This is a genomic window from Lentilitoribacter sp. JB5-8 (assembly GCF_055693385.1).
On sequence record NZ_CM146332.1, the window covers coordinates 756,381 to 814,051 of the forward strand.

General features: G+C 45.1%; 57 protein-coding genes, 1 tRNA gene and 2 pseudogenes (2 of these 60 cut by a window edge). 27 read left to right on the forward strand and 33 right to left on the reverse strand.

All coding sequences use genetic code 11. From position 1 onward, the window contains the following. The 5 genes from hpf to lptC all read right to left on the reverse strand — a co-directional run. A protein-coding gene (hpf, locus tag ACZ1GZ_RS03620; protein ID WP_472667087.1) for a ribosome hibernation-promoting factor, HPF/YfiA family crosses the window boundary here: on the reverse strand, positions 1-205 show its 5' end (the start). Its footprint begins 371 nt before the window's first position; 205 of the gene's 576 nt are visible here — the first part of the coding sequence; it begins with the start codon at positions 203-205; its stop codon lies off the left edge, out of view. Between the two features lie 234 nt (positions 206-439). Beyond that, positions 440-1,996, reverse strand: a complete 1,557-nt coding sequence (gene rpoN / locus ACZ1GZ_RS03625; RefSeq protein ID WP_472667089.1) for an RNA polymerase factor sigma-54 — start codon at positions 1,994-1,996, stop codon at positions 440-442. A gap of 173 nt (positions 1,997-2,169) precedes the next feature. Further along, positions 2,170-2,943, reverse strand: coding sequence for an LPS export ABC transporter ATP-binding protein (gene lptB, locus ACZ1GZ_RS03630; RefSeq protein WP_472667090.1), 774 nt, complete (start codon positions 2,941-2,943; stop codon positions 2,170-2,172). Between the two features lie 44 nt (positions 2,944-2,987). Further along, positions 2,988-3,527 carry an LptA/OstA family protein gene (locus tag ACZ1GZ_RS03635; RefSeq protein ID WP_472667091.1) on the reverse strand — a complete coding sequence of 180 codons (540 nt, stop codon included), beginning with the start codon at positions 3,525-3,527 and terminating at the stop codon, positions 2,988-2,990. Positions 3,528-3,529: 2 nt separating this feature from the next. After that, a complete protein-coding gene (gene lptC / locus ACZ1GZ_RS03640) occupies positions 3,530-4,207 on the reverse strand; it encodes an LPS export ABC transporter periplasmic protein LptC (protein ID WP_472667093.1) in 678 nt (225 codons plus the stop codon). A gap of 161 nt (positions 4,208-4,368) precedes the next feature. Here lptC and sppA point away from each other — a divergent pair, with 161 nt between their 5' ends. From sppA to ACZ1GZ_RS03685, 9 genes are all read left to right on the forward strand, one after another. Further along, entirely contained in the window at positions 4,369-5,328 is a 960-nt protein-coding gene (gene sppA / locus ACZ1GZ_RS03645) for a signal peptide peptidase SppA (RefSeq protein WP_472667094.1), read from the forward strand. A 29-nt stretch (positions 5,329-5,357) separates the two neighbouring features. Beyond that, positions 5,358-5,642, forward strand: coding sequence for an integration host factor subunit beta (locus ACZ1GZ_RS03650; protein WP_472667096.1), 285 nt, complete (start codon positions 5,358-5,360; stop codon positions 5,640-5,642). Between the two features lie 106 nt (positions 5,643-5,748). Continuing rightward, positions 5,749-6,087 carry a DUF1049 domain-containing protein gene (locus ACZ1GZ_RS03655; RefSeq protein ID WP_472667098.1) on the forward strand — a complete coding sequence of 113 codons (339 nt, stop codon included), beginning with the start codon at positions 5,749-5,751 and terminating at the stop codon, positions 6,085-6,087. Positions 6,088-6,122: 35 nt separating this feature from the next. Beyond that, the gene (locus ACZ1GZ_RS03660; RefSeq protein WP_472667100.1) at positions 6,123-7,271 is read left to right on the forward strand and encodes an RsmD family RNA methyltransferase; all 1,149 of its coding nucleotides are present in this window, start codon (positions 6,123-6,125) and stop codon (positions 7,269-7,271) included. Next, positions 7,268-8,107: a TrmH family RNA methyltransferase gene (locus ACZ1GZ_RS03665; protein WP_472667101.1), complete on the forward strand. Its 840-nt coding sequence runs from the start codon at positions 7,268-7,270 to the stop codon at positions 8,105-8,107. Before ACZ1GZ_RS03660 ends, ACZ1GZ_RS03665 begins: the two co-directional genes overlap by 4 nt. Next, a complete protein-coding gene (gene lspA / locus ACZ1GZ_RS03670) occupies positions 8,107-8,640 on the forward strand; it encodes a signal peptidase II (RefSeq protein WP_472667103.1) in 534 nt (177 codons plus the stop codon). Before ACZ1GZ_RS03665 ends, lspA begins: the two co-directional genes overlap by 1 nt. A gap of 72 nt (positions 8,641-8,712) precedes the next feature. Next, entirely contained in the window at positions 8,713-9,000 is a 288-nt protein-coding gene (locus ACZ1GZ_RS03675; RefSeq protein WP_472667105.1) for a hypothetical protein, read from the forward strand. Positions 9,001-9,096: 96 nt separating this feature from the next. Next, entirely contained in the window at positions 9,097-9,969 is an 873-nt protein-coding gene (olsB, locus tag ACZ1GZ_RS03680; protein ID WP_472667107.1) for a l-ornithine N(alpha)-acyltransferase, read from the forward strand. A gap of 208 nt (positions 9,970-10,177) precedes the next feature. After that, positions 10,178-11,170: a BMP family lipoprotein gene (locus ACZ1GZ_RS03685; protein ID WP_472667109.1), complete on the forward strand. Its 993-nt coding sequence runs from the start codon at positions 10,178-10,180 to the stop codon at positions 11,168-11,170. Between the two features lie 84 nt (positions 11,171-11,254). Here ACZ1GZ_RS03685 and ACZ1GZ_RS03690 read toward each other — a convergent pair whose 3' ends face one another. Then, entirely contained in the window at positions 11,255-11,455 is a 201-nt protein-coding gene (locus ACZ1GZ_RS03690) for a SlyX family protein (RefSeq protein WP_472667111.1), read from the reverse strand. A gap of 103 nt (positions 11,456-11,558) precedes the next feature. Between ACZ1GZ_RS03690 and ACZ1GZ_RS03695 the strand changes: the two genes are divergently transcribed. The 6 genes from ACZ1GZ_RS03695 to deoA are packed head-to-tail and all read left to right on the forward strand — an operon-like array spanning position 11,559 to position 17,762. Next, positions 11,559-13,109, forward strand: a complete 1,551-nt coding sequence (locus tag ACZ1GZ_RS03695; protein ID WP_472667113.1) for an ABC transporter ATP-binding protein — start codon at positions 11,559-11,561, stop codon at positions 13,107-13,109. Beyond that, entirely contained in the window at positions 13,109-14,242 is a 1,134-nt protein-coding gene (locus ACZ1GZ_RS03700; RefSeq protein WP_472667115.1) for an ABC transporter permease, read from the forward strand. Before ACZ1GZ_RS03695 ends, ACZ1GZ_RS03700 begins: the two co-directional genes overlap by 1 nt. A gap of 1 nt (position 14,243) precedes the next feature. Then, a complete protein-coding gene (locus tag ACZ1GZ_RS03705) occupies positions 14,244-15,215 on the forward strand; it encodes an ABC transporter permease (RefSeq protein ID WP_472667117.1) in 972 nt (323 codons plus the stop codon). Further along, on the forward strand, positions 15,199-15,609 hold the full coding sequence (cdd, locus tag ACZ1GZ_RS03710) for a cytidine deaminase (protein ID WP_472667119.1): 411 nt from the start codon (positions 15,199-15,201) through the stop codon (positions 15,607-15,609). The genes ACZ1GZ_RS03705 and cdd overlap by 17 nt, the downstream gene beginning before the upstream one ends. Then, positions 15,606-16,412, forward strand: a complete 807-nt coding sequence (locus ACZ1GZ_RS03715) for a purine-nucleoside phosphorylase (RefSeq protein ID WP_472667121.1) — start codon at positions 15,606-15,608, stop codon at positions 16,410-16,412. The genes cdd and ACZ1GZ_RS03715 overlap by 4 nt, the downstream gene beginning before the upstream one ends. Before the next feature lie 24 nt (positions 16,413-16,436). Further along, complete coding sequence (gene deoA, locus ACZ1GZ_RS03720) at positions 16,437-17,762, forward strand: thymidine phosphorylase (protein WP_472668226.1); 1,326 nt, start codon at positions 16,437-16,439, stop codon at positions 17,760-17,762. Here the strand turns inward: deoA and ACZ1GZ_RS03725 are convergent. Together ACZ1GZ_RS03725 and ACZ1GZ_RS03730 are read right to left on the reverse strand one after the other, a co-directional pair. Then, entirely contained in the window at positions 17,746-18,291 is a 546-nt protein-coding gene (locus tag ACZ1GZ_RS03725; RefSeq protein WP_472667123.1) for a retropepsin-like aspartic protease family protein, read from the reverse strand. The genes deoA and ACZ1GZ_RS03725 overlap by 17 nt on opposite strands. Before the next feature lie 123 nt (positions 18,292-18,414). Further along, entirely contained in the window at positions 18,415-19,098 is a 684-nt protein-coding gene (locus ACZ1GZ_RS03730) for a pyrimidine 5'-nucleotidase (protein WP_472667125.1), read from the reverse strand. Positions 19,099-19,215: 117 nt separating this feature from the next. On the opposite strand from ACZ1GZ_RS03730, the gene ACZ1GZ_RS03735 reads away from it, so the two are divergent. Beyond that, positions 19,216-20,121, forward strand: a complete 906-nt coding sequence (locus ACZ1GZ_RS03735; protein WP_472667127.1) for a DMT family transporter — start codon at positions 19,216-19,218, stop codon at positions 20,119-20,121. Positions 20,122-20,138: 17 nt separating this feature from the next. On the opposite strand, the gene argB is transcribed toward ACZ1GZ_RS03735, so the two are convergent. The 5 genes and pseudogenes from argB to rpmH form a co-directional block, all read right to left on the reverse strand. Beyond that, positions 20,139-21,029, reverse strand: a complete 891-nt coding sequence (gene argB / locus ACZ1GZ_RS03740) for an acetylglutamate kinase (protein WP_472667129.1) — start codon at positions 21,027-21,029, stop codon at positions 20,139-20,141. Between the two features lie 108 nt (positions 21,030-21,137). Beyond that, on the reverse strand, positions 21,138-21,773 hold the full coding sequence (gene yihA / locus ACZ1GZ_RS03745) for a ribosome biogenesis GTP-binding protein YihA/YsxC (protein WP_472667131.1): 636 nt from the start codon (positions 21,771-21,773) through the stop codon (positions 21,138-21,140). A 45-nt stretch (positions 21,774-21,818) separates the two neighbouring features. Continuing rightward, a pseudogene (gene yidC / locus ACZ1GZ_RS03750) lies at positions 21,819-23,656 on the reverse strand (membrane protein insertase YidC). A 2-nt stretch (positions 23,657-23,658) separates the two neighbouring features. Then, the gene (gene rnpA, locus ACZ1GZ_RS03755) at positions 23,659-24,087 is read right to left on the reverse strand and encodes a ribonuclease P protein component (protein ID WP_472667132.1); all 429 of its coding nucleotides are present in this window, start codon (positions 24,085-24,087) and stop codon (positions 23,659-23,661) included. A 38-nt stretch (positions 24,088-24,125) separates the two neighbouring features. Further along, positions 24,126-24,263 carry a 50S ribosomal protein L34 gene (gene rpmH / locus ACZ1GZ_RS03760; RefSeq protein WP_472667134.1) on the reverse strand — a complete coding sequence of 46 codons (138 nt, stop codon included), beginning with the start codon at positions 24,261-24,263 and terminating at the stop codon, positions 24,126-24,128. A 386-nt stretch (positions 24,264-24,649) separates the two neighbouring features. Here rpmH and ACZ1GZ_RS03765 point away from each other — a divergent pair, with 386 nt between their 5' ends. The 5 genes from ACZ1GZ_RS03765 to ACZ1GZ_RS03785 all read left to right on the forward strand — a co-directional run bounded on the left by ACZ1GZ_RS03765 (position 24,650) and on the right by ACZ1GZ_RS03785 (position 29,511). Continuing rightward, a complete protein-coding gene (locus ACZ1GZ_RS03765) occupies positions 24,650-25,423 on the forward strand; it encodes a TVP38/TMEM64 family protein (protein WP_472667135.1) in 774 nt (257 codons plus the stop codon). Positions 25,424-25,468: 45 nt separating this feature from the next. Next, positions 25,469-26,896 (forward strand): dihydrolipoyl dehydrogenase family protein, encoded by a 1,428-nt coding sequence (locus tag ACZ1GZ_RS03770; RefSeq protein WP_472667136.1) that lies wholly within the window; start codon positions 25,469-25,471, stop codon positions 26,894-26,896. Positions 26,897-26,938: 42 nt separating this feature from the next. Next, a complete protein-coding gene (locus tag ACZ1GZ_RS03775) occupies positions 26,939-28,399 on the forward strand; it encodes a sensor histidine kinase (RefSeq protein WP_472667137.1) in 1,461 nt (486 codons plus the stop codon). A 125-nt stretch (positions 28,400-28,524) separates the two neighbouring features. Further along, positions 28,525-28,601: transfer RNA gene (locus ACZ1GZ_RS03780), tRNA-Arg, on the forward strand. 148 nt (positions 28,602-28,749) lie between these two features. Further along, complete coding sequence (locus ACZ1GZ_RS03785; protein ID WP_472667138.1) at positions 28,750-29,511, forward strand: DUF3750 domain-containing protein; 762 nt, start codon at positions 28,750-28,752, stop codon at positions 29,509-29,511. A gap of 15 nt (positions 29,512-29,526) precedes the next feature. Here the strand turns inward: ACZ1GZ_RS03785 and ACZ1GZ_RS03790 are convergent, their stop codons facing one another. The 5 genes from ACZ1GZ_RS03790 to ACZ1GZ_RS03810 form a co-directional block, all read right to left on the reverse strand. Then, positions 29,527-30,606 (reverse strand): DUF1513 domain-containing protein, encoded by a 1,080-nt coding sequence (locus tag ACZ1GZ_RS03790; RefSeq protein ID WP_472667140.1) that lies wholly within the window; start codon positions 30,604-30,606, stop codon positions 29,527-29,529. Then, the gene (locus ACZ1GZ_RS03795) at positions 30,603-31,676 is read right to left on the reverse strand and encodes an imelysin family protein (RefSeq protein WP_472667141.1); all 1,074 of its coding nucleotides are present in this window, start codon (positions 31,674-31,676) and stop codon (positions 30,603-30,605) included. The genes ACZ1GZ_RS03790 and ACZ1GZ_RS03795 overlap by 4 nt, the downstream gene beginning before the upstream one ends. Beyond that, a complete protein-coding gene (locus tag ACZ1GZ_RS03800) occupies positions 31,676-33,202 on the reverse strand; it encodes a di-heme oxidoreductase family protein (RefSeq protein ID WP_472667143.1) in 1,527 nt (508 codons plus the stop codon). The genes ACZ1GZ_RS03795 and ACZ1GZ_RS03800 overlap by 1 nt, the downstream gene beginning before the upstream one ends. Positions 33,203-33,304: 102 nt before the next feature. Beyond that, positions 33,305-34,591 (reverse strand): imelysin family protein, encoded by a 1,287-nt coding sequence (locus ACZ1GZ_RS03805; RefSeq protein ID WP_472667145.1) that lies wholly within the window; start codon positions 34,589-34,591, stop codon positions 33,305-33,307. Positions 34,592-34,604: 13 nt separating this feature from the next. Then, the gene (locus ACZ1GZ_RS03810) at positions 34,605-35,144 is read right to left on the reverse strand and encodes a hypothetical protein (protein ID WP_472667147.1); all 540 of its coding nucleotides are present in this window, start codon (positions 35,142-35,144) and stop codon (positions 34,605-34,607) included. Positions 35,145-35,529: 385 nt separating this feature from the next. Between ACZ1GZ_RS03810 and ACZ1GZ_RS03815 the strand changes: the two genes are divergently transcribed. The 6 genes from ACZ1GZ_RS03815 (at position 35,530) to ACZ1GZ_RS03840 (ending at position 42,885) form a co-directional block, all read left to right on the forward strand. Beyond that, positions 35,530-36,597, forward strand: coding sequence for a LacI family DNA-binding transcriptional regulator (locus tag ACZ1GZ_RS03815; RefSeq protein WP_472667149.1), 1,068 nt, complete (start codon positions 35,530-35,532; stop codon positions 36,595-36,597). Beyond that, the gene (locus ACZ1GZ_RS03820) at positions 36,594-37,934 is read left to right on the forward strand and encodes an ABC transporter substrate-binding protein (protein WP_472667151.1); all 1,341 of its coding nucleotides are present in this window, start codon (positions 36,594-36,596) and stop codon (positions 37,932-37,934) included. The genes ACZ1GZ_RS03815 and ACZ1GZ_RS03820 overlap by 4 nt, the downstream gene beginning before the upstream one ends. A gap of 65 nt (positions 37,935-37,999) precedes the next feature. After that, the gene (locus tag ACZ1GZ_RS03825; RefSeq protein WP_472667153.1) at positions 38,000-39,301 is read left to right on the forward strand and encodes a carbohydrate ABC transporter permease; all 1,302 of its coding nucleotides are present in this window, start codon (positions 38,000-38,002) and stop codon (positions 39,299-39,301) included. Then, positions 39,298-40,527 carry a carbohydrate ABC transporter permease gene (locus ACZ1GZ_RS03830; RefSeq protein WP_472667154.1) on the forward strand — a complete coding sequence of 410 codons (1,230 nt, stop codon included), beginning with the start codon at positions 39,298-39,300 and terminating at the stop codon, positions 40,525-40,527. Before ACZ1GZ_RS03825 ends, ACZ1GZ_RS03830 begins: the two co-directional genes overlap by 4 nt. A gap of 4 nt (positions 40,528-40,531) precedes the next feature. After that, entirely contained in the window at positions 40,532-41,818 is a 1,287-nt protein-coding gene (locus tag ACZ1GZ_RS03835) for an MGH1-like glycoside hydrolase domain-containing protein (RefSeq protein ID WP_472667156.1), read from the forward strand. Positions 41,819-41,826: 8 nt separating this feature from the next. Beyond that, positions 41,827-42,885, forward strand: a complete 1,059-nt coding sequence (locus ACZ1GZ_RS03840; protein ID WP_472667158.1) for an ABC transporter ATP-binding protein — start codon at positions 41,827-41,829, stop codon at positions 42,883-42,885. A 60-nt stretch (positions 42,886-42,945) separates the two neighbouring features. Here ACZ1GZ_RS03840 and ACZ1GZ_RS03845 read toward each other — a convergent pair. The 15 genes and pseudogenes from ACZ1GZ_RS03845 to ACZ1GZ_RS03915 all read right to left on the reverse strand — a co-directional run. Beyond that, positions 42,946-43,185, reverse strand: a pseudogene (locus ACZ1GZ_RS03845) (CobW family GTP-binding protein); the annotation flags it as partial. Positions 43,186-43,276: 91 nt separating this feature from the next. Continuing rightward, positions 43,277-44,197: a YHYH protein gene (locus ACZ1GZ_RS03850; protein ID WP_472667159.1), complete on the reverse strand. Its 921-nt coding sequence runs from the start codon at positions 44,195-44,197 to the stop codon at positions 43,277-43,279. Between the two features lie 164 nt (positions 44,198-44,361). Beyond that, positions 44,362-45,906: a hydantoinase B/oxoprolinase family protein gene (locus ACZ1GZ_RS03855; protein ID WP_472667160.1), complete on the reverse strand. Its 1,545-nt coding sequence runs from the start codon at positions 45,904-45,906 to the stop codon at positions 44,362-44,364. Next, positions 45,899-46,984, reverse strand: a complete 1,086-nt coding sequence (locus ACZ1GZ_RS03860; RefSeq protein WP_472667161.1) for a M24 family metallopeptidase — start codon at positions 46,982-46,984, stop codon at positions 45,899-45,901. The genes ACZ1GZ_RS03855 and ACZ1GZ_RS03860 overlap by 8 nt, the downstream gene beginning before the upstream one ends. A gap of 64 nt (positions 46,985-47,048) precedes the next feature. After that, on the reverse strand, positions 47,049-48,683 hold the full coding sequence (locus ACZ1GZ_RS03865; protein ID WP_472667162.1) for a hydantoinase B/oxoprolinase family protein: 1,635 nt from the start codon (positions 48,681-48,683) through the stop codon (positions 47,049-47,051). Next, positions 48,680-50,755: a hydantoinase/oxoprolinase family protein gene (locus ACZ1GZ_RS03870; RefSeq protein ID WP_472667163.1), complete on the reverse strand. Its 2,076-nt coding sequence runs from the start codon at positions 50,753-50,755 to the stop codon at positions 48,680-48,682. The genes ACZ1GZ_RS03865 and ACZ1GZ_RS03870 overlap by 4 nt, the downstream gene beginning before the upstream one ends. Before the next feature lies 1 nt (position 50,756). Continuing rightward, the gene (locus tag ACZ1GZ_RS03875) at positions 50,757-51,239 is read right to left on the reverse strand and encodes a GAF domain-containing protein (protein ID WP_472667164.1); all 483 of its coding nucleotides are present in this window, start codon (positions 51,237-51,239) and stop codon (positions 50,757-50,759) included. Continuing rightward, entirely contained in the window at positions 51,236-52,033 is a 798-nt protein-coding gene (locus ACZ1GZ_RS03880) for an ABC transporter ATP-binding protein (protein ID WP_472667165.1), read from the reverse strand. Before ACZ1GZ_RS03880 ends, ACZ1GZ_RS03875 begins: the two co-directional genes overlap by 4 nt. Next, entirely contained in the window at positions 52,033-52,896 is an 864-nt protein-coding gene (locus tag ACZ1GZ_RS03885) for an ABC transporter ATP-binding protein (protein ID WP_472667166.1), read from the reverse strand. Before ACZ1GZ_RS03885 ends, ACZ1GZ_RS03880 begins: the two co-directional genes overlap by 1 nt. Continuing rightward, positions 52,896-53,729: an ABC transporter permease gene (locus tag ACZ1GZ_RS03890; protein ID WP_472667167.1), complete on the reverse strand. Its 834-nt coding sequence runs from the start codon at positions 53,727-53,729 to the stop codon at positions 52,896-52,898. Before ACZ1GZ_RS03890 ends, ACZ1GZ_RS03885 begins: the two co-directional genes overlap by 1 nt. Then, positions 53,726-54,754 carry an ABC transporter permease gene (locus ACZ1GZ_RS03895; RefSeq protein WP_472667168.1) on the reverse strand — a complete coding sequence of 343 codons (1,029 nt, stop codon included), beginning with the start codon at positions 54,752-54,754 and terminating at the stop codon, positions 53,726-53,728. Before ACZ1GZ_RS03895 ends, ACZ1GZ_RS03890 begins: the two co-directional genes overlap by 4 nt. A gap of 68 nt (positions 54,755-54,822) precedes the next feature. Then, positions 54,823-56,406 (reverse strand): ABC transporter substrate-binding protein, encoded by a 1,584-nt coding sequence (locus ACZ1GZ_RS03900; protein ID WP_472667169.1) that lies wholly within the window; start codon positions 56,404-56,406, stop codon positions 54,823-54,825. Positions 56,407-56,443: 37 nt separating this feature from the next. After that, on the reverse strand, positions 56,444-57,049 hold the full coding sequence (locus ACZ1GZ_RS03905; RefSeq protein ID WP_472667170.1) for a helix-turn-helix domain-containing protein: 606 nt from the start codon (positions 57,047-57,049) through the stop codon (positions 56,444-56,446). Between the two features lie 139 nt (positions 57,050-57,188). After that, positions 57,189-57,578 (reverse strand): RidA family protein, encoded by a 390-nt coding sequence (locus ACZ1GZ_RS03910; protein ID WP_472667171.1) that lies wholly within the window; start codon positions 57,576-57,578, stop codon positions 57,189-57,191. 13 nt (positions 57,579-57,591) lie between these two features. Beyond that, a protein-coding gene (locus ACZ1GZ_RS03915) for a YeiH family protein (protein WP_472667172.1) crosses the window boundary here: on the reverse strand, positions 57,592-57,671 show its end. The gene runs 961 nt beyond the window's last position; only the last 80 of its 1,041 coding nucleotides appear in the window; the start codon falls outside the window, past its right edge; its stop codon occupies positions 57,592-57,594.

Sequence of the window (57,671 nt, forward strand, 5' to 3'; positions counted from 1 at the left end):
ATTCACCTGTGGCCTGTAAAACGACACCTGTATCGAGATGAACTTTGCAATCAGATGTAAATCTGGAGCCAGATTTTTCGACAGTGACTTGGCTGGAATACCCGCCTGCAAAATATTTGGTCACCGCATCTGATACATGGTCTTCTATGCGCGTGCGAAACGCATCACCAATGTCCATATGTTTTCCCGAAACACGTATTGTCATAGAACATCCTTTCCAACTTTGATACTGGCTTATTGTACGCCAATAATCGAAACCTTCCAAGCAAATAGGTCATTTTTGCTTCGGTTGTGGAAACTGGCCAAAATTAATTTGGATAAAAAATATAAAATCAAGCGTGCTACTAGTTCTATATGAGAACTTTGTCAATTCGTAAAAATCTGTATTTAATGTATACCTAAAAATAGTGTTATATTTCAGATATTTATCGGATTTTGTCTATGCAGATAATTTTGTTTTCATGCCTTGCGCACGCAATTTTTTCTCTCTTCGGCGCTGAACAGAGGACGGAATATTTAATGCCTCTCGATACTTGGCAACGGTGCGTCTAGCGATATCTACGCCATCCTTTTTCAAAACTTTTACGATTTCATCATCGGATAAAACACGCTCTGCTGGCTCAGAATCAATCATCGATTTAATTTTAAAGCGAACAGATTCGGCAGAATGCGCATCTGCACCCGCTTCACTACCACCGATAGAAACGGTGAAAAAGTATTTCAACTCAAAGAGGCCGCGTGGTGTCATCATATACTTATTAGATGTAACGCGTGAAACTGTTGATTCGTGCATTTCGATGGCTTCAGCCACAGACTTTAAATTCAAAGGCTTTAAATGCGACACACCTTCGGCAAAAAACTCGGTCTGCTGCTTGACGATCTCACTGGCGACTTTGACGATTGTTTTGGCGCGCTGATCTAAACTGCGCACCAACCAATTGGCTGATTGTAGACATTCATTCATGAACTCGTAATCAGCGTGAGATTTATCCAAACCGCTTACCACTGTTGAATGATAGGTCTGATCCACCAGAACACGCGGCAATGTTTGAGGGTTCATCTCAATATGCCATTCACCCATATCGGTATTCTTTACCAAGACATCGGGAATAATTGTTTGAACACCTTGGGTCTCAAAACAAGCTCCGGGCTTTGGATCGAGGCTTTGGATTTCTGCCATCATTTCCAAAAGGTCAGCTTCATCAACCAGGCAAATTTTCTTCAACGATTTAAAATCACGCTTTGCAAGCAGTTCCAAATTATCCAAAAGTGCATCCATTGCTGGATCTAAGCGGTTTTTACGAACGAGCTGCAGCTTTAAACATTCGCCCAAATTTCGCGCAAAAATGCCGGGTGGATCGAAAGTTTGCGCTTGCGTGAGAACAATATGTACCTGCTCTTCACTTGAACCTAAACGGCCTGCAATATCCGTTAAGTCCACATGCAAATAACCTGCATCATCTAAATGATCGACAAGACTTGCGGCAATTGCACGATCTGTCACTGACTTGAACGTCATTGCTATTTGCTCGCTCATCATCTCGCGTAATCCTGGCGCGCGAGCTGCAAAGCTATCAAGATCAATATCAGTTCCACTGGCTGAGATTTCGCCAGAAGCGCCAACCTGCAGATCATGATTTAAATTGACGGGTTCAGCTTTTTGACGTTCATCATCTGGATAAACATTATCCATGTTCACATCCATAGACGTTTCCATCTTGCCAAATTCATTTAAGTCGCTGTCATTGGATGCAACTGGATCTGAGGGTGTGGATGTCTCATCACTTAAGTGACCAGCTGTGAATTCTTCTTCTGTTGGTGCACCACCATCTGATGGGTTTTTAAGCTCGAGTAATGGGTTACTTTCAACCTGATCTTCGATAAATTTGGATAATTCAAATGATGTGAATTGCAGCAAACGGATCGATTGCATCAATTGTGGAGTCATTGTCAAAGACTGACTTTGACGGAACTGTAAATTGGCTGAAAGAGACATAAAACTTAAGACCCCATACTTACTTTCGCTTTATGAAAGACCATGAGGGATGAAAAAATCAGCACGAAGACCCATCCTCACCCCAGCACTTCTAAACTGGCATGTATTTTGCTTATTATGGCGAAAAGGTCAAGTTTGAACTTGAAAATCCACTTTCATCCTTAAATTTTTGTTTAAAGCGAGAAATCATTACCCAAATACAGGCGTCTTACGTCTGGGTTGTTGATAATGTCTTCCGGCCGGCCGTGCGTTAAAACCTGACCGGCATGGATTATATAGGCGCGATCAATCAAACTTAGTGTTTCGCGCACGTTATGATCTGTAATCAAAACGCCAATGCCGCGCTGCGTTAAATGGCGTACAAGGTTTTGAATGTCAGCCACGGCAATCGGATCAACGCCGGCAAATGGCTCATCAAGCAGCATGAAAGTTGGATCGGACGCCAACGCGCGGGCAATTTCCAGTCGGCGTCGTTCACCACCAGACAACGCAATAGATGGTGATTTACGCAAATGCGTGATTGAAAACTCATCCAGTAAAGCGTCTAGTTTTTCTAATCTGGCTTTTTTGTTGGGTTCAATAATTTCCAACACAGCCATTATATTTGCTTCAACAGATAAACCACGAAAAATCGATGCCTCTTGGGGCAGATATCCTACACCCAGACGCGATCTGCGATACATCGGCATTTCAGATACGTCATGACCATCAATCTCAATGGAACCGTCATCCACAGGCACAAGACCCGTGATCATGTAAAAACAAGTTGTCTTACCCGCACCATTGGGGCCCAAAAGTCCAACAGCCTCTCCGCGCCGCACACCAAGCGACACACCATCAACAACGCGCCGTGATTTATACGCTTTGACCAAACCGCGGGCGATCAACGTCCCTTCATACCGGTTTGTGTTGGAGGGCTGTTCTGCAACTTTATGGTTTAATGTCACGTTTAAAGACTCAATTCGATAAGATGCTCAGTATCAGACTATAATTACTGTTTTGCGGATTTTGGGTCAATTTGAAAAATAACGCGTTCGTTCTTACAGCTGTCAATCCGCGCATCACCCGTCTGCATTTTCACTGTCAACTTACAGCCTACCAAAATGTTATCACCTTGCGATAATACAACCTTGTCACCCGTTAAGACTAAGGTTTGTGCGACCATATTGAACAAACCCTGATCTGCCGTTGCTGTCTGATCACCAGATTGCAGGACAACACTGCCTGAAACTTCTATCTTCTCGATATCTGTTGCACCAGCAGTCACAGATCCACCACCAGCATAATAAACAACCATCTTGCCGGATTTTAAGAGTGTGTCCCCCTGAACAACATTCACATTGCCGTTGAAGACTGCAGAGGAAGAACTGTCATCAATGTCCAAACGATCGCTCTCGATCTGAATTGGCTCATCACCAGACAGACCCAGGCCATTAATTCGGCTATTGGCTTGTTGCGCATTTGCACCCAAAGTGCTCACTAGCAAAACAATACCCGTCATAAGGATTGGAAACACGGATAATCTCATCATGATTACTCTTTCTCTTTAAGTACTTTTGGCTCTGTAAGCTCTTCAGGCTCTTTTGGTTTAATCGCACTTGGGTTAACTGTCATCTTAACATTCTGCTCTAATGAAACCAATTGCCCATTGTTAGACATGACCATTTTATCTGCATTTATTTGCGCGCCATCTAACTTGATATCAACAGATCCACCACTGACAAAATTGCCAAGACCAACATCATATTCTGCGGACGGGAATTTTGCGACCATTCCGGAAGATGTTGTCACTTGTAAAGGCTTGTTAAACACCAAAGTTTCCGCTGTTTGATCAAATATACCTTGTTCTGCAACTAAAATGGCTTCCGCACCATCTCCCATTGGTAATTGTGCTTCAATATTTTCCAACGTCACGACGCTCGAATTTCCAATATCTTGAATGGCTCTATCAGCCTTCATTCGATAGGGCTGATCTTTGCCGTTTTGCCCGGCCAATATCGGCTGGTTCATGACAATTTTGCCATCTTCAATTGTCGAACTTGAGATCACTAACCCATCCGGCAAAACTGTATTAAGATAGGAAACTGCGATGAAGCCAAATATGATGCACGCACCCAAAATTGGTAATCCAAACTTCAAGAACTTTACGATACGCGTATTGGCTTGCGCCTTCAGATATTGCACTTCTACACGTGTAACGGATGGATTCATATTATCGCCAAAAAGCTGGTGTTCGCTTATCTTTTAAGCCACTCTTTAATAAACCATTTTATCGAAGAGATATTGTATTTCAAAAACCATAGTCATAAATTAAGACTTATATTTGAATTTCAATAAAATTCCAGCTCAAAACACCTGAACGGATGCAAGATATGGATCAAAATAGTATTTTTGACCGGCACAATTTAAGACGAAAGCTCCGTTTTTGGCGCATAGCTACGATGGTGGTGGTTCTGTTAATTGTCGGCAGCATATTCATAAGCCAAAACGAAGAAATCATTTCCGGCGACCATATCGCTCGCGTTGAGATTAGAGGCGTCATCCAGGATGACGACGAACTTATTGCACGTTTAGATGGAATTGCCGATGATGACTATGCAAAAGCACTTATCTTAACGATCTCATCTCCAGGAGGAACTACCTTTGGGGGAGAGCGCATTTATAAAGCCATTAAGCGCGTATCTGAGAAGAAGCCTGTTGTGGCCGATATCAGAACATTAGCCGCATCCGCAGGCTATATGGTCGCCGCAGCTTCCGATCACATTGTTGCTGGCGAGACATCTATCGTTGGTTCTATTGGGGTCATCTTTCAATACCCGCAAGTATCAGAGCTTTTGGACAAAATAGGTGTGTCTTACGAGGAAATTAAATCCTCACCGTTAAAAGCAGAACCATCGCCTTTTCATCCAGCAAGCGATGAAGCCGTTGCTATGATCAATTCGATGGTTGTCGATAGTTATGATTGGTTTGTTGATCTTGTTGCTGAAAATCGCGGCTTAACGCGCCTCGAGACGCTGAAAATTGCTGATGGTAGTATTTTTACAGGACGGCAAAGCCTTGAGAATAAACTGATTGATTCGCTTGGTGGTGAACAAGAGATTCGTGCATTTTTGGAAACAAAAGACGTCTCAGACCAACTTGAAATCATCGAGCGTCGCAAACCTCGCGTCCCACAACCCCCATTTCTAATGGGTTCAATTGAGGGTATTGTGCAAAAATTGTTAGGTTTCGACCACGAAATCACCCATAATTGGCTAAAAGACCAAAAACTGTTCCTTGACGGCTTGCTTTCAGTTTGGCAATTTGGCAACTCAACACAACAGCAAAACTAGTAACGATGGTATATTTCGAGGGGAAATAGATGATTAAGTCTGAATTGGTGCAAATACTGGCAACTCGGAACTCGCATCTTTACCACCGCGACGTTGAGAATATCGTCAATGCAGTTTTAGATGAGATCAGTAAAGCACTTGCTGAAGGTAATCGTGTGGAACTTCGCGGATTTGGCGCTTTTTCTGTCAAACATCGTCCTGCTCGCTCAGGCCGTAATCCACGTACAGGCGAATCTGTATCTGTTGAAGAAAAATGGGTACCATTTTTTAAAACAGGTAAAGAACTGCGTGAACGCCTAAACCCAGAAGGTTAAATCGTTCTCCTGAAAGCAATTATTCTTGTTTGATGATTGCAATTTATCGGGGACGATCTTAAGTCTTCCCGAGACGTAGAATTTTTGCTCAATCAGGTCTTGCAATATGTTTAAGAAAATTATCCGAGTCGTCATTTTTATCCCAATTGCATTGGTTTTGATTTTATTATCAATTGCTAATCGCCAATCCGTGACACTTGCGCTCAATCCATTTGAGCCCGCTGATCAACTTTTGTCGCTTAGTGCGCCGTTTTTCGTATTTTTATTCATTGCCCTGATGATCGGCATGGTATTGGGATCAATGATTACCTGGTTCAAACAAGGCAAACATCGTCAGCGCGCGCGCGAAGAAGCTGCAGAGTCTACAAAGTGGCATTTGGAAGCTGATAGGCAAAAAGAAAAAGCTGATAGCCTCGCCAATCAAGTGGTGACGACTAATTCCTAGCGGCACGCGATAATCGTATGCATTGAGGTTATAAATTGGCCCAAAAATCACGGCATCCAGGAAAATCTGTAGCTTCAAGATCTTCAGGTATGAAATCTACCAGCACGCAGGGTCGCCATAAACCTACAAACAAAAAACCAGCAAAACACCACGACGGCAAATCTTCGGTGAGCCCAAAACCGAAGCAAGTTGCGGCACAAACCTTGCAAAAACGACCCGCCCGCTTAGGCCAGCGGCCCGATGAAAATATACCGCTTATTTTGGAAGCTGGTTATTCAGAGCAATATCGATTGATCGATAGCGGGCTGAATGAAAATGGCCAGGGTGAAAAGCTTGAGCAATATGGCCCTTACCTAATCATTCGCCCGGAAGCACAAGCTCTGTGGCCAAAATCACAAAGTCCATCGCTTTGGCAAAAAGCCGATGCATTGTTTACGGGGGATGTCGAAGAAGATGGATTAGGTCGATGGCAATTTCCTAAAGGTGCCCTAGGGGAAACCTGGCCAATGGCATTGCTTGATACCGATTTTTATGGACGCTTTACTTCCTTTCGACATGTGGGCGTGTTCCCTGAACAATTAGCGCATTGGCAATGGATGGCACAGAAAATTCAAAGTTCTGATCGACCATTAAAAGTGCTCAATCTTTTTGGATATACAGGTGTTGCAAGCTTGATCGCGGCACAACATGGCGCAGAAGTTACTCATGTGGACGCATCAAAGAAAGCAATTGGTTGGGCACGTGAAAACCAAGAACTTGCTCAATTGGGCAATAAACCCATTCGCTGGATTTGTGATGATGCGATGAAGTTTATTTTGCGCGAAGAACGACGCGAAAAAACCTATGACATTATCCTTACCGATCCACCTAAATTTGGTAGGGGCCCCAATGGCGAGGTGTGGCACTTGTTCGACCACCTTCCCAATATGCTTGATATTTGCCGAAGCATTTTAAGTCCAAATGCTGTTGGGTTGGTCCTAACAGCCTATTCTATACGCGCATCATTTTATTCCATTCACGAATTAATGCGCGAAACCATGCGCGGTGCAGGTGGAGTTGTAGAATCGGGCGAATTGACCATTCGAGAGCGCGCGGAAGAAGGCCCGTTAAGCGATGACCAAACAGGCGACATGCGAGGTCGTGCACTTTCAACCTCACTATTTAGCCGCTGGGTGCCAAAATGAACGATCTCTCAAAACGTAAAGTCGGCACTGTTAAGGAAATAACCAGCCTATCCAACCCGATCATCAAGGATATAAAAAGCCTTACTCAGAAGAAGAACCGGGATGCGAGCAACAAGTTTATCGCCGAAGGGCTTAAGCTGGTGATCGATGCGATTGACCGCGGTTGGGAAATTGAGATCTTAATCTATGCAAAAGCGGCTGCGCAAAAAGATATCGTTCAAAAGACTGCTGCAAAAGTTGTGGCTAATTCCGGACTTGTATTAGAAGTCACTGAGAAAGTTCTGACATCCATAACAAGGCGCGATAACCCACAAATGGTCGTTGGCGTCTTTAAACAAAAGTTCACTCAACTAAGTCAGTTAGAACCCCAAAGTGGCGATACATTTATTGCGCTCGACCGTGTTCGCGATCCGGGTAATTTAGGCACAATTATCCGCACCGCAGATGCTGCCGGCATTAAAGGTGTTATTCTAGTTGGCGCAACAACGGATGCGTTTTCCATTGAAACTGTACGGGCTACAATGGGGTCTGTTTTTGCAATGCCAATTTCTAAATGCGATGTGGAAGCGTTTTTAAACTGGCAAAATGCGCATGATGTCTCTGTTATCGGCAGCCACTTAAAAGGCAGCGTAGATTACCGAACCATTGATTACAAAACTAAGCCAACAGTCTTACTTATGGGTAATGAGCAAGCTGGACTACCCGATGAATTGGCGTCAAAATGCGATCAACTTGCGCGTATCCCGCAGGTTGGGGATGCAGATTCGCTGAATTTGGCAATTGCGACAGCATTGATGAGTTATGAAGCACGCCGGCACCTTTTGGAGCTGGACTAATGTCGTTGCAATCTGAAAGTACTAACCAACAACCAAGATCCAATCGCTTTTTCATAGGCGCGTTGATTATATCGCTCAGCATCATCCTTGATCAGGTGTCGAAATTACTGGTTGAATTACGATTGCCATTTGGCGAGGTCATTCACGTTTTTCCATCTTTTGCCATGTACCGCACTTGGAATGAGGGAGTGGCATTTTCATTTCTATCTAATCACGGAAGCACAGCGCTGGTTGTGTTAGCCGTTGTGGTCGTTGGTATTGTTATCTGGCTGTGGAAATCATCGCCAAAAGAACGTTTATGGTTAAGTGCTGGTTATGCGATGATCATTGGTGGTGCAATTGGAAACATTATTGATCGTGGACTTTATGGCCATGTTGTTGATTTTATTATGGTATATTATCAAAATTGGTCATTTGCGATCTTCAATATCGCTGATTGTTTTATAACAATTGGGGTTATTGTAATTATCCTAGATGAGCTTTGGGTGGCTTACAAAGCCAAAAACTCAACCCAAAATGACACCAATTCATAAAATTTGAACGATCAAAACAAGCATTTAGATAATTGATAGTGCTATCAATGCTACATGACTGATCCAATTACTATGCAAAGACAACTTGCAGAAAAACTAAATGCCAAACTAGAAGCCACAAATGCACCTAACCTTGCCCAGAAAGCGAGTTTGGAAAACATTGAGCTGGTTGAGAAACCCACGGCGCTTGGTATTTCTGAAAAGGACGTGATTGCAATTGATGAATTACAATCGCGACTGCAAGCAGAAACAAAACCCAAAAATGAACCTGCGCCTGAGAAAACAAATCAGCCAATATTGATCGCAGTATTCATGTTCGCGTTAGCAGCAATTGTTATTGGTGGTGAATACCTGCTTTAAATTTCAGCCAATATTGAGATATTTGTTTGTAAGTGCTGACTTTTGTCATGCATTTGTCGCACGAATTCGTTTATAAGGGGTGCAAATCAATCGGAGTTGCATCTCATGAATGTTGTGAACCAGCCTATAGATTTTCAAATCAGCCAATCGCAAACAGAAGCGGTTCAGTCCGCGCAAATACTGGGGCGCATTGGATCGCTTGAAGTTCGTCTAACATCTGATGCACAAGACATAAGAGCTGCCCAGGCTCTGCGTTACAAAATTTTCGTTGATGAAATGGGGGCAACACTTTCCCCTTCCGCTATGGCGCTCGAACTCGATTTTGATGAATATGATCAATATTGCGAGCATTTTATATTGCTAGATACCAGCATTGTAGGTGGTACAAGCGAGCAGATCATTGGCACTTATCGAATTTTAAGCCAGCAAGTTGCCGACCAACATAACGGGTTTTATTCGCAAAATGAGTTTGACATTAATGCGCTCACTAAACGACATAGCGATAAGCGCTTTGTCGAATTGGGTCGCTCCTGCGTTTTGAAAGAATACCGAACTCGCAGATCTGTTGAACTCCTGTGGCAAGGTATTTGGGCTTATTCCGGACAACATAAAATAGATGTAATGTTTGGATGCGCATCATTTTTTGGTGGCGTGCCTGCGGCACATGCACATGCGCTTTCATTTTTATATCATTATGCCAAAACATCGGACGAATGGAGTGTTGCGGCTAATCCAGCTATTGCGCATGAGATTGATCTCATGCCCAAAGAAGCGATCGTTACGAAACAGGTGTTTGCTGCACTGCCCCCGCTTATAAAAGGCTATTTACGACTAGGTGCCTCTTTTGCACCACAAGCTGTCATTGATAGAGACTTCAACACAACGGACGTATTGGTCATGTTGCCAGTCTCCCAGATAAGTGAAAGATATATCAAACACTACCGTCCGAATGCGGATCGCTTTAGCTGATATATTTACCAGTCTAATTTCCAAAACAAATAAATTTTTTGACTATTTGGACAAAAAACAAAGATTTCGCGTGAAATTTAAAATTAGTCATGCAAGTATATCGTCAACCTTACGTTTCGACGTTCGGGAGAGGTCGTAGTAACGCGCTAATTTTGCATTGGTCACTGTTGTTACGATCAACGTAAATTATAACAATAGGGTACAGTCAATGAAACGTACGCTTCTTAGCCTTATGGCTTCAGCTCTTATGTCTGCGACAGCGCTTGCTGCAGACGTTAAACCAGCCATCCTTTTCGATTTGGGTGGTAAGTTCGATAAATCCTTCAACGAAGCTGCATTTAACGGTGCAACTAAGTTTAAAGAAGAAACTGGCGTCGATTTCCGTGAGTTTGAAATCTCAAATGATGCTCAGCGCGAGCAAGCTCTTCGCCGCTTTGCCCGCGATGGTAACAATCCAATCGTAATGGCAGGTTTCTCATGGGCCGGCGCATTGGATAAAGTTGCAGCTGACTATCCTGAAACAGATTTTGCGATCATCGACATGGTTGTTGATCAGCCAAATGTTCGCTCAACTGTGTTCAAGCAGCATGAAGGTTCCTACCTTGTTGGCATGATGGCAGCACTTGCATCTAAAACAGGTACAGTAAGCTTCGTTGGTGGCATGGATATTCCGCTTATCCGTAGCTTTGCTTGTGGTTATGTTGGTGGTGCGAAAGCTGCAAATCCAGACATCAAGATCATCGAAACTATGACAGGTACAACACCAGAAGCATGGAACAACCAAACAAAAGGTGCTGAGATCACTAAGTCTCAAGTCGACCAAGGTTCTGATGTTGTTTTCCAAGCAGCTGGTGGTACAGGCATTGCGGTTCTTCAAACTGCAGCTGACTCAGGCATCTTGGGTATCGGTGTGGATTCAAACCAAAACGGCATGCATCCCGGTTCAGTTCTAACATCTATGCTTAAGCGTGTTGATGTTGCTGTTTACAATGCATTCATGGACGCCAATAAAGGCGAATTCTCATACGGCTTCAGCGTTCTAGGACTTGAAAGCGGTGGTGTTGGATATGCCATGGATGACAACAATGCATCACTTGTATCAGCAGACATGGAAGCAACTATCGAAGCTGCTAAAGCAGACATTATTTCAGGCAAAGTGACAGTTCACGACTATATGTCTGACAACAACTGCCCATACTAATATCTGAACGTTTTAAGAGGCCGCCGCAGATTCATTTCGTGGCGGCCTTTTATAATAACAAGGTCATAATAAGACCGGGGACGTTTAATAATGGGGAGGCTTTGTCGCCGCAGGTGCACCTACTTGCTCTTCAAGGTCAGCATAATGTTCAGACAAATCTTCGAGCGTTCGCGATAGCTTGTCGATGGTTTTCCATTGTTTTGCAAGCTGATCAGACAGATCTTCGATTTGCTGCGATTGATGTGCGATCAACTCTTCTAATTTCACAATCCGATTTTCATCCATGGCTTTACGTAACCTCTTTGATGTTGAATACGCGGGTGCTTTTAAATTCCGTCTGGACAAAAGCCTCTAAACTGTCGAGAGTAAAGAAAAATATAGGCGTGATATGAATAATTTTGCTATTGAGCTTCAGAAAATTAATAAGAGCTTCGGTCCTGTTCATGCAAACAAAGATATTGACCTGAAGGTTTCAAAAGGAACCATCCACGGCATTATTGGCGAGAATGGTGCAGGTAAGTCGACGCTGATGTCGATCCTTTATGGGTTCTATCACGCGGACAGTGGCAATATTCTTATCGATGGCAATAAGACAACCATCAAAGATTCAAATGCTGCGATTGCCGCAGGTATCGGCATGGTTCACCAGCATTTCATGCTGGTTGAAAATTTCTCAATTTTGGAAAACATCATTTTGGGCGCTGAAGGTGGGCAATTACTCAATTCCGGCATCGCCAATGCGCGCAGCGAGTTAAAACGCTTAAGCGATGAATATGGCCTGGATGTTGATCCAGATGCTATTATTGAAGATGTTCCAATTGGCGTGCAGCAGCGCGTTGAAATTCTGAAAACACTGTATCGGGGCGCGGATATTTTGATTCTTGACGAACCGACAGGTGTTTTAACACCGGCGGAAGCTGATCAGCTGTTTGAAATCCTCGAGCTTTTAAAACAGCAGGGCAAAACTATCATTTTAATTACGCACAAGCTGCGTGAGATTATGGCCATTACCGATGATGTGTCTGTTATGCGCCGTGGCGAGATGGTGGCGACACGCACGACAAAAGACACGAATGTCGAAGAACTTGCTGAGCTGATGGTGGGTCGACGTGTGCTTTTGCAGGTTGAAAAAGGACCAGCAGATCCAAAAGATGTTGTGCTTAAAGTTGAAAACTTAAATGTCCGCGATGGCCGCGGTGTACCGATGGTCAAGGACGTATCTTTTGAAGTACGTGCTGGCGAAATTGTTGGTATTGCTGGCGTTGCAGGCAATGGTCAATCCGAGCTGATGGAATGCATCACGGGTATTGAACACGCAGAATCTGGGCGCATCATCCTAAATGGTGAACCTATTGGCGTTACTGGCGGAAGCAATCCCTCTGACATGCGTGATCGCGGGATGGCGCATGTTCCAGAAGATCGTCATCACATGGGTCTCGTGCTTCCATTTGAGGAGGCTGAAAATTCGATCCTGGGCATTCACCAGCGCCCTGAATATAACAAAGGGATGTTCCTCGATATTGAAAACATTCGCAAAGATGCAAATGAGAAAATCGAGAAATACGATATTCGCCCGCCGAACAATCGGCTTAAAACCGCCAATTTCTCTGGCGGCAATCAGCAAAAGATTGTGATTGCTCGTGAAATTGAAACTGATCCCGAAGTCTTAATCGTTGGCCAGCCAACCCGCGGGGTGGATGTGGGTGCGATTGAATTTATCCATCGACGGATCATTGAAATGCGCGATGCTGGAAAAGCGATCCTTCTCATCTCAGTTGAACTTGATGAAATCAGATCACTTGCTGACCGAGTGCTTGTGATGTTTGACGGTAAAATTGTTGGCGAACGCCCACCTGAAACCGAGGAAGGCGCATTTGGTCTTTTGATGGCAGGTATTGAAGACGGCGATACGACAGTACAAAACGGGGAGGCAGGATAATGGCTGCACCATATGCAAAACTGCCCAAATGGGTCGATTATGGCCTTATGCCGGTTATAAATATCCTCGTGGCATTCCTCATTTCTGGCCTTGTTGTTTGGCTTGCTGATGAAAGCCCATTAAAAGCTGCTGGTCTTTTGATCAAAGGTGCCTTTGGTTATGGCGAAGGCATCGGCTATACGCTGTTTTATGCCACAAGCTTTATCTTTACCGGTCTTTCTGTGGCAATCGCCATTCACTGCGGATTGTTCAATATCGGTAGTGAGGGACAGGCCTATATCGGCGGTATTGGCGTCGCGCTCGCATGTTTGGCATTTGATTCCACTCTGCCTTGGTTCTTGGTCTTTCCGATAGCGATCGCTGGTGCTGCAATTTTTGGCGCTCTTTGGGCGTTTATCCCTGCTTATCTGCAAGCCAAACGTGGCAGTCATATCGTGATTACTACGATTATGTTTAACTTCATTGCTGCCAGTTTGATGATCTATTTGCTCGTGGATGTGTTTAAACCAGACGGTACCATGGCGCCGCAAACACGCGGATTTGAAGCGGGTGGTCAATTACCACGTCTTGATTGGCTGTTTGGTATCTTTGGTATTCGCACAGGCGCAGCGCCACTTAACGTGTCATTTCTTTTAGCACTCGTTGCAGCCTTTGTAGTTTGGGCGATTATCTGGCGTACGCGTTTGGGTTATGAAATCCGAACGCGAGGCTTTAGCCCCACGGCAGCAAAATACGCCGGGATCAACGAAGCGCGCGTGATCATTATTACCATGATGATTTCAGGTGGCCTTGCGGGCATGATGGCGCTCAACCCGATTATGGGTGACCAGCACCAAATGCAACTCGACTTTGTTGCGGGTGCAGGTTTTGTGGGGATTGCTGTCGCTCTTATGGGTCGCAACCATCCAGCTGGGATCATCCCTGCTGCCATTTTGTTTGGTGTGCTTTATCAAGGTGGCGCTGAAATCTCATTTGAGATGCCCAATATTTCGCGCGATATGATCGTGATCATTCAGGGTTTGGTTATCCTATTTGCGGGTGCCCTGGAGAATATGTTCAGACCATTTATTGTGATGATTTTTGCCAATTTACAGAAATCTAGTTCGTCAAATGCGATAGAGGCGGGAGAGTAACATGGAATTTTTTGAAGCAACTATTCTCGTCCTGCAATCAACTGTTCGACTATCCGTACCATTGATTTTTGCAGCCCTTGCGGGTTTGTATTCTGAGCGATCAGGGGTATTTGATATCGGTCTGGAAGGTAAGATGCTTGCAGGTGCATTTGCGGGCGCTGCAATTGCCAGCCTTTACGAATCTGCTCTTTTGGGCCTATTTGGTGCAGTCGTCGTATCAATGCTGTTTGCGCTCATTCACGCATTTGCATCAATCACACAGCGCGGAAATCAGATTGTATCTGGTGTCGCGATCAACTTTGTTGCCGCTGGGGCGACCGTTATTTTGGGTCAAGCCTGGTTCCGCCAAGGTGGCCGCACACCGCCGCTCAGTTCAGGTGCGAAGTTTAATGCCATTGAATTACCGTTCGCAGCAGAAATGGCCGATGTTCCGATCCTAGGACCGATCTATTCTGATCTATTATCAGGCCATTTCGCGCTGACATATTTTGCTTTTGCGCTTGTGCCATTTACATGGTGGGTACTCTTTAGAACTCGTTTTGGCTTGCGATTGCGCGCAGTTGGCGAAAACCCAGCTGCGGTGGATACAGCCGGCATTTCCGTCGTCTGGCTTCGCTATCGCGCAGTGCTATGTTGTGGCGCGCTTTGCGGTTTTGCTGGCGCTTATCTCTCGATGGCGATCTCAGCAGGCTTTGGTAAAAACATGACAGCAGGCGCTGGCTTTATTGCGTTGGCGGCTCTTATTTTCGCCAAATGGAAGCCCGTGAATGTCATGCTCGCATGTTTGCTATTTGGTTTGCTCAACGCGATGGAAATTCGCTTACAAGGTAAGGAATTGCCAATTATCGGCGAGATCCCAGTTCAGTTCATGCAGGCCTTGCCATATATCTTAACGGTCATTTTGCTGGCAGGATTTATCGGAAAAGCGATACCGCCAAAAGCTGGAGGCGTTCCATATGTCAAAGAGCGCTGATCATCGAGCCGCACTTTTTGACGCTGCCAAATCCGCGATGGCATCGTGCCATGCACCCTATTCTAAGTTTCCCGTTGGTGCTGCGATCTTGGCGGCTAACGGAGAGATCTATCAAGGAGCAAATATCGAAGTCATTTCATTCCCTGAAGGTTGGTGTGCTGAAACAACTGCAATCAGTCACATGGTGATGGCGGGACCAACACAAATCATTGAAGTAGCGGTGATTGCAGAAAAGCTTGATCAATGCACCCCTTGTGGCGGGTGCAGACAGCGCTTGGCAGAATTTGGCAATGCAGATACCAAGATTCATTTATGCGATCAGACCGGTGTCGTGAAAACTGTAAAATTAGGTGATTTACTGCCCCTATCTTTTGCAACGGATGTAATCGCATGAGTTCTGAAGTCCAAAAATCTGTCAATCTCATCAAAGATAAAATAGGTACACTTGCCCCCAAACATGCAGTAATTCTTGGCTCAGGTTTGGGGGCGTTGACATCATCCCTAGTTGATCCGGTCCACATTGAGTTTTCAGAGCTTCCAGACTTCCCTCAAAGCGCTGTTTCTGGACACAAGGGTGAATTGGTCGCGGGAACGATTGAAGGTGTGCCGCTGATCATGTTGTCCGGGCGTGTGCATTATTATGAGCATGGCGACGCGGGCGCGATGCGACCCATCATTGAAACGTTCCATGAGCTTGGCATTGAAAACCTGATCCTGACAAATTCAGCCGGGTCCGTGCGTGAAGACATGCCACCTGGGTCTGTCATGCAGATCACGGATCATATCAATTTTTCCGGCAGCAATCCGCTTTTTGGTGAAGAAACTGATGGTCGTTTTGTTGGTTTGAGTAATGCCTATGATCAAAACATTATGACAAGGATGCGTGAAGCCGCTCATAAAGCTGAGGTTGAGCTCCATCAAGGCGTTTACATGTGGTTTTCTGGCCCAAGTTTTGAAACGCCTGCTGAGATTAAAATGGCGCGTATATTTGGTGCAGATGCTGTTGGCATGTCCACAGTACCAGAAGTGATTTTAGCACGGTTCTTTGGTATGAATGCTGCTGCTGCATCCATTATCACAAATTTTGCAGCTGGCATGACGGGTGACGAATTAAGCCATCAAGAAACCAAAGACATGGCGCCAATTGGCGGTGCAAACCTTGCCAAAATTTTAAAAACCATGTTTGCTGATCTCTAGCGAACAGGGAAAGGCGTTGGGACGATTACTTATCTACCGCAAGAACTCATCCGCATAAAAAGAGATAAGGGCGAATTATCTCGCGAGCAGATCAATGCGTTTATCTCAATGGTCAGTGACCAGCGTATGTCTGACAGCCAGACAGCATCGATGGCGATGGCGATCTTTCTCAATGGCATGACGCGCGAAGAAACAGCTGCCCTTACCTTGGCAATGCGCGATTCAGGAGATGTTCTTCACTGGCCGGACGCAACACGCCCAATTATCGACAAACATTCTACTGGCGGAGTAGGTGATAACGTCTCTTTGATACTTGCCCCCTTGGCTGCAAGCTGTGGGCTAGACGTTCCGATGATTTCAGGTAGAGGTCTTGGTCATACAGGTGGCACTCTTGATAAGCTTGAAGCGATCCCCGGCTATAACGCAACGCCGGATATTTCAAAATTTCGCTCTGTTGTGAAGGAAGCGGGATGCGCAATTATCGCCGCAACCGCTAACCTGGCTCCCGCTGACAAAAAAATCTATGCGATACGCGACATCACAGGAACCGTTGAATCAGTACCGCTGATCGTTGCGTCTATCTTATCCAAGAAGCTCGCCAGCGGCGTTCAGGGTTTGGTGCTTGATGTAAAATGTGGCAATGGTTCAACAACATCGGATACCGATGAAGCTGAAAGACTAGCGCAAGAACTTGTTGATGTTGCCACCAGTGCTGGACTTCCCACATCAGCGCTCGTTACTGATATGAACGAGCCGCTGGCAAGCGCTATTGGGAATGCCACTGAAGTTATCAACGCGATCGAATTTTTAACAGGCCAATCCCGCGATGTGAGGCTTTACCGAGTGATCATTCAGCTAACCGCTCATATGTTAATGGCGGGAGGAATAGCATGCGATTATTATAAAGCTGAAGCCACGGCGCAACGAAATTTATCCAACGGCAAAGCTGCTGAACTATTTGGCAAAATGGTGCATCAACTTGGTGGGCCAAAAGATATTGTTGAGAATTTTGAACAGCATTTGCCCAAGGCAAGTATAAAGCGTGAGATTAAAGCCACCAGAAGCGGCTGCGTGAACGCTTATAAAACACGAGATTTGGGTATGGCAATCGTTGCCTTGGGTGGTGGTCGCTCCCACCCTTCAGATCAACTGGATTATAGTGTGGGCCTAAGCGAAATTAAAACCATCGGAACAACGATTGAGGTGGGTGAGGCAATAGCGCTCGCGCATGTGAATTCAGAAGAGCAGTATGATGAACTGTCTAAGCGTTTTAACGCGGCTTGCGACATTGCGGATCGCCCTGCATTTATACGAAAGCCAATTTTGAAGAAAATTACTGCGTCAGAATGAGTTGGCCGTTTTCAATTTTAAACGACGATAATTTGTTTAAGAAACTCATTCCAATCAATGTTGAAGACAAAGCGCTATCATCGAGAATGAACACCTCAACATTTTTTGCTGAAACAGCGCCGAGCTCTAATCGGTCAATTGTTTTAAGCGCCGCTTTGACAATGCCATTGGCAGTTTCTGCCTTATGTTTAAAATCACTGCCAGTCACGCGTACACCAATGGAATGCGCCGTTGACCGGTTCATAGCAACATAGGTAGCACCAGTATCGATCAAGCCGTTTATCGCACGACCACCGGCTTTAAAATCTGCCAAAAAATGGCCGTGACCATTTGCTTTAATGCGTACTTGGCGTTTGCCTGTTGTATAATGCGCGTTGCTTGGAACAACCGCATCGGGCTTTGATACTTTTGCGGTATTATGGGGTTTTGGATCACTTTTGTCGCTCACATAAGAGGTTTCATTTAGAAACTTTGGCACGAAAGACATAGCAATGGCTAAAAATACAAATGGTACGATTTTTTGCAGCATAGTGACCTCATAAACAATAAAGCCAGCGTAGCTTGAAGATCAAAAGAACTCGTAAATTTCTACACTACGTCTGAAAGAAACCCAACTACTGGTTAAGCAAGTTTGAATCATTCTGATCAGAATTTATTGAATTGCTTTTAAGAACTCGTGTAATTCTGTGGCGATATGATCAATATGCTCATCATCGCGACCATGCGCTTCCCATTTTTCGTCTGTGTTTGCCTCATAAGCTTCATCAATGATCAAGACTGTTTTCATGCCCATTTGTTTAGGCACTAATAGATTTCGCGGTAAATCTTCAAACATCGCAGCTTTTGTCGGATCCACATCAAATTGCGCGATAAATTGCTCATAGGGTTTTGCAACGGGTTTTGGTAGATAATCCGCTGCAACAATGTCGAAAATACCGTCAAAACAGTCTTGGATCCCCAATGCCGCAATGGTGCGTTCTGCATGTGGGACGTCGCCATTTGTGAAAATGAGCTTTTGACCCGGTAGTGCTTCCAATGCAGCTTTCAAATCATCACTTTGGGCCACAGGACTATAATCAATGTCATGCACGGCATCTAAGAATGCCTTTGGCTCCATACCATGATTGATCATCAAACCCTGCAAGGTGGTGCCATGATCGCGATAATAGTCTTTTTGTTTCTTGCGTGCCTCATCGCGCGGTAAATCCAAAAAGTCTGAGACAAAATCTGTCATTTTTACATCTATTTGTGCAAATAGATCGCATCGGCGCGGATACAAGGTATTGTCCAGATCAAAAATCCAATGATCGACGTGGCTAAAATTTTCATGTTTCATGAGGCTACTTATATAAGACTTGCAATTGAAGAAAAGTGCTGATTACGACTAAATTGACAATTGCTAGAACAATTATTTAAACGTGACGCATATCTCATTCCATGCTAACGCCATCTCATGGAAACCTGGATACTCATTACAATCTCTGCAGCCTTTTTGCAGAACATTCGCTCAAGTCTTCAAAAACATCTTAAAAATGTCATGGGTACATCCGGCGCAACTTTTGTTCGGTTTGGGTTTGGCATACCGTTCGCGCTATTTTTCCTCGCAATTTTTATGTATTGGGGCGATCATAGCTTTCCTGAACTTAATCGGGAATTTTTCTTTTGGGTGGTTATTGCTGCGATCTCGCAAATCATAGCGCAAGCATTGCTCGTGCATATGTTTTCCTTTCGCAATTTTGCCGTTGGAACAGCCTATTCACGAACTGAGCCTTTGCAGGCCGCTTTGTTTGGCCTTTTGTTTTTATCAGAAAAAGCATCATCTGCGGTGTTGTCGGCGATTGCGATCAGTATGTTTGGTGTCATGCTAATTTCTGTTGCGCGAACTGATATCACACCAAAATCGATCTTTACATCGCTCTATTCTCGCACAGCATTAATCGGGCTTTCATCAGGCGCTATTTTTGGTGTTGCAGCTGTTGCATATCGTGCTGCGTCTTTGTCCTTGGATGGCCCAAACTTTATTATCCAAGCGGCGATAACATTATCCATCGCTATCATCTTGCAATCGATCATCATGATCATCTGGATTTACTGGCGTGACAAAGATGAGATAGCACGTATACGCGCAGCTTGGAAAACAGGGCTCATGGTGGGATTTGTTGGGGCCAGCGCATCCTTTGGCTGGTTCATGGCTATGACCTTGCAACAAGCTGCGATGGTGAAAGCCGTTGCGCAGATAGAAATGATCTTCACCTTCATTTCATCCGTGTTCATCTTTAAAGAACAAATCAACCGCATAGAAGTTATCGGATGTTTGCTGATTATTAGCGGGATTATCGCGCTGGTGCTTGGTGGTTAGAAGCAGTAACCGGGTAATTATTTAACGATCAACGTTCCTGCGCCATGCTCGGTAAAGACTTCTAACAGAACCGCATGCGGGACTTTGCCATTAACGATTACAACGCCTTCAACGCCCTGTTCGATCGCGAATAAACACGTCTCAACCTTTGGGATCATGCCTCCGGAAATGGTTCCGTCCGCAATCATAGCTTTGGCTTCTGATACGGAAAGCTCTTTAATCACATTGCCATCTTTATCCATCACGCCGGGAACGTCCGTTAGGAATAACAAGCGTTTTGCGTCAAGCGCACCGGCAATGCCGCCAGCAAAGGTATCGGCGTTGATGTTATAGGTCTGACCATTGCGATCAGGTGCCACGGGCGCAATCACGGGAATGGTCGCTGATGTCGCCAAGATATCTAAAACCGTACGGTCAACTTCATCGATCTCACCCACGAAACCTAGATCAAGAATGCGCTCAATGTTGGATTCAGGATCAACGACCTTTTTCTCAGCTTTTTTGGCATAAACAAGATTTCCGTCTTTACCGCAAAGACCAATGGCGCGCTCGCCTTCGGCATTGATCATGGTAACGATCTGTTTGTTGATGGAACCTGCGAGAACCATTTCAACAATTTCAACGGTCTTTTGATCCGTCACACGCAGACCATTTTCAAAACGTGATTGAATACCCATGCGATCGAGCATTGCACCAATTTGCGGGCCGCCGCCATGAACAACAACTGGATTAACGCCGGACTGTTTTAAAAGCGCAACATCACGCGCAAATGCCTGCGCCAGGCTTTCATCACCCATCGCATTGCCACCATATTTGATGACAACTGACTGGTCTTCATAACGTTGCATGTATGGCAATGCTTCAGATAAAAACCGCGCCTGATTTTCACTATCACTTAAAACAGCCATACCTTTATTCCTTAAAATGCTTTGGGATTGGTGTTTGTCTTTATATCTGACACGTCTCTTAACGTGAAAAATATCATCCTTCAATCGGATCTTTACCCGAATGGACGACTAATTATGAATGGCTTTAACAATTGCGCGTCGCAAATCATCAATTCCGACACCTTTTTCAGATGATGTCGCAATGATCTCTGGATAAGCGGCAGGATGTTTTTTGATCTGTTCGGTAACCTGCGCAATCAACGTTTCAAGCTGTGTGGCTTTGATCTTGTCCGATTTTGTTAGAACGATTTGATAGGACATTGCAGCTGTATCAAGCAGCTTTAAGACTTCTTCATCGTTCTTTTTGATCCCGTGACGGGAATCAATCAGCAGATAAACACGTTTTAGAGTGACACGACCGCGCAGATAGTCAAAGACCAGCTTTGTCCATTTTTCCACTTCGGTCTTAGGCGCTTTGGCATAGCCATAACCTGGCATATCCACGAGCGCTAATGGCGGCAAATCTTCTTGCGTACCTTCAAAGCCTGATGGCACGAAATAGTTCAGCTGTTGTGTGCGGCCAGGTGTATTGGATGTTCGCGCCAAGCCTTTAACGTTTGTGAGCGCATTAATAAGCGAGGATTTGCCAACATTAGAACGGCCGGCAAAAGCGATCTCAGGTGGACCAGCAGATGGAAGAAACTTCATCGTTGGGACAGAAAGTACAAATTCCCAAGTCCGGTCAAAGGGCACAATTTTAGCCATGTCGATGTCCTATCATGCCCTTTGCAAAAGCAAAGCTACGTTAGCTTATTTCGCTTCTTCTTTTGGTTTTTTGGAAAACAGCGCTTTGAGATTATCCCAGAGCTCTATCTTCACGCCCTGACGCTTCATGATAACGCCTTGCTGGAGGATCGACAATGTGTTGTTCCACGCCCAGTAGATCACAAGACCGGCAGGGAAAGTTGCTAACATAAATGTGAAGACAACTGGCATCCAAGTGAAGATCATTGCCTGCGTTGGATCTGGCGGCGTTGGGTTCATACGCATTTGTAGGAACATTGTGATACCCATGATCAACGGCCATACACCCAATGCCAGCAATCCACCGATGAGCGGTAATGCTGTTGGATCGTAAGGCAAGAGACCAAACAGGTTGAACACTGATGTTGGATCTTGCGCAGACAAATCCTGAATCCAACCAAAGAATGGTGCGTGACGCATCTCAATGGACACATAAAGCACTTTATATAGCGCAAAGAACACTGGGATCTGCAGAAGTACCGGCCAACAACCAGCCACTGGGTTAATCTTCTCACGCTTGTAAAGCTCCATCATGGCTTTTTGTAGCGCTTGACGGTCATCACCATGTTGCTTTTTCAACTCTTCCATTTGTGGCTGAACTTTTTCATGTTCGCCATGGATTTGTATGACTTGTTCGCCAATGGGAAGAAGATCAATTTCACACAAACGGTTGTCACCAAGATGGATACACCGAAGTTTCCGAAAAGTAAGAAGAAGAAGTGCAGAGCGCTAAACATCGGTTTGGTAATAAAGTAGAACCAACCCCAATCGATCATCAGATCAAATTGTTCAATATTTTGTTCTTCTGCGTATACATCAATTTCTGGTGCTGTTTTGGCGCCTGAGAAAATGCGTGTGTTAAAGTTAGTTGTCGCACCAGGTGCAATGACTTTAGCATCAGAAACATAATCTGTCTGATAGCTTGGTGATCCTTGTGCAAAATATCCAAAACGAGATTGGAATGGCTGGCCTTGCTCAGGCACAAGCGCTGCAGCCCAATATTTATCCGTTATACCAATCCAGCCCGTTGGGGTTTTTTCCGGAACGATTAGACCTTTGTCCGCATCTTCCACATCACCGTAATCGATCTCTTGAAGACCTTGCTCACCCAAGAAGCCGATTAAACCCTCGTGAAGAATGTAGATGCCACTAGTTTGAGGCTTATAAAGTCGTTTAATACGGCCGTAAGGAGAGAGTGAAACCTGCTCAGCTGAATTATTGGTAACAGCATCATCAATTGTGAAAAGATAATTGTCATCAACGCTGATCGTTCGATCAAATACCAAACCACTACCATTGTCATAGCTCAAGACAACTGGTGTTTCAGGCGTAAGCTGATTTCCAGATTTAACTGTCCAAACTGTGCTTTCGCTCGGAACAGGTCCTGCATCTTTGGTTGCAATAAAGCCAACTTCGGAGAAGTAACCCTCATTTGCGTTAGATGGCGAGAACAGAATTACATTCGGGCTTTCAGGATCAATTGTTTCACGATAGTTCTTTAAGACAAGATCATCTAGACGTGCGCCTTTAAGGTTTAGCGAACCAGACAATGTTGGTGTATCGATCTCAATACGACCGCCAGATTCAGCCAATGCATCTTCACGCGCAATTGTCTGCGCTGCAGGAAGACCTTGTAAATTTGGTAATTGAGCCGTCTCACCGCTCGGTGTTGTTGCTGATGGAAGCGTACTGTCATTTGCTGCGGCTTCAGCTTGTTGTTCGATCAAAGCTGCTTGACGCGCTTGCTCTTCTTCAAGACGAGGCGCGACATAAACTATCTGCCAAACCACGAAAATGAGCACTGATAGGCCGATCGCCAGAAAATAATTACGACTGTTTTCCATTATTAATCCTTACACTCGGCAACACTATTGTTATGTTTTACGCCTGTCCGCGGGTTTCTATCAGAGTTTTTCTTACTTTTGAAGCGCTGTTCAAGGCTATAGATAATGTCATTAAAGCTCGCATCCAATAGCTCATTGTGACCGATTAGGACATAATCGTGACCGGGCATCAAAAATTCATGCGCTTTGAGCCGTACCGCTTCTTTCAAACGCCGGCGAATACGATTTCGTTTAACCGCATTGCCTTGCCGCTTTGTGACGGTAAATCCGATCCGGGGCGGTCTCAACTCGCCATAGGTTTCTTGATCACCTCGATCTAAAACTTCCAGCAAGAAATATTTACCGCGCCGCTTCTTCCCATTGCGAACAGCTAAATATTCAGCTCGCTTGGTTAAACGCTCGACGCGGGAAATTGAATTTTGTGAAATCAACTTCAGCCCTCTCAATTCAGGCTGCAAGATTTATGAACTTATGCAGATAGACGTTTACGACCTTGTGAACGGCGAGCTGCTAGAACTTTACGTCCACCTTTAGTGGCGAGACGTGCACGGAAACCATGACGACGCTTGCGAACAAGCTTTGATGGTTGAAAAGTACGCTTTGTCATTTATTTTAATACCGCGGTGTGCGGCCCTTCTTAAAGTCTGTATTTTTACAGGAGCGTTGTTAAAGTCGATATCTGCGGCCTTTTGGACGTCAAACACCTACACGAGCGGCTTATAGACATCAAAACCTTATATTGTCAATAATTAAGCCGTCTCAAACGGGTATGATCTTATAATTGATCGGATGGAGAGACATTTTCTAACATTGTTAAAATGAATCCTACTTGTGAAACCCTTTTTTAATAGACCTCACAACAGTGTGAGTTGAACGTTAGCATTCCTCACATATAGTTTGATGAACGCGATTGAATGTCATTGGTATGTGATCGCACAAAAGTTTATCCCTTCATCAACAACGGACCGATGTCCGACATTTTGGAGAGATAAAATGGAATTGAACACAACAGTAAACGATACGGATCAAAATATAATGTCAGATGCAACCCAAAAGAAAAACGGAAGCATGCTGAAGCGCTTTTTGCCAGTGCTTGTTGTTTTATCCGGATTGGCTGCAGGTTACGCAGCTGGATTGCACGAATATCTATCACTTTCAGCATTAGCTGAACAACGCGATGTATTACAGACATTTGTAAGCGAAAACCTGATCTTGGCATCTGCAATGTATTTCTTTTTATATATTGCAGCCGTTGCGTTCTCTTTCCCCGCAGCTTCAATCCTGACAATTTTCGGCGGATTTTTATTCGGCTGGTTCTTGGGTGGTGTTTTAACCGCTGTCGGCGCTACAATCGGTGCTGCTATTTTGTTTAAAGCCGCTCAAACAGCATTTGGTGACTTCCTGCGTGACCGCGCTGGGCCGTTTGCTGCAAAACTCTCTGAAGGTTTTCAGAAAGACGCGTTTAGCTACATGGTGATCTTGCGCTTAGCGCCTGTGTTCCCATTCTTTGTGATGAACATTGTGCCAGCACTCTTTAAAATTCCACTACGCACATATATGGGCGCAACAATCATCGGTATTTTGCCAGGTACATTTGCATATACTTATCTTGGACAAGGCGTTGATAGCGTGCTTATGGCAGCAGCTCAATCTGGGCAGGAAGCATCTGTTTCAGACTTGGTTACACCGGAAATCACAATCGCATTTGCAGCCCTTGCCGCTGTTGCGACCATCCCATCAATCGTTCGCAGATTTCGTAACAAATAAACGTCTGATAACGTCTTTTACAAAATTAATAGGGGGACATTTCAAATGTCAAAAACATTAACTCCAGATATTTGCGTTATTGGCGGCGGCTCAGGTGGCTTGTCAGTAGCTGCAGCCGCCGCAGCCTTCGGCGTCGAAGTTGTACTTTTAGAAAAAGGTAAAATGGGCGGCGACTGCCTCAACTATGGTTGCGTTCCATCCAAAGCCATCATCGCAGCGGGTAAACATGCTCGTGCTGCCGTTGATGGAAAGAAATTCGGTGTTCATGTTGATAAAGTTGATGTGAACTTTGCAGAAGTAAACGCCCATATTAAAGATGTCATCGGCGGCATTGCTCCGCATGATTCACCAGAGCGGTTCCGCTCATTGGGTGTAAACGTCATCGAACAGGCAGGCGTATTCATCGATGCGGATACAGTTCAAGCTGGTGATACGATTATCAAAGCGCGCCGCTATGTCATTGCAACAGGTTCATCTGCTTTCGTTCCACCTATTCCAGGGATTGATGAAGTTGATTACTTAATCAACGAAACGATTTTTGAGCAAACCGAACGCCCTGATCATTTGATCGTCATCGGCGGCGGTCCAATTGGCATGGAAATGGCGCAAGCGCATCACCGCCTTGGTTCAAAAGTCACCGTTGTTGAAGGCTTTAAAGCGCTTGGGAAAGACGACCCTGAGCTTGCGGAAGTTGTGTTAAAGCGCATCCGCGAAGAAGGCGTTGAAATCTTAGAAGACACAAAAGTGGTCAAGCTTGCGAAAGCAAAATCTGGGGTTTCAGTCACCGTTGAAACAAGTGAAGGTCAACGCGACATTAAAGGCTCTCATGTGCTTGTTGCCACGGGCAGAGCTGCGAATGTTAACGGGCTTGGCCTAGAACAAGGGCAAATCGAATATGATCGCCGCGGCATTAAAGTCGGCGATAACATGCGCACATCCAACAAACGCGTTTACGCAATTGGCGATGTGGCTGGTGGTTTCCAGTTCACCCATGTTGCTGGTTATCATGCAGGTTTAGTTGTTCAGCAAATCTTATTCCGTCTCCCAGCGAAGGAAAATCGTGAGATTATCCCTTGGGCAACCTACACAGAGCCTGAACTTGCCAATGTTGGACTGACCGAAGCGCAAGCGCGCGAGAAATATGGTGATGATATTTCTGTATTGAGATGGGAATATGCTGAAAATGACCGTGCGCGGGCTGAACGAAAAACCGACGGCTTAATTAAAATCGTTGCTGATAAAAAAGGTCGTTTGGTTGGTGTTGCAATCGCCGGCGCCGGTGCTGGTGAGATGATCAATATGTGGGCTCTTGCCATAACCAATAAAATGAAGCTATCAAATGTGCGCGGTTATATTCCTCCTTACCCAACGATGTCAGAAATTGGCAAACGTGCGGTAATGACGCATTACGGACCGATTACAAGTAAACCATTTGTTCGCGCAGTGATTGGATTTTTGCGGAAATTTGGTTGATAGTACACAAACCTATTGGACTAAATTATATTCGGACCAAACATGTCGCATGAAAAATTAGAGCTTGAAAATATTCAACCCGCGCAAGAGATTGGCACCAAGCCAGTGCGCGGGCTGCAAAGCAAACTGATCACTTTGACGATCATTTTTGTCATGCTTGCGGAAGTATTGGCCTTTGTCCCATCGGTTGCAAATACGCGGCTTAGATGGCTTGAAGACCGTTTAAATACGGCAGCCGCCGCCAGTATCGTGTTTGAAAGCCAGCAAGTAACCGAACTTTCTGCAAAAGTTCAAAGCGATACACTGATGTCAACGGGTACGAAGGCGATCATCCTGCGCAAGGATGGGACCTCTCGTATTGTGGCATCAGAAGAAATGCCGCCATCGATTTCTGACAGCTATGATCTTGATAGCACCGGGCCAATAACGGCCATTATGGATGCATTTGAAACGCTGATTTATGGTGGAGACCGGATCATCCGTGTTTTAGGCTCGGTGGGCGAAAGCAGCGATTTTCAGATCGAACTTATTATCAGCGATGATCAATTGCGCCACGCAATGTTGATATATAGCCGGAATGTTTTGTTTATCTCATTAATTATTGCGGCGATCACAGCAGGGCTGTTATTCTTCACAATTAACCGCTTAATGCTGCAACCGATCCGCCGTCTTACTTGGTCGATGCAAAACTTTTCAGATAATCCTGAGGATGCCACCCGCATTATCAAACCCGAAGAAGGTGACGATGAATTGTGGCTAGCTGAGCAGCATTTATCTGCCATGCAAACCCAACTCCACAGCACTTTGCGTCAACAAAAACGACTTGCGGATTTGGGTCTCGCCGTTTCTAAGATCAACCATGATATGCGTAATATTTTAACATCAGCGCAGCTTATTTCCGACCGTATGGCCAATGTTGATGACCCGATGGTTAAACGTTTTGCACCCAAACTGTTGCAAACGATTGACCGCGCTGTTGGCTATTCAAGTGAAGTCTTGGGATATGGACGTGCACAGGAAGCAGAACCCAAGCGCCGTGTGATTAAATTAGCCGCGTTAACCGCTGAGATTAAAGACGTGCTCAGCAATGATGTTCAAGACGATGATATTGAAATCATCTCAAAAGTACCGGACGAGTTGGAATTGCATGCAGATAGCGAACAATTGTTCCGTGTTATCAATAATATTTCGCGCAACGCCATTCAGGCGCTGAAATCAGACTATGATGCAGATCCAGCTATTGTGAAACGGCTATGCCTTGATGCCGAGCTGAAAGACAATGCGGTATGTATATCCATTGATGATACGGGCCCTGGGATGCCAGCACGCGCGAAAGAGCATTTGTTTAAACCATTCCAAGGCTCAACCCGCGCAGGCGGTACCGGATTGGGACTCGCCATTGCACGCGAATTGGTGCAGGCGCATGGTGGAGATATTATCTTAGCTGAAAAGTCGACACCAGGCACGCGATTTGAAATTACCATTCCACATTCTGCTTCGTAAAAACGGTAAAATCAGTATCGGCGATAAAATTTTCAAACAAAATGATAGTTTTTCAAATTGATGCTTGCAAAACCGATGATGACCTATTAGGAGAACGCTAGACGTTCGAAACTATCACGTCATTAGCACCCGTAGCTCAGCTGGATAGAGTACTTGACTACGAATCAAGGGGTCGGGAGTTCGAATCTTCCCGGGTGCGCCATTCTCTCTTCGTTCAAACCTTACACCCTCAATTTTGACTTGTTCGGACTTTGTCCTCCGGGGTGCGCCATTTCCTTTCGTCGATAGACTTTCAAAACTCATGTTCTTATCGCCATATTGAATTCACATTCTTTGGCTAGTTGAAATATATGTTGAAATTCGCAGCTCACTCGGCTCGGCTGAGTTTTAAAATTATACTCGTTCTTTTTGTGGTCTTCATCCTGCCAGCATTAGTGCATTTAGGCGTTTGGGCGCTCAGCGATCGCCCATCAAATTGGCGTAGTGCACAATGGTCGAGCGCAGGAATTTTGCCATCCAACCCTCCAACAAATGAAGCAGCTGTTTATGTATTTACCGCGCGAACAGGTGGGCTAAAGGGAGCGTTTGCGACCCATTCCTGGCTTGTCCTAAAACCCCATGGCTCAAAATATTATGACCGGTATGATGTTGTTGGTTGGGGCACCCCGTTGCGCAAAAACGCCTATGATCCTGATGGACATTGGTATTCCAACAAACCCGTCATCAGCCATGAAATTAAAGGGCAACAGGCAATAGATGCCATCCCTGCGCTCGAAAGGGCAATTGCAAATTATAAATGGCGAGATCGAGGTGATTATACATTGTGGCCCGGACCAAACTCAAACACTTTTGTCGCGCATATTTTAAGTCAATTCCCTGAACTTGCAGCAAGTGCTCCTAGCACAGCTGTGGGGCGTGATTTTCCAGCCGATGGCCGTTGGATTGGGCGCAAAAAAGACGGCGCTTTGTTTGCAACTTTGGGCGGATATTTTGGTTTTGAGATTGGTGGCGATGTCGGCATCGAATTTAATTTTCTGGGATTGGTTGCCGGGCTTAATTTTAAAAATAGCCAATTGATTATTCCAGCCTTCGGTGCTGTTAGCTGGCGATAAACCGCAACACTCTTCTTAGATTAATCCAATATGATTGTCCCAATTAAGCGAATGCTGAGTTGCGCCAAAACGACCATCCTCACTACTATTAACAAAGTTATTAAGAGATGGTGCAAGCCCACATATTCCTGGCGATAAATGAGAACCAACTAGTTTATGACTCTTACCATCAAGCACTAAAACCTGACCACCTTTGGGCGAGGAAAAGGCTATAATTCCCTGTTTATTATTGATTGATACGGATCCGATATAGTTTTTAAAGCCGATTAATTGCTTAGCCGGCAAATCTATGAATTTTAAATATTCACTATGCGATATTTTAGCGATCAGAGGCGCTTGATCAAACGCACTGCCCTCGTATTGTCCGCCAATCCACACATTACCATTTTTATCAGATGCCATATGACGCATTGATAATTGTGACCATTCTTTTGGCAAGTGTTGAACGCGTTTGACAGTGCCGGTTAACACATCAACAAACGCTATATTAGAGCGCATCGTATCAAGATTTAGTTTGGTGCGTGGAAACTGCGGATGGGTTTTAATGCCGCCATTTGCAACACACAATGTTTTCCCATCTGGCAGTATAATAATTTCGTGCGGCCCAATACCACCTGAATTATATTCGCCAATTCTTTGAAAACCATTCGTAACATCATAAATACCGATTCTACCATCACCCGTCTCGAATTCATTTTCCGAAGCAAACAATAATTTGCCATCGGTTGAAAAGGCACCATGCCCATAAAAATGTCGGTTGGCCGGTGTTGAAAAAAGAAGCGGTTCTTTATCGTTATTTGGATCAAAGGCGAGTGCAAAGTTTCCTGGGCGTCTTGCAAAAATAATCGCCCATTGCGAATTTGCATGCGCAGCTATGCCATGGCCTCGCGCCGGCAATTTGTGACGGAATAAAATATCCCCCGCCTCGGAAAGAAGTGCCAAGCCAAAATGACCATCATTGGCCTTAAAACCCGCTGCAAAAATCGCATCCTCATCAACATATTTCGCATTTGCGCCATGTGGTATCAAACCTAGTCCAATGCTTGCACCGGCACCGCATAAAAATGCGCGCCTATCAATCTCCAATGGTTTCAATCGCCGTCTCCAAACGAAAATCCTGCAGATAAACCAAGCGCCTGAGAGAACTCGTTATCAATGCGAGACAAAGCAAAACCTATCGTCAATTTCAAATACACTAACCTTTGTCGTTCATCCGGGTTTTGCAAGAGATCTAATACCGATCCATTGATTGATTGTGCGGTTTTTAAAGCTTGAGAAAATTCAAAGCGAACGCTGTCGCCAAGTGCGCGACTTTCTTGCGGTAGAAGCTCTTCAATGCCACTTTTATTAAAGAGTTCTTGAAGGCCAGAAAGGCCACTTGTGACCATGGCAAGGGTATTTTCTGATCGCCACATGAGAGCGGACTTTGCTCGATCAAGCTTTGCTTCTTCTTTGAGAAACGCACCAATACGCACATCGCGTAAGGCTTCTAAACCATGCACCATTACTCCAATCAATACGTTTAATGCTTCATTATCGTTTCGAAATAAAGGATTCTCGTTATTTGGATTGAGCCAAAAATCGGCAGCAATTGATCCGTCCAACCAACTGTCTGATAAATTTTTAGAAATATCGGTTAGGTTCTGCGCAACAGATCGTCCAAATGCGCACCGAAAGGCACCGTCTTGATCCAACAATATGTCGGCACCTGTCCCAAATAAGATGAATTCCAAAGCACCTAAACCCTGAACTGCAACGCTTTTATTTGAGATACTTTCTACGGAAGTGACCGTGACATCTTGATTTGCAAGTGCTCGCTGAACCTGTTTGAGCCCGGTTGATTTTCTATCCGGATAAAACAAAATACGCTCAACCCGATTTTTTGACATGATTGGCCCAATACGAAACCATTCAATGCGTGCCCAGGCGTTTGCAAAACTCGCATAAGATGACTGAGCATATTTAAGGTGTTCTGCAGATGGTCTTTCACACAACTGCTCGGATGCGGTTTGTAAAGCTTGCGCTTTTGCATACAAATCTGCGTATCGTGGTTGAATATATTTTGACAACACATTTGAAAGCACAAGATCTGTAGTCCTATCCTCTTGCGCAAATGAAGGCGATAAACTTAAAACACATAATATGAAGGCGATAAAGATACGCATTATAAACTTTCTAAAAATGTGATGAGTGAATGACGGTCGGATGCGGAAAAACTTGCGAATGCATCTCGAGATTTCTGTGCCTCGCCCCCATGCCATAAAATGGCTTCTGTTAGATTTCTTGCCCGACCATCGTGTAAAAAGAAAGTGTGCCCACTTACAGTTTCAGTTAAACCGATGCCCCAAAGTGGAGGCGTCCGCCACTCTTGGCCAGTTGCAGCACCTACCGGCTGATTATCGGCTAACCCTTCACCCATGTCATGCAAAAGAAAATCGGAATATGGCCAGATAAGTTGAAACTTCTGCGCTTTGTTCTTAGCTTTACTGCTGGTAACAAATTTAGGTGTGTGGCATGCTGTGCAGCCAGAATTATAAAATAACTCTTTACCGCGCAAAACATTAATATCGTCAACATTTCGCCGTTGAGGAACGGCCAAATTTTCAGAATAAAATGTGACGAGATCTAATACTGGATCTGGGGCTTCACTATCACCCAATCTTGGCTGTATCCCTGTTGGTAAAGCAAGGCATTTTGCTTGTAATTCAGTGCAATCGCCGTAAGGAGACTGCGCCAATGGTGAAGATATGCCAATATCCCCTGAAAAGGCTCCCGCGCTTTGGCCCTCAACCGTTGCATTTTGTGCTTTCCAGCCAAATCGGCCAAGCTCTAAATTGCCGCTTTCTGCATTGTATTGATATTGCGGCTTACCGGATATGCCATCTTCATTTGCATCATCAGGGTCAGCAAGCGCTAAAATATCCGATGGATGTATGGCTTCAATTAGTCCAAGGCCAATCATTTGCGGTGTTACACGTGGTGAAAGCGTTGTTAGTGGGTGCAATTCGCCAAATCCAAGATTTTCCACCTTGTAGCTTGGTTTTCGCAAGGACACGATGGTGCCATCATCAAGAGTGACTTGCGTTTCCTTATAGGAAATCACCATAGTGCCTTCTGCTGAAAGTCCCGGGACCGCCAGATCCTGGAGCTGCCCTCCATAATTGGGATCAGGCAAAGTTTGTACAACAAAATTAGCAAGCGCCTGCCGTTCCGTGTCATTTTCAGGAGCACGCGCAAGCCGCAAAAACATTGATGTTGCATCCGTATCGCCTTCAGGTGGGTGGCCACGACCGTCTTTGATATGACAAGACTGGCAAGCCCGTGCATTAAACAATGGCCCCAAACCATCGGATGCGTGCGTAGATGATGGAGATGAAACCCAAAGCTTACGGAACAACGCATTTCCAAGCTTAAAATCCATTTCTTCTTCAAAGGTCAGGTTGGCGCTGAACTGAGAAAAAGCATCTTGGTTGACAAGTTTGAGTGATGTACCAGCACCGCCTTGCATTGCTTCAAAACGCTCGGCTTTGGTAAAGTCCGTCGTTGGCTGCGTAATTTTTGTAACCCGTTTGAGATCTTTGGGAATCAGATCATTTCGAATTTCTGGTATGTTATGGTCTTTCGCCAACGAGGGGGACGCAAACACCCATGTTGAAACAAGTAACACCGAAATTAGAAGTTTTCTCTGCACGTGAAAGTCCTCAAACAAAGCAGCAAGCAGCCCAAATTTTCAGATGAGCTGCTTGCTTATTACAGGATTTAGACGCAGCGATGAACCGCGTTATCTTAAATACTATTCAAAAACAGCATTTGGATTATCAAGGCTATCAGAGCCTTCAAGCTCAATTGCACCCAATTCAAGTGCAGCAATAGCGCGTTCGATAGATTTGGTTTGCTTTACTAATCCATCAATCGCTGCTTGCACAATAGCATTGCCCTCGATGTTTCCTTCACTGATCATTTGATCGTAAGCTTCACCTGCTTCTGCACGTTTTGCCATGATTTGCATGGCATCGACAGTTGCAGCAAGATCAGCTTCAAGTTCAGCTGCGACACCTGCATCTTTTGACTTGACCAAATCCATTAACGATGCACCTGAAACAGTGCTGCCATCTACGCGTTTATAGGTGCCGAGATAAACATTTTGAATGCCGACTGCATCATATAGGTGAGAATTATGCGTGTTATCTGAGAAGCAATCATGTTCTTCTTCCGGATCACCAAGCAACAAGCCAAGCTTCATGCGCTCACCTGCAAGTTCACCATAAGACAATGAACCCATGCCTGTAAGAATTGTAGAGAGGCTGCCGGATGTTCCTGCATCTTCCAAAGCTTTTCGTGCAGCGCCGCCTGATTGCCAGTTTGCGGCCATTTCTTCAAGATCAGAGATCATCAGTTCAGACGCAGCTTTCAAATATTCGCGACGTCGGTCGCAAGAACCGTTTGAACAATCAGTTAGTGAAAAGTCCGTTGCTGGACGGTTGCCTGCACCTTTGTCATTGCCGTTGAGATCCTGACCCCAAAGCAAAAATTCAATTGCGTGATAGCCCGTTGCAACATTTGCTTCGATGCCTGCTGCTTCATGCAAAGTATCCGACAAAAACGCTGGTGTAATCGCAGATGCATTTACGTCTTCACCATTGATTTTGATCGCTGCATTTGAAATCACATTGGCTGTGTAAAGTGTGTTCTCATCGCTTTCTGTTCCGTAAGACGCATCGACATAGTCGATTAAACCTTCATCTAGTGGCCAAGCGTTTACTTTACCTTCCCAATCATCGACGATTGCATTGCCAAATCGATAAACTTCCGTTTGCTGATAAGGTACGCGTGAGGCAAGCCAAGCGCCTTTTGCCGCAGCGAGAGTTGTGTCAGATGGAGATGCTAAAAACGCATCAATAGCTGCATCTAATGCTTTAGCTGTTGAAAGCGAATCTGCATATTTTGCTTCAGCAATGTTTGCGTAGTTTTCAACGACAGCCTCAGCTGTCACATCTGACATCGCAAAAGCTGCATTGGAAGCGAAAAGCGATGTGCTTGTCATAAGGGCTGCGACAAGCAACGGTGATTTAAAATTCATAAGTTTAACCTTTCTAATGAATTGTATAATTGGGTGTTTGTTCTGGAAAACGGTCTTTGGCGTGAATTTCAGCCAATACCGAAGCTGGAATTGGCAACAACAATGATCCTGTCGATTTCATGATCATCGCGTATTCACCTGCAGGTGCCAAAATTTGTGCGCATTTATTACGGCAGGACAATGCATCAATGCATTCTTGCAAGGCATCATCATCCCCGTGTTGAAGCGATGCGATTAGTCCTAAGACCGTGCATTCATCAGCATTAAGATGTCCCGAATTTGGCGCATGACTTTTTAAAGGGCATGTTGCGCAATGACCTAAATTACAGACAAATTCACCAAGAGCATCTGCAGCAATTTGGCCGTTATGCTTGCCCAATATCGAAACAAAGTTCTGTTTGCTTTTTAACCAATGGACATCGGTATTTAACATGTAGCCGGCAACCCAATTTCTATAACCATTGACCGTCAAACCTTCCGGGTGACGTTCAAGATACCCCTTTGCAGGACATTCTTGATTGCTGGAATTTGGCAGAAACATTTGATCACTCATAAGCACAATGCGTTAACTTGAGTTTTTTAGTAAGGTATTATGAAAGTAGAGTCAAATAGTATAGTTTATAATCACTCTAAACTAGCGCATATCGTGCATAAATTAATCATCTCACTCGCAGTGATTTAGCGTTCAAAGGGGTTTGAATAAATTTCGCCAAAACGCAGTATTTATACTGTGATCATGCGTGTATCGTGTGATCAACCTGCCATTAATCGACGCCCTAGATAAGAAAAGTTTGTCGCTGTAAACAATTGATATAATACAACTATTTCAGGATAAGAAGTACTAATTACGGGGGTTTTCAAATTTCTCCTTGCTTTCGAAACCGCTTTCGGAAATACTCGCGAAACCGCTTTCGGAAGTTCGTAGCTTTGGTGAATAAATGTCAACGCGTATAAATTTAAAGCAGTTATCTGCGCATCTTGGCCTGACCGAAGGCACTGTATCGCGCGCGCTCAACAATTACCCTGACATTAGCATGAAAACACGTGAGCGCGTCCAAAAAGCAGCCCAAGCTCTGGGATACAAAGCTAACCCAACAGCACGACGTCTGGCGACAGGTATTGCCGAAGCTGTCGCATATATCATGCCGGAGAATGGTAATACGATATCGGAGCCGTTTGTAGCGTCCTTACTTGCAGGATTGGCTGAATCACTTGCAAGAAGAGGTTGGGACATGCATGTTGTGCAAGCCTCGCCTGCCGAGAATGAAGAAGATCTCATCAAACGCTTGATATCCAGCCATAAGGTAAGCGGTGTTGTATTATCACGCCCACACAAAAATGATGCCCGCATAAAACTTCTGCAAGATGCAAAAATGCCGTTTGTCGTGCATGGCCGCTCGTTAGATAGCAGCGAATATGCTTGGTATGATGTAGACAGCAAATCTGCCTTTATCGATGCGGTGGATCATCTTGTTGCGCTTGGACATCAACGCATCGGCTTTATTGGCGCACCCACATATCATAATTTTGCGCAAACTCGTCTGGATGGATATCGCGAAGCCATTGTTACCAATGGTATTGAGCTTGATAATGATCTTGTACAAATTACCGAGCTCACTGATGATGGCGGTGAGCGGGTAGCGCATGATTTGTTAGATCTTGAAAATCCACCAACTGCGCTGTTGTGTTTAACCGATACACAAGCCTTTGGCGCATTGGCTGCATTGCATTCACGCGGCCTAATTCCCGGAAAACATGTTTCAGTTATTGGCTATGATGGCGTTCGGTTTGGCAGACACACCAATCCGCCGCTCACCACTATGGCCCAACCACAGGCTCATTCAGGTCGTCAATTGGGAGACATGATCTTATCGATCATTGATGGCGACGATCCGAAGAAGCATCAAGTCCTTCGTCGTGCCGAATTGGTACGAAGGAAAAGTGACGGTCCGATATGGATCGAAAATCAAACTCAATCAATGAGTAAATGGGAGAGAGAAGAATGAAATCCTTGAAACTACTTGCTGCTGGCCTCATGCTATCAGCATCAACAGTGAGCATGTCACTTGCTGACACGATCACGATGTGGACAATGGAAGAGCAACCTGATCGCATGGAAGCTCAGGAAAAAATTGCTGCAGACTTTAAGGCTAAAACAGGCCATGACGTGAAAATCGTGCCGGTGTCTGAAAAAGATATTGCAACGCGCGCAACCGCTGCTTTTGGCGCGGGTGACTTGCCCGATGTATTAAACCACACTGTTCAGCATTTGCTGCCTTTTGCATCAGCAGGCATGCTTGATAGCGGTGCAGCAACAGAAGTTGTTGAAAATCTTGGCATGGGTTCATTTGCTTCTGGTCCAGTGAACATGGCAAAATCAAACGGAGAGATCGTTTCTGTACCAACAGATGGCTGGACACAGCTTGTTGTTTACCGTGCTGACAAGTTTGCTGAAATGGGTCTAAACCCACCTAAAACATTCGCGGATATTGAAGCTGCGATCGCAAAACTACATAACCCGCCAAGCATGTATGGGTTTGTTGCTGCGACAAAGATCGACGAAACATACATGATGCAGCTCATTGAGCATATCTCGCTGGCAGCTGGATATTCCCCAGTTAACGCTGATGGTTCAATTAATGAAGATACATCAAAACTTAAAAATGTTTTGTCTTTCTATAAGACGATAGCTGATGCTTCACCTGAAGGTGATTTGTACTGGAAACAATCTCGTGAACTTTACCTTGGCGGTAAAGCTGCGATGATCATTTGGTCACCATCTTTGCTTGATGAACTAGGTGGTCTGCGCGATAGCGCACCTGTTACAATCAACGATGATCCAACTTCAAAAGCTTTGGCTAAAGACACAGGCTTTGTGACTGTATTCTCTGGCCCAGGTAATGATGCAGGTGCAGCTTATGCTGACGTTCGCTATTTGGGCATTACAAATGATGCGAACACAGAAGTTGCGCAAGAATTTGTAGAATTTGCTTTGTCGGAAGGCTATGGCGACTGGCTTGGCATGGCACCTGAGGGTAAATTCCCAGTGCGCAAAGGCAGCGCAGAAGGCAAAACTGACTACGAAGCAATGTGGTCTGGTCTAAATGTTGGCGTTGACCGCAAAGAACCACTTGGCAATATTTATCCAAAATCAGTGATTGACGATATTGTTGCTGGTCTTTCAGTTGGCGACCGCTGGGGTGTCGCCGATGGCCAACTTGAAACAGCTTCAAAACTTGTCAATGCACGAGTGATGTCACAAGTCATCCGTAAATATATCGATGGTGAAATTGATCTAGATGCCGCAGCGAGTGAAATCGTTGCCAAGCATAAAGAGCTTTAAATCACAATCGCACCGCGAGCGTTTCCTGGTGCTCGCGGTGCACTTTTTACTGACGGTAATTAAAAATGTCTGCAACTGAAAATCTATCTAAAGGCCCGCCAAAAGGCTTCGGGGCACTGGCGAAGCGCGAGCAGCGTTTAGCTTATCTCATGCTGTTGCCGACATTTTTGATTGTCTTGAGCATCGTGCTGGGCCCGCTACTAGCAAATTTCTGGATCAGTTTTAAGCCAGTCCAACTTGCTGACTTGCGCGCCGCGACAACGCTTGTAAACGAGCAATTAAGACCACGTCCAAAAGCAGCTGGTGATGAAGTTACTATGCGCTATCGGATCCGAAATTCATCTCAAAAAGACCCAATATCGCAGGTCACGCTCAGCGATACTATTCCACAAGGGTTGTCGTTGCAGCTCAATGATGAGCGATGCACTTTAGATGGTCGTGCACTATTTTGTGACTTTGGGACTATTGAAGCTGGTGGTCGTTTCAATCTTGATTTCCCTGCAAGCATTGACCAAAGCTACATTGATAACGGCGAAAGACCACGAGATAGCAAGTCTGTTCTAACCGGTCAGTCAAAAAATATTCTGACATCATTTGAATTCACTTTAGAAAACTTCGACAAAGTCTTTTCGTCTTCCGAATTCTGGTCGGTTCTAAGAGTATCTCTGTATTACACAATATTCGGCACATTAGGTGCTTTGGTTTTGGGCCTGTTTGCCGCGCAAATTTTAAACACAGCGTTTAAAGGACGAGCCATCTTGCGTGGGCTGTTCTTATTCCCATATGTTGCTCCGGTCATTGCGGTGGCGTTTGCCTGGGTCCTATTATTGGATGCAGGACCGGGCGGAACGTTTAACGCGATGCTTATTCGAATGGGTGCCATCGAAGGCCCGATCAACTTTTTAGGTCAGCGCGCCATACCGATGTCACTTTTGGGTATTGAATTTAATTTTCCCATGGCTTTGACGACGGTTATCACTTTTGAAGCCTGGCGTTATTTCCCATTATCGTTCCTATTTATTCTGGCGCGCATGCAGTCTATTTCAACAGATATGTATGAAGCGGCTGAGATTGATGGCGCGACACCTTTGCAACAGTTCTGGTATCTTTCATTGCCTCAACTTTTAGGAATCTTGTCGGTGTTGTTCCTATTGCGGTTCATTTGGACATTTAACAAGTTTGACGACATTTTCCTCCTAACAGGCGGTGCGGCGGGCACCCGAACACTCACCGTGGATGTTTATGAGCAGGCATTTGCTGTCTCCAACCTGGGAGCCGGTGCAGCGGTTGCAGTTGTTGTATTCTTTGTCCTGCTCTTCTTCGCACTCATCTTCTTTAAATTTTCACCACAGGATGACGGACAATGAAGATCGGAACAATAACATTTTCCGCAGCCATTATTGGTGCGATCTGGGGCGCTGTTTGGATGATCGTCATCGGCATATTGCTTATGTTGGTGTCTGGAATTACAGCATCACCCCCAGCGGGCACCGCACTAATTGCTGGTTTGATCGCTGGGCTTGCCTTCATTTTTCTTCCTATTGAGAAACGAACCCGAACGCCATTTGCGATATTAGGCGTCGGGGTGGCTGTATTGCTCTTTATTCTCACAGGTGGACAGATATTTGGAACGTCTGTTTCAGAGGGAATTGTATATCAGATCATAGCTTGGGCGATTTGGTCAGCGCTTGTCGTTGTATCCATTAAAATGTGTTTGAATGACTATCAGTCTGGGTCCGCAAAACGCTACCGCATGGAGCTATTGCTGATCCGAGTGCTCAAGGGTCTGGCTTTTGTATTGTTTACAATCGTTGTGGTCTTGCCGTTTTACGTCATGGTGATGACCAGTTTAAAAAGTCAACAATCGCTACTGTCTAATCCTCTCGATTTCTCAATTGATCTTGCACAAGGGCCTGAACTTTTGTTCCGCTCTTATATTGAACTGTTCACACAATATCATTTTGGAACATTTTTGTGGAACTCAGCGCTTGTATCGGTGGCAACAGTGATCATCACACTTTTATTTGCCGTACCCGGCGCATATGCGGTTGCGAGGCTCAGGTTCCCAGGACAAGTGCTTTTATCACGTTCAATTTTGCTGATTTATATGGTTCCAGCGATTGTTTTGGTTATCCCGTTATATGCTGTATTTTCACAAGCCGGATTGCGTAATTCGCTCACAGGATTACTCATTGTTTATCCTGCAACGACCATTCCAGTCGCGCTGTATATGCTTCAAGGATATTTCCGTGGATTGCCGGGCGAACTTGAAGAAGCTGGACTAATGGATGGTTTGTCGCGCGTTGGTGTGATTGCAAAAATTACAATGCCATTGTCATTGCCCGCGTTGGCATCGGTGGCGCTATATGTGTTCATGATCGCATGGAATGAGTTCCTATTCGCCTTCATGTTCTTGGATGATTTGGACATGTTTACGCTTTCACGCGGGGTTGTATCGCTAAACTCATCTGAGGTTCCAAGGCAACATTTAATGGCCGGAGCTGTGGTCGCAACGGTTCCCGTGCTTGCGATATTCTTATGGTTTGAAAAGTTCTTAGTTGCCGGTTTAACCGCCGGTAGTGTGAAGGGGTAAATGAATGAGTTCGAATTTGGATGAGCTCGCAGTTAAAGTTCTGCGTGAGAATGATCGTGGCGGTTATACGGTCCCAACAGCGCGTCTATATCCATATCAATGGAATTGGGATTCAGCCTTTATTGCGCTCGGCCTTGCGACTTACGATCGCAAAAGAGCATGGCAAGAAATCGAATTTTTGTTTGATGGGCAATGGGAAAATGGCATGGTTCCATCCATTATTTTCCGCCGTGATGATCCTGATTATTTTCCAGGCCCTGAAACTTGGCAGTGCAACGATTGCAAAGTGCTTTCAACGGGCATTTCCCAGCCACCAGTGGCCGCATCTGTTGCGCGCGCTTTGGTAGAGGATGGAAGCCAATACGATAGGGATATCGCTGAGAAGCTGTTTGATGCTTTTTACAAGTGGCACAAGTGGTATCACGAAGAACGTAAGCCTGATAATTGCCCGGTTGTTGCAACAGTGCACCCTTGGGAAACAGGAAGAGACAATTGCCCCGATTGGGAAATTGGCCTTAATAACATGACCGTTGACCCTGAGCTTGAACCTTATACTCGCATGGACACAGTGCATGCAGATGCAAATGAGCGGCCCAGCAAAGAACAATATGATAAATATCTGACTATTGTGAAGTTTGGTCGAGATCATAACTGGGATCAGAAGGTTTTAACCAACCAAGGACCGTTTTTAATGGCGGACCCCTGCATCCACTTTATATTACTAAGGGCTGACCGAGATTTGTTGTGGCTTGCACAGCAGTTCAAAAAAACCGAGTGCATCAACGAAATCCAAACATGGATTGATGATGGCGTCGCAGGCTCAGAATATCTTTGGAATAGAAACATAAATGCATATTGCGCACGAGACGTTAAAACGGGTGAATTTTCCGACGGATTTTCAAACGCTAGTGCACTTTGTTTCTATGCTGGTGTGGGTTCTGAACAACAGCAGAAAGACACGATCGAGAATATGCAAAGGGTCCAGTCAAAAGTTAAATTCATGATGCCGAGCTGGGATCCTGATGCTGCTGACTTTGAACCGCAGCGCTATTGGTGCGGACCTGTGTGGCCGCAGATGAATTACATGATCTCGATGGGTTTAAAAGAGTATGGGTTTGAAACAATGGCTGAGAAAATCAGAAGTGATTATGCTGCTTTAATTGAGCAATCTGGTTTTTATGAGTGCTTTAATTCCGTAACTGGTGAAGGTTGCATTGGTCGACAGTTTTCATGGACTGCTGCTTTGTGGCTTGCATGGATTTCACCAAATAAGAACGCCATTGCGGCATAGGAGATACCATGGGATCTATACGTTTAGATGCAGTTGAAAAATGGTTTGGTAACTTGCAAGTTATCAAGGGGATTGACCTTGAAATTAATGATGGTGAGTTCGTTATATTTGTGGGACCTTCAGGTTGCGGAAAATCCACTTTATTGCGCATGATTGCGGGTCTTGAAGAAACAAGTCGCGGTAAAATTCTTCTCGATGAAACCGATGTAACCGACCGGGTGCCAAGCGAACGCGGACTTTCAATGGTATTTCAATCCTACGCTCTTTATCCACATATGAGTGTTCGTGAGAATGTCGGATTTGGCTTAAAAACAGCGGGTGCGTCAAAATCAGAAATCGAAGAGAAGGTGAACCACGCTGCCGAGATACTAGAGCTTGGCGCATATTTAGATCGAAAACCAAAAGCTCTTTCAGGTGGACAGCGTCAACGTGTTGCCATTGGTCGCGCCATTGTTCGCGAACCAAAAGGCTTTTTGTTTGACGAACCGCTTTCCAATTTAGATGCTGCGCTGCGTGTGCAAATGCGTTTTGAAATTGCAAAACTTCATGACAAACTCAAAACCACAATGATCTATGTTACGCATGATCAGGTTGAAGCCATGACGCTTGCGGATAAGATTGTGGTGCTTAAAGATGGGCTTATCATGCAGGTGGGGTCCCCACGAGAACTTTATGAAAAGCCGGCTAATTTATTTGTAGCCCAGTTTATCGGCAGTCCTAAGATGAATGTCATGCCATGTCGTGCTGATGGTGATAAGTTCATTCTTTCCGATCATGGTAGCGCGGCCCATGGCTTAAATAGTGACGTTTCTAATTTGAGTAGCTTGGGTGTTCGACCCGAACATATTACACTCGGCAACAAAAAAGGCGCGCATTGCTCCGGCATTGTTGAAGTTGCAGAATATTTAGGCTCGGATACATTTTTATATATAAATGCTGGCTCACTCGGCACCATAGTCGTGCGCACAAATGATGTAGGTTCCGAGATCAAGGGCGAAGAGGTTTATTTGCATTTTAATCCTGAGCGCCTTTACTTCTTTGGATCCGACGAACAGGTCATCACCTAAAGCAAGTTATTTATAATCAATTAGTTTGCCGGCGTATCTTCGCTAGGTTTCTTCCTCAGGGTCTTCACGCAGCGTACAATAAATGCAACCATTAGACATTTCCACCAATGTCTCATCTGTTTTGCTCAATTCAGTATCTGCACGCACGAGATCTGCGTCAATATTAACTTCTGACATATCATTGACAATAACTGCAACGCGGCGGCCATCTCGATTATTTAGAACCTTATTCAACAGAGTGGTTTTTCCAGCACCTAAAAAGCCGGAAAGTACCGTCACTGGAAGACGAGCGTCAGACATAAATGCATCCTCATTTGTCTTTTGACAATCAGTTTTATTTAACGCAGCAATTTGGAGGTAAAATTGTAGCAGGCAATCACACGCTACTTTGTTATCGGCAATATTCAGCAGAAACAATCTCGCCGTTATTTGTCACGGTTTTGGTTTCAAAACTATAGCAATTTGCCTTACCTGATGGCTTATAGCGCATGTAATAATTTTCACCTTGATAGGTATAATCCATGCTTCGTTCACCCGAGGCGCTCTGCGTAAATGTTAGATTTTTAACACCTCCACGTGGCGGCCGACCCGGTTCGACACGCCCGCCCCCAGATACTTCAAGAGGTGGGATTCTGGGTAAATCCCGGATATCTGGCATTATCCCCATCAAGCACTGCACGATGTAAGGCGCGTCTTTTGAGGTGTGGTAACGATACCCGAAGGTTTCATCGACTTGCCCATTACAGACATCCAACACCCCTTTGGCGATCTCACTGCCATCTGGATTGGTATCCCCGTAAATAGGAAATCCATCAAACGCCCAACCAATGATCGCGTCAGGTCCGGCATTTTCCATCTCAGCAATCATACATTTCGGTGCCACATGATAATGATAATCATCACCGCGCCCTGCATGTCCACCGCACACATCAAGCTGTTGCGTGATTAAAGTGTCATGCTGTGTCTGATGATGGTATAGATCGCTTTCTGACATCTCACCACCACCGGTATAATCAAAGATCGGAACACCATTAATTGCAACACCCAGAGACGAATCCCGCGTTTTGGGCTGAGTGCTCAATTGCGGGTCCAGTGGAATCGGCGCATCATACTGGCCCGGTACCGGAAGCTGCTCATTCGTTTGCACAATTCCCGTCATCAACGCATGATCGGGATACGTATCGGACGATATAATCGCATGACCATTTTCACATGTAACGGACACCTTATCTGCAAAGCCCGCATCTGAAACGGAGGCTTTCACCGCTTCACAATGATTATGTTCTTCATGTGCTTGTGCGGGTTCCGACATAAATACAACGCCAACGAAGAGTAAAATCTTTGTTGCATAACACTGACAAAGGCTATTACGAGCTAGAAACGTCATGAGAAACCTTTCAAATATTGCGACTACATATTTTGCTTCTGATCAAACTAAGATTTCAATATGTAGAAATTATGTAGACCTTGAAGCAATTAGCTATTGCCACCATTTGCCGTCTTGATAATAATTTTGGACCCCTCATCTAGCAACATGCCGCTGACAAAACCTAATCTGTTTCTTTCGCCGTCAGGATGCTCAATCTCTAGGGAATTTTGACCTCCGATAGATGCGTTCTCATGTGACCAGACGGGGATTTTTGCATGTGAGAATCCTGCAGAAATGCTTGCTGGCGCACGCAATTGATAAATGGTTTGAACACCGCGCCCACCGGAAAATTGGCCCGCTCTTTCATGCTGGTCGTTAAGCGACTTTTCTAAAACCTCAAGCCCATATCTTGCTTCAGCTATTTCGACCGGACAATTGAACGTATCCCCATGACTGGTGGAGTACATCGCACTCATTCCATTACGGTCTGATGTTGCGCCCCAACCACCCATCTGTGGTTCTACCATCGTATATGTTTTGTCCGTATCTGGGTGCTTACCTGCAATAACCGTTCCAAAAATCGATGCAAAATGTCCTGCAGGAAGCTTCTCCGGCATGGATTGAGCCATACAATGCCAAAGCATATCAAACAGTCGAATACGGGTTTCAAAATAATAACCATGCGGCACATCACCGGTTGCATGAAAAATTGTACCCGGCTTAGTTCGCACTTCAAGCGGTATAAAGGACCCTGCATTTGCAAATCTTTCAGGATCCGTAACAGCTTTAAAAAACATCTGGCAGGCAATAACTGCGCCATCACGTGATGTATTGTGAGGCGCGTTCAATTGAACCGGATTTTCGGTTAGATCGATAATAAATTTATCATCGGTAATCTGGATGAGCGCTGTTAAGTTTTCGCCTTCATCTTGCGGTTCTGATATTGAAAACACACCTTTTGGTAATTGCTGGAGGCCTATAAATGCACGCTCAAATCCCTCATTCAATGCCTGAGATATTGCGGAGAAAAAACTTGTCGCCCCATAACGATCTGCAATCGCTGTCACCAATGATTGCGCCTTTTGACCTGCTGCAATTTGCGCGCTCATATCACCCGTTACAAAATCGCTTAACCGCGAGTTTATGGTTATGATCTCCATAACAGATCTATTGATCTGACCATTTTCCATCAGCTTAATAAGCGGCAAACGCAGCCCCTCACCAAACATATCAGTTACATCAACAGGCATGGAACCTGGTGTTTTGCCGCCAATATCGCCCCAATGCGCAATAGATGCCACCCACGCGATTAATTTATCATTATGGAAAACGGGTTGGGCAATGACGATGTCATTTAAATGCGTAACACCACCATGATTAGGGTCATTGGTTATGAACACATCTCCGGCAAAAATGTTGTCTTCAAACTTGGCGAGGATTGACTTTACCGATTTGTCCAAGACACCAATGAACGAAGGGATCCCTGCACCTGAACTTATCAAATTGCCTTTTGCATCGGTTATCCCCGTTCCTACATCCAAAACTTCGTAGATAATCGGGCTCATTGCCGTACGGCGCAAAATATCAAACATTTCCTGTGCAGCCGCATCAATTGCTGCATTTATGATTTGATATGTGAAATGATCACCCACCAATAACAACTGCCTTGCGAGGAAGCGAGGAGAGTATTTCTGGGCCATCATGGCGTAAGATGACGATATCTTCTAAACGGATACCAAATCGGTTGGGAAGGTAAATTCCCGGCTCGATTGAAAACACCATACCCTCATCAAGAACAGTTTGAGAGCTTGATGTTAAATAAGGAGGTTCGTGCCCTTCAATGCCCATCCCGTGGCCAGTGCGGTGCACGAAATATTCTCCATATCCTGCATCTTCAATCACTCCGCGTGCAGCATCATCCACCACATGCGCTTTAACGCCCGGCTTTGCGGCCTCAAGCGCCGCCTGAACAGCGCTTTCGACAATTGAATGTACGTCGCTATAACCCTCTGGTTCTTCACCAACGACAGCCATACGGGTAATATCGCTTGAATAATTGTGGGCTCGAGCACCAATATCCATTACCACCGCATCACCAATGTTAAGTTTGGTATCTCCAGTTTGATGATGAGGAAAGGCCCCATTTGCCCCGGCACCAACGATTGAAAACAATGGTCTTGCATTTTGATCCGCAAAGCTTGACCGGATGATTGCGGCCACTTCAAGTTCGGTCATCCCGGGCTTCATATTTGCCCATGCTGTTTGCATTGCTTTATCAGCAATAAGCGCATTAGATTTTAAATGTTGATATTCGTCTTCACTCTTTTGTAAGCGTAATGCGCCAATCGTTGCCTCACAAAACTGCCGTTTTGCATTTGGCAATGCGTCTTGCACAAGACCTGCAAAATCTGCTCGCATGGCTTCGTCTAAAACAATGTGGTGAGCGTTTTTGATGTTAAGCTCCGACAATAGCGTTTCAAACGCAGCTAAAGGTCCTTGAGCATCCGACCAAGTGTAAAAAGGAAGGTCTGTGTGTTGGCGCGCACTTTCTGCTTCGAGAATAGGCATTAAAAATGCGATTTTGTCTTGCGTAATACAAGCCAATAAAACCCGCTCGTCAGCATGTGGTGATAAGCCCAGCAACCATTTCAAATGCATGCCTGGGCCAATTGCCACCAAGTCCACATTTTGCTCGGTCATTTTATTCTGCAAAGCTTGAAGTCGTTGCATGTATCTATCCTTATCTGCACATGTTGATTCTTACCCCGGCAAAGGTGCACTTTAATGAAACTATCTAATACACCACAGCTGCCCGTTCGGGCGAAACAAAACCATTTTTTATATCCAACTCAACCGACTTGCGATCGCGCTTTTTTGGATCGCCATAACCTGCACCAGATGACGTTATTACGCGGATAACATCGTCTGTTGTTACGCTCAATCCTGATACAAAACTATAGCTTTGTTGGCTTCCATCAGCTTTGACAACTTCCACAAAATTACCGGAGCCTTCCTCACCTTGTTCCAATGGCCAAGGTTTGATTTTTGATCTTGTATATCCAGCTGTTAGAAACCCGTTTTCGGTTCGGATGCGATATTCAAGAACCAGACCACGGCCGCCGGTAAATTGACCTTCGCCACCTGGCGCATCGTTGAGCGCCATACAATCTATATATAAGCCATTTCTAGCCTCTGAAATTTCAGCTGGAGTATTATAAGTTTCCCCGTGAAAACCTGAGAAAATGCATGGGTTTCCATCGCGCCCATCCCACGCACCCCATCCACCAATTTGTGGTTCAATAATTGTATATTGGCGACCGGTATCTGGATGAATACCGCCAATAAATGTGCCACAAATTGATGAGAAATGGCCCGCTGGCAGACGCTCAGGAATGTGAGGTGCCAGACAACGCCAAATAAGATCATAAACGCGCACTTCGGTTTCAAAATAGAACCCAATTGCAGCAGGTTCTTTGGCATGGAACACGGAGCCTTCTCGGGTTAGCACTTTTAAGGGTCTAAACGATCCATCATTCGCCGGTGTTTGCGGATCGGTAATTGATTTAAATACCATCTGCGCACAAACAACTGTTCCATCGCGACTGGTATTGGTTGGTCCCAAATCTTGATCAGGATTATCGGTTAGATCAACGATCATCTCATCATCTGAGATTGTCACTTTGACATTATAAATCCGGCCATCATCTTGCTCTTCTGAGAGCTCGAACGTACCACTTGGTAGCTTTGTAAGTTCAGCCTTTGCTGTTTGCTCACCGAATGACATGAAGCGTTCCATTGCTGTGGAGAACGTTTCAACGCCATATTTTTCAGCCAATGCTTCCAAACGTTTTGCGCCTACGCGTACACTGGCAATGGCAGCCCAAACATCGCCTAAAATGAAATCAGGCATGCGGCTGTTGCAGGTGATGATATCCATCACAGCTTGATCGGTTGTCCCTTCGCGGATCAATTTTACCGCTGGTAATCGCAGGCCTTCTTGGAAAATTTCAGTTGCTTCTCCTGATAATGAACCAGGCGCCATTCCACCCACATCGGAATTATGAGCGATATTGGCAGTCCAAGCGATAAGCGCACCATTTGAAAAAACCGGCATTGCTAAAACCAAGTCATTTAAATGCGTCACGCCACCATACCAAGGGTCGTTGGTGATAAACACATCACCTGGTTGGATATCATCATGCTTGGACAAAATGAATTGAACTGATTTATCCAACACGCCGATAAATGCGGGGATCCCTGCCCCTGAAGATGCAATCCGGCCTTTGGCATCAGTAATGCCCGTCCCCATATCCAGCACCTCATAAATGATGGACGACATCGCAGTTTTTCTCATCGCCGCAAACATCTCATCAGCGGCCGCTTGCAGTGAGTTTTGAATGATCTCTAGCGTAATTGGATCTGTACTCATGAGGCAGCTCCTAAAATGATATGAATATTTTTAAATGCATCCACTTCAACGGTATTTTCTGGGTGAATGACAATTGTTGTTCCTGGGTCCTCAATGATCGCAGGTCCTTCAAACTTCATTCCCGGCTTTAGCTTCTCCCCGTCGTAAATTTGAGCTTCGTGTTTACCTTCAAGCGCATAATCAACAACACGCTCCCCTTTAAGAGCTTCACTTGCAGGACGATCGGTCAGCGCCTCTGGCTTCATCGAAAGCTTGCCAACCTCAGCACGCGCAACCAAATGTATTCCCACCATTTCAACAGGGGCTGAGAGACGATAAGAGTATTCCCGCTCATAAGTCTGATGGAATTTATCTGCTATTTCCTCAAGGCTCTCTGCGGTAATTGCACCTTCAATCAGAACCTCAGTTGTGTGCTCCTGATTTTGATATCTAAACTTGCCATAGCGCAGGAAACTAACCTTTTCATGATCGACACCTTCCGAGTTAAATGTCTCGCGCGCAACCTTTTCGGTATCTGCAAAAACCTGTTCAATCTTCTCAGCAGCATCAGGCGATAAATCCACCAACTGGGTGACAAAATAATCGCGTCTTAGATCAGACATCATCATGCCCCAAGCGGAAAACACAGAAGCTGCCATTGGGACGATAACTTTGTTCATCTGCAATTCTTGTGCAAGCGCGACCGCATGCATTGCGCCCCCTCCACCAAAAGCTAATAACGTGAAATCACGCGTGTCATGCCCTCGGTTTACCGACACAAGTTTGAGCGCATTGACCATATTATTATTAGCAATTCGCACAATCCCTTGCGCGGCTTCATCCTTGCTCACACTGAGCTTTTGCGCCAGAGCGTCAATCGCCGTTTCGGTTGCTGTCATATCTGCATCGATCGCGCCACCACAGAAGTAATCGCGGTTTATGCGACCAAGCCACAAATTGGCATCTGTAGTTGTCGCTTCAAAACCACCTTTTCCGTAGGCAGCAGGTCCTGGTAGAGCGCCTGCGGATTTTGGTCCGACATGCAGTTTGTCATAATCATCCACCCATGCGATGGAGCCTCCGCCATTACCAATTTCAACCAAATCGACCACTGGGACCATAATCGGATAGCCGGCGGATTTACGGCTCCGCTCAATCCAATAATCGGTCATAATGCGCACTTCGCCATCTTCGATCAGCGAACATTTCGCCGTGGTGCCACCAATATCAAGCGCGAGAATATCACGTTCACCGATTAACTTGCCGAGTTCCGCGGCACCCCAAAAACCTGATGCTGGCCCACTTTCCACCATTGTGATTGGCACGCGTGATGTTGCCTTTAAGCTATCAACGCCGCAATTGGACTGCATGATAAAGGGTGATTTCTTTAAGCCTTTTTCTTCTAGGCCCTTATCTAAATTGCCGAGATATTTTGCTGCAACTGGCTGCACATAAGCTGAAAGTGCAGCTGTATTAGATCGTTCATATTCGCGCCATTCCCTAGTGATTTGATGGCTGGCGACAACCGAAACTTCCGGCCATTGCTCTTGAACAGCCTCCAGCAGCGCAACTTCGTGATGGGTGTTTGCATAAGAGTGCAATAAGCAAATTGCGACTGCTTCAACACCTTCTGATTTAAACAAAGCGATGATGTCCGCGAGACCAGATAAATCAAGCGCTTCTCGCTCTTCGCCTTTATAGCTCATTCGGCCCGGCACCTCGCAACGCAAATAACGCGGTACAAAAGGCTCAGGTTTGACATAATGCAAATTAAAGAAATCAGGACGATTACCGCGGGCAATTTCAAGAGTATCACGAAACCCTTTTGTCGTGATCAGCCCAACTTTCACACCCTTGCGTTCGGTTAGCGCATTGATAACGACAGTTGTCCCATGCGCCATGAAATCGATATCGGCGACATTGATGCCTGCCTTTTCAATGACGTTTAAAACACCCTGTTCAAAGTTAGGCGGGGTTGTATCGGACTTTGATGTGATGATTTCAATGCTACCATCTTTTGAGGTTTCAAACGCAACCAAATCAGTAAAAGTTCCGCCAACATCTGTGGCAGCACGTAAGACTTTTTCTGACATACTAATTTCCTTTTCTCAAAGATGCGGCCAATAAAAAGGTCATCGCACCTGCTTGTTTTAATTCTTCGGCTGCAGCAACACGTTCGGGAGTATAGCGGCCCGCATCGTGAAGACAGTTTAAGGTGCCAATCGCCTCTCCATTGACAATAATTGGAAGGTTCAAACAGCTCTCGCATCCGAGCGATTGAATAAGTTCATAATCGCCGAAGACCTCAGCGATCTCATCAATATTGTTGGCAACAAATGTCTCGTGGTGCACCTGCACTTTTTGGGTCCAGGCATTATCCTGAATGGGTTTTTCACCCGATGAAGGATAGACATCTGGCATGTTACTATAGGTCCGCCTTGCAACGCCCTTTTCATGATCTATTTCCATTAAGGTGAACAATTTCACCCCAATGGTTTGATCAACTAAGTGCTCAAGAGCTTTAAAAGCCGTCATAGGTTGATCGACTTTGGATAGAATTTCGTGGAATTCGGTCATGGTTTTACCACCAGTTTATCTTTGAGCATGAGTTCTTCTTCATCGATAACAGGGACAGCATTGATCAGCTCTTTCGTGTATTGAGTTCCGGGGTTGGTGAAGATATTTTCAGTTGTATTCATCTCAACAAGTTTGCCTGCTTTAAACACAGCAACCCGATCTGCCACATTGCGCACAACCGCCAGATCATGTGTGATGAAAATATAGGTCAGGTTTTTCTCATCCCGTAACCTGTTTAAAAGCTGAAGCACGCGCGCTTGAACCAAAACATCAAGCGCAGATGTTGGTTCATCTAAAACAAGTAATTCGGGCTCGCAGGCCAATGCACGGGCGATGCTCACACGCTGGCGTTGACCGCCTGATAAACCAGCAGGTGGACGGGATCGGAGCTCACCATCAAGACCAACGTCGCTTAGTGCTTTTTCAACCAATGCACAGCGCTCGTTTGGTGCACCCATATTATAGGTATCCAAACCCAATCTTACCGATGCACCAATGGTGCGTTTTGGGTTCAGCGATGAAAGTGGGTTCTGTTGTACAAACTGAATGGCGCGGCGATGGTCTTTGGTGCGCTTTTGCGGCAGCAAATCACCCTTTAATTTCATCGTGCCGGAAGTGGGTTCTAATATGCCCAAAATCATGTTTGCAATGGTCGATTTACCTGAACCTGATTCACCCACCACAGCGAGACATTCACCCTTTTCGACATCAAAACTCACATCCTGTACTGCCTTTACATCGCCGTGTTTGGTTTTGAAGTTTTTCGATAAATTGCTAATCTCTAAAAATGACATCAGATCGCTCCATGTGTAATTTTAGGAGCCAAATAATCATCTGTTTCTTCAGCAATTTCAGGCAGACCGCCACCAGTAATTCGCGGAATGGCGTTTAACAAAGCTTTGGTATAACCATGTTGCGGATTGTCAAAGATTGATACCGTGTGACCCTCTTCAACGATCCGGCCTCGATAAATGACATAAAGCCTATCGGCAAATTCACGCACCACACCCAGATTGTGCGAGATGAGTAATACGGCGGTATCATTTTCAGCAACAAGATCGCGCATTAACTTCAGCGTTTGAGATTGTACTGTTACATCAAGCGCTGTTCCCGGCTCATCTGCGAGCAGCAATTTGGGCCTATTGGCCAACGCCATTGCGATCATGATCCGTTGGTTCATTCCGCCAGACATTTGAAAATTATATGATTTTAAGACGCGTTCTGGGTCAGCAATTGAAACATCATCCAACAATTGCAATGCGCGTTCAAAACTCTCATTTTTTGTGAGCGAAGGTGTTCTGCGTTTAAGCACATCATAGAACTGCGTTTCGATCGTAAAGCTTGGATTAAGCGAGGATGTTGGATCCTGAAAAATCATCGAAATATCAGTGCCGCGTAAGCTGGCCCGATCCTTATTTTTCATTAAATTAACATCCTGGCCATCGAATAAAATCTGACCGCGAGCCGTTGCATTATGCGCCTCTTGCAACAGGCCCAAAACTAGCCGCGCGGTCACCGATTTTCCCGATCCGCTTTCGCCAACAAGAGCAACGCGCTCGCCACGATTGATGTTTAAATCAATACCGTGAAGCACCTTTGAAGAACCTTTGTAGCTTTTAAAAGAGAGTTCAAGATTTTTAATATCAAGCAGTGACATTATTCTTCCACCCCCAATATCTCACGCAATCCGTCGCCCAAGAGATTGAACCCAAATACAGCTAACAAAATTGCAAGTCCCGGGAAAACGCTCAACCACCAACTATCAGGCAAATAACGCGCGCCTTCTGCCACCATCGAGCCAAGATCTGGCGTTGGCGGTTGAACACCAAGTCCAAGAAATGAAAGCGAGGATGCAATGATGATGACAAAGCCCATATCAAGCGTCATTTTGGTAATGATCGCAGGAAGACAATTGGGCAAAATTTCGCGAAACGTAATATGATTGCTCGAAGCGCCAATAACTTCTGCTGCAAGTACATAACCTTCTTCGCGCTCTGATCTTGCAATATTATAGACAAGTCGCGCATACCACGGCCACCACATGGCAGTAACAGCCAACATTGCGTTGGTTAAAGTGGGTTCCAACACGCCCATCATCGCAATTGCGAGCACCAACGGTGGCACAGACAAAAACACATCTGTGATCCGCATTAACACCGTTTCAATCCAACCGCCTTTATATCCAGCGATCAGTCCGACCACGGCGCCAATTGGCGTAGATATCGCAAGCACCACAACACCCAAAACCAGACTTATTTGATAAGCGTAGATAATCCGGCTGAAGATATCCCGACCAACAAGATCGGTGCCCATCCAGTTTTGTGCAGATGGCGCTTTATTGGCGTTTAGAAAATCAACAACTGCTCCATTATGATCTGGGAAAGGTGCTATTAGTGGCGCGAAAACTGCACAGAGCGTGATCGTTAAAACAAGCATGAAGCCTATCAGGGACAAAGGGTTTGATTTTAATATGTAGAAAGCTCTGATCATGATTTTGCTTTCTCGCTGTAACGAATGCGCGGGTTGAGAAATGCAATGATGAGATCAACGATAATGTTCACGACGACAAATGCTAATGCGATAATTAAAACAGTCCCCATGATGGCGTTTAGATCTTTGCGCAAAATCACCGCAACGCCGTAGCGCGATAAACCTGGCCAAGCGAAGACAGCTTCAACCAAAAACGCGTTGCCAAACATCGCAGCAAAATCCAGACCAATAATTGTTAGTGAAGGAATAAGCGAAGGTTTGAACGCATAATGATTGGCTATTCGCGATGGGAAAAACCCATATGCCTGCGCCATTTCAATGTATGGCTTCTTGTAGGTTTCAACCATGTTGGCCCGGGTGAGCCGCGCAGCTTGACCAATGCCAGAAAGCGCCAAAGCCAACGCGGGCAAAATGATGTGTCGAACCGCATCACCAAAAGCTGACAAATTGCCTGCAATCAAAGTATCGATAAACAAAAATCCGGTGACGCGATCAATCTCATAGATATCAGATAACCGACCAGCGATCGGAAAAAGCGGAAGATAAAACGCAAAGAGCAGCATGAAAATGACAGCCCAAACAAAGCTGGGCGCCGATACTGTCACCAGCGAAATAACGCGAATAAGATGATCAGGCCATTTGTTTTGAAATCGTGCAGATAACACGCCTAACGGAAGTCCAATGAGGATCATGAAAATCCCGGCTATCAAAACCAATTCAAGCGTTGCTGGCAAAAATTGCGCGATATCAAGCGTGACCGGCCGATTGGTATAAAGCGAAATCCCCAAGTCACCTTGAAACAAATCGGCAATGAAATAGCCATATTGGGCGAAAATAGACTCATTAAGATGAAGGTCAGCGCGCAAATTTGCGATCTGTTCTGCGGTCGCATTGGGTCCCAAAGCGATACGAGCTGGATCACCCGGAATAATTCGGGCAATCACGAATATCAGCATTGAAACGCCAATCAATACCACAATGGAAATGACCAGCCTGTGCCATAAAAGGCGTAAAATTGAAGACATAAAACTACCAAATTGGCTTAAAACAGGGGATGGTGGCCCGGGAGCAGGCCACCATCTTTGGATCTGGTTTATTCAACCATTTCCATTAAGCGGAAGCTAAAGCCCATTCCGTCTAAACCAAATGCTTTGGAAGGATCGCTAAGCGCTGGGACTTTAACTCGGTTCGACGCCGCAAATACCGACTGACGATCAAAGCCATAAATTGTTGGCGCGATTTCCATTAGTCTCGCATTGAGCTTTTTATAAGCCGCTTCTCTACCTGCATCATCAGATGCAGTTCGTCCTGCATCTAAATACTCATCCACTTGTGCATCATTTAGATATTCAGGAGACTGCCAGGTACCAGGCGTTGAAGAATGGTACATGCCATAAAGCAATGTATCTGGATCACCGGTAACAGCGTTCACGAAGAGCTGACTGATATGTGGTGTGTTTTCAGGTTTTGAAACTTGCTCGGCAAAGAGCGCCCAAGGCAATTTTTTAATCTCAGACTTGATACCAAGTTGCTGGAAGTTTGCTTGCATTAAAAGTGCAAATCTTTCTTCAAGCGGAACTTCAGCAATCCAGCTAACTTCGATGTTCATATCAGCTGCGCCATATTTACAAGCCGCTAGATATTCTTTCGCCTTATCTAAACTTTGCGCTTGGACCATTTCAGTGCCATTTGCACCAAACATCCCAACCGGGATTGCACCTGTTGCTGGACTACCTGCTGACACATCATCGGTAATCGCAATCATTTGCACAGCGGTGTTGTAGTCAAATGCATGTGACAAAGCGAGGCGACAATTAACATCATCCAACGGAGCTTTGGTCGTATTCATCTTAAAATAAAATGCACCTGTCCCCGTTTCAGTTAAAAGCTGAGCACCATCTTTTGCCAGCGCTGTAACCACTTCAGGTGGAAGCCATTGTGAGGCGATATCATGTTCGCCCTGCGCGATAAGTGTACGAACTGTTGCCGCTTCCAAACCATAGCGAAGTCGCACAGTATCAGGTGCAGCCGCAATAATATCCATGAAATAGCCAGCATTTTTTGCCATCACAGTTTCTTCTTGCGGGTTGTGTGATTTGACGGTGTAAGCACCAGTGCCTGCGCCATTTCCGGAAAGGAAAGCTTGGCCCCAATCTTTCATTTCACCTTCGCCATCACCCAGATTTTCCATCACCAATTTTTTATCCACAATTGGCAAGCGAACGAGCGAAGCAACAAATGGTGCATAAGGGCTTTCAAGGGTGAACTTTACGGTTTTATCGTCAACAGCTTCCGCTGTCACACCACCAAACAAATATGATAAGCCTTGGCCAATACCTTGCATGCGCTCAAGTGAAAACACCACATCTTCAGCGTTTAGTGGATTTCCGCTTTGGAAATTAATCCCGTCGCGAAGCGTAAAAGTGTAAGTCGATCCATCACTGGTCCAGCTTTCGGCCAAATGTCCGTCATGCCCCGGGCCACCCTGTTTTGGCAGCACCAATGTATCATAAACATTGAACATCAAAATGCTGTCCGCATAATCCGATGCTTTTGCAGGGTCAAGTTCACCCACTGCAACTTCATCAATTCGTAAAACTGTTTCCGCGAAAACTGGCGAAGCCAGAGTTGTCGAGGCGAGCAGCATCACCCCAATCATCAATCTGTTAGGTTTCATGTTCCATCTCCGTTGGTTTGTTCGTTTTTATTTTTATTTATTTATGGATAGGCTCGGGATTTTCATCTCCAAAAATATCCATTGTTCCGCACCACAATATTGATGTGGTTCCGGCAGTGTGATTCCATATTGAATGGGTTCGTCTTGAATCAAAGTGAACGGAATCCCCGGTGCGCAAAACTGAGCGCTCACCTTCCACTTCAACGGTAATTTCGCCTGATAAAATGAAGAACATTTCTTCACCTTCATGACTGATCGGCTCTACTCGGTGCCCTGGGGGTTCATGCACAATCACCGAATGAATTGTACTTCCAGCAAATGAGGATGAAATACGCTCATAAGAAACTTCAAGTCCCGGCACACCAAATTTGGACCGGTCAACACTGCGTGTGACTTCCTCATTTTTTGTGGCGCCTTCTAAGAACGCATTGATCGGAAAATCTAACACAGAAGCGATTGTCGCAAGCGAGCCTAAAGAGGGTGCCGTGATGTTGCGCTCGACCTGACTGATAAATCCAACGGACAGACCAGCACCCTTGGCAACATCGCTTAATGTGAGACGTAATTCTTTGCGACGCTGACGAAGTTTTTCACCCAACGACACCAAATCCAAATCTTTTTCGACAGTAGGTTTTTTTAGCATGACTAAAATTTTTCACAGCTACTTAACGAAGTCAAGCAGTTTTTTAGTATTACTAAAATTTTGAATTTCAGTTTATGAGCCACCTACTTTATAAAAATTTTGGTGCGTTTGATAACGGGAGAATTATTTAGTCTTTTGATTAGATCGAGTTTGATGCGCTTGCGATAGCTTCAATTTCAACAGTGGCCCCAAGCGGTAATTGAGCAACAGCAACACAGGATCGTGCTGGTTTATGCTCCCCAAAGAACTCGGTGTAAATACTATTAACTGCCGGGAAATCTGCCATATCTGTCAAAAACACAACAACTTTCATAACACTGTTTTTTTCAGCGCCGGACGCCTTTAACACAAGTTCTAAATTTGAGAGTGCTTTTGCCGCTTGTGCAGCCGCATCACCACCTAGGAAATTTGCTTTCTCGTCAAGCGCCAAGCAACCTGAAATATACGCAACACCACCATGAACAACGGCATGGCTATAGGGACCAACTGCGGGCGGCGCACCTTCGGCGGTAACAATGTGTAAAGTCATTTTCATCTCCAATTTAGATATTGATAAATTTTACCAGCATGATCGCTGCTCCAAGCAGCAATATTGTTTGCATACACACCAGCACAATATGCC

Coding starts and splice junctions, on each gene's coding strand:
- rpoN (WP_472667089.1), bottom strand. CDS start 1,996: ATGTCTCTTTCAGCCAATTTACAGTTCCGTCAAAGTCAGTCTTTGACA.
- ACZ1GZ_RS03635 (WP_472667091.1), bottom strand. CDS start 3,527: ATGATGAGATTATCCGTGTTTCCAATCCTTATGACGGGTATTGTTTTG.
- lptC (WP_472667093.1), bottom strand. CDS start 4,207: ATGAATCCATCCGTTACACGTGTAGAAGTGCAATATCTGAAGGCGCAA.
- sppA (WP_472667094.1), top strand. CDS start 4,369: ATGGATCAAAATAGTATTTTTGACCGGCACAATTTAAGACGAAAGCTC.
- ACZ1GZ_RS03650 (WP_472667096.1), top strand. CDS start 5,358: ATGATTAAGTCTGAATTGGTGCAAATACTGGCAACTCGGAACTCGCAT.
- ACZ1GZ_RS03655 (WP_472667098.1), top strand. CDS start 5,749: ATGTTTAAGAAAATTATCCGAGTCGTCATTTTTATCCCAATTGCATTG.
- ACZ1GZ_RS03665 (WP_472667101.1), top strand. CDS start 7,268: ATGAACGATCTCTCAAAACGTAAAGTCGGCACTGTTAAGGAAATAACC.
- lspA (WP_472667103.1), top strand. CDS start 8,107: ATGTCGTTGCAATCTGAAAGTACTAACCAACAACCAAGATCCAATCGC.
- ACZ1GZ_RS03675 (WP_472667105.1), top strand. CDS start 8,713: ATGCAAAGACAACTTGCAGAAAAACTAAATGCCAAACTAGAAGCCACA.
- ACZ1GZ_RS03685 (WP_472667109.1), top strand. CDS start 10,178: ATGAAACGTACGCTTCTTAGCCTTATGGCTTCAGCTCTTATGTCTGCG.
- ACZ1GZ_RS03690 (WP_472667111.1), bottom strand. CDS start 11,455: ATGGATGAAAATCGGATTGTGAAATTAGAAGAGTTGATCGCACATCAA.
- ACZ1GZ_RS03695 (WP_472667113.1), top strand. CDS start 11,559: ATGAATAATTTTGCTATTGAGCTTCAGAAAATTAATAAGAGCTTCGGT.
- ACZ1GZ_RS03700 (WP_472667115.1), top strand. CDS start 13,109: ATGGCTGCACCATATGCAAAACTGCCCAAATGGGTCGATTATGGCCTT.
- ACZ1GZ_RS03705 (WP_472667117.1), top strand. CDS start 14,244: ATGGAATTTTTTGAAGCAACTATTCTCGTCCTGCAATCAACTGTTCGA.
- cdd (WP_472667119.1), top strand. CDS start 15,199: ATGTCAAAGAGCGCTGATCATCGAGCCGCACTTTTTGACGCTGCCAAA.
- ACZ1GZ_RS03715 (WP_472667121.1), top strand. CDS start 15,606: ATGAGTTCTGAAGTCCAAAAATCTGTCAATCTCATCAAAGATAAAATA.
- ACZ1GZ_RS03725 (WP_472667123.1), bottom strand. CDS start 18,291: ATGCTGCAAAAAATCGTACCATTTGTATTTTTAGCCATTGCTATGTCT.
- ACZ1GZ_RS03730 (WP_472667125.1), bottom strand. CDS start 19,098: ATGAAACATGAAAATTTTAGCCACGTCGATCATTGGATTTTTGATCTG.
- ACZ1GZ_RS03735 (WP_472667127.1), top strand. CDS start 19,216: ATGGAAACCTGGATACTCATTACAATCTCTGCAGCCTTTTTGCAGAAC.
- argB (WP_472667129.1), bottom strand. CDS start 21,029: ATGGCTGTTTTAAGTGATAGTGAAAATCAGGCGCGGTTTTTATCTGAA.
- yihA (WP_472667131.1), bottom strand. CDS start 21,773: ATGGCTAAAATTGTGCCCTTTGACCGGACTTGGGAATTTGTACTTTCT.
- rpmH (WP_472667134.1), bottom strand. CDS start 24,263: ATGACAAAGCGTACTTTTCAACCATCAAAGCTTGTTCGCAAGCGTCGT.
- ACZ1GZ_RS03765 (WP_472667135.1), top strand. CDS start 24,650: ATGGAATTGAACACAACAGTAAACGATACGGATCAAAATATAATGTCA.
- ACZ1GZ_RS03770 (WP_472667136.1), top strand. CDS start 25,469: ATGTCAAAAACATTAACTCCAGATATTTGCGTTATTGGCGGCGGCTCA.
- ACZ1GZ_RS03775 (WP_472667137.1), top strand. CDS start 26,939: ATGTCGCATGAAAAATTAGAGCTTGAAAATATTCAACCCGCGCAAGAG.
- ACZ1GZ_RS03785 (WP_472667138.1), top strand. CDS start 28,750: ATGTTGAAATTCGCAGCTCACTCGGCTCGGCTGAGTTTTAAAATTATA.
- ACZ1GZ_RS03795 (WP_472667141.1), bottom strand. CDS start 31,676: ATGCGTATCTTTATCGCCTTCATATTATGTGTTTTAAGTTTATCGCCT.
- ACZ1GZ_RS03805 (WP_472667145.1), bottom strand. CDS start 34,591: ATGAATTTTAAATCACCGTTGCTTGTCGCAGCCCTTATGACAAGCACA.
- ACZ1GZ_RS03810 (WP_472667147.1), bottom strand. CDS start 35,144: ATGAGTGATCAAATGTTTCTGCCAAATTCCAGCAATCAAGAATGTCCT.
- ACZ1GZ_RS03815 (WP_472667149.1), top strand. CDS start 35,530: ATGTCAACGCGTATAAATTTAAAGCAGTTATCTGCGCATCTTGGCCTG.
- ACZ1GZ_RS03820 (WP_472667151.1), top strand. CDS start 36,594: ATGAAATCCTTGAAACTACTTGCTGCTGGCCTCATGCTATCAGCATCA.
- ACZ1GZ_RS03825 (WP_472667153.1), top strand. CDS start 38,000: ATGTCTGCAACTGAAAATCTATCTAAAGGCCCGCCAAAAGGCTTCGGG.
- ACZ1GZ_RS03830 (WP_472667154.1), top strand. CDS start 39,298: ATGAAGATCGGAACAATAACATTTTCCGCAGCCATTATTGGTGCGATC.
- ACZ1GZ_RS03835 (WP_472667156.1), top strand. CDS start 40,532: ATGAGTTCGAATTTGGATGAGCTCGCAGTTAAAGTTCTGCGTGAGAAT.
- ACZ1GZ_RS03840 (WP_472667158.1), top strand. CDS start 41,827: ATGGGATCTATACGTTTAGATGCAGTTGAAAAATGGTTTGGTAACTTG.
- ACZ1GZ_RS03850 (WP_472667159.1), bottom strand. CDS start 44,197: ATGTCGGAACCCGCACAAGCACATGAAGAACATAATCATTGTGAAGCG.
- ACZ1GZ_RS03860 (WP_472667161.1), bottom strand. CDS start 46,984: ATGCAACGACTTCAAGCTTTGCAGAATAAAATGACCGAGCAAAATGTG.
- ACZ1GZ_RS03865 (WP_472667162.1), bottom strand. CDS start 48,683: ATGAGTACAGATCCAATTACGCTAGAGATCATTCAAAACTCACTGCAA.
- ACZ1GZ_RS03870 (WP_472667163.1), bottom strand. CDS start 50,755: ATGTCAGAAAAAGTCTTACGTGCTGCCACAGATGTTGGCGGAACTTTT.
- ACZ1GZ_RS03875 (WP_472667164.1), bottom strand. CDS start 51,239: ATGACCGAATTCCACGAAATTCTATCCAAAGTCGATCAACCTATGACG.
- ACZ1GZ_RS03880 (WP_472667165.1), bottom strand. CDS start 52,033: ATGTCATTTTTAGAGATTAGCAATTTATCGAAAAACTTCAAAACCAAA.
- ACZ1GZ_RS03885 (WP_472667166.1), bottom strand. CDS start 52,896: ATGTCACTGCTTGATATTAAAAATCTTGAACTCTCTTTTAAAAGCTAC.
- ACZ1GZ_RS03890 (WP_472667167.1), bottom strand. CDS start 53,729: ATGATCAGAGCTTTCTACATATTAAAATCAAACCCTTTGTCCCTGATA.
- ACZ1GZ_RS03895 (WP_472667168.1), bottom strand. CDS start 54,754: ATGTCTTCAATTTTACGCCTTTTATGGCACAGGCTGGTCATTTCCATT.
- ACZ1GZ_RS03900 (WP_472667169.1), bottom strand. CDS start 56,406: ATGAAACCTAACAGATTGATGATTGGGGTGATGCTGCTCGCCTCGACA.
- ACZ1GZ_RS03905 (WP_472667170.1), bottom strand. CDS start 57,049: ATGCTAAAAAAACCTACTGTCGAAAAAGATTTGGATTTGGTGTCGTTG.
- ACZ1GZ_RS03910 (WP_472667171.1), bottom strand. CDS start 57,578: ATGACTTTACACATTGTTACCGCCGAAGGTGCGCCGCCCGCAGTTGGT.